The organism is Paracoccus sp. IB05 (assembly GCF_016405985.1).
In the GTDB taxonomy this organism is placed as follows: domain Bacteria; phylum Pseudomonadota; class Alphaproteobacteria; order Rhodobacterales; family Rhodobacteraceae; genus Pseudogemmobacter.
Window position 1 is genome coordinate 1 of record NZ_JAEFCF010000032.1, and the last position, 57,671, is coordinate 57,671.

47 protein-coding genes, 1 pseudogene and 1 riboswitch (1 of these 49 running past the window's edge) are annotated in these 57,671 nt (G+C 63.1%); of the genes and pseudogenes, 33 read left to right on the forward strand and 15 right to left on the reverse strand.

Going from position 1 to position 57,671, the window contains the following annotated elements:
• The 3 genes from JC607_RS18270 to JC607_RS18280 all read right to left on the reverse strand — a co-directional run.
• Positions 1–977: TonB-dependent receptor plug domain-containing protein (locus tag JC607_RS18270; protein WP_370584869.1), on the reverse strand; the 977-nt coding region annotated here is incomplete at its 3' end.
• A 99-nt stretch (positions 978–1,076) separates the two neighbouring features.
• Complete coding sequence (locus JC607_RS18275; RefSeq protein WP_233092995.1) at positions 1,077–2,078, reverse strand: AraC family transcriptional regulator; 1,002 nt, start codon at positions 2,076–2,078, stop codon at positions 1,077–1,079.
• 32 nt (positions 2,079–2,110) lie between these two features.
• A riboswitch (cobalamin riboswitch) is annotated at positions 2,111–2,339 on the reverse strand.
• A 506-nt stretch (positions 2,340–2,845) separates the two neighbouring features.
• A complete protein-coding gene (locus JC607_RS18280; RefSeq protein WP_198838331.1) occupies positions 2,846–3,640 on the reverse strand; it encodes a helix-turn-helix domain-containing protein in 795 nt (264 codons plus the stop codon).
• A gap of 139 nt (positions 3,641–3,779) precedes the next feature.
• Here JC607_RS18280 and JC607_RS18285 point away from each other — a divergent pair, with 139 nt between their 5' ends.
• Genes JC607_RS18285 through JC607_RS18315 form a run of 7 tightly spaced genes read left to right on the forward strand, consistent with a single transcriptional unit; the run spans position 3,780 to position 13,448 of the window.
• Positions 3,780–5,759 (forward strand): CocE/NonD family hydrolase, encoded by a 1,980-nt coding sequence (locus JC607_RS18285; RefSeq protein WP_233092996.1) that lies wholly within the window; start codon positions 3,780–3,782, stop codon positions 5,757–5,759.
• Positions 5,760–5,819: 60 nt separating this feature from the next.
• Positions 5,820–7,397 (forward strand): ABC transporter substrate-binding protein, encoded by a 1,578-nt coding sequence (locus JC607_RS18290; RefSeq protein ID WP_198838332.1) that lies wholly within the window; start codon positions 5,820–5,822, stop codon positions 7,395–7,397.
• A 9-nt stretch (positions 7,398–7,406) separates the two neighbouring features.
• Positions 7,407–8,351 (forward strand): ABC transporter permease, encoded by a 945-nt coding sequence (locus tag JC607_RS18295; RefSeq protein WP_092904200.1) that lies wholly within the window; start codon positions 7,407–7,409, stop codon positions 8,349–8,351.
• The gene (locus tag JC607_RS18300) at positions 8,335–9,219 is read left to right on the forward strand and encodes an ABC transporter permease (RefSeq protein WP_233092997.1); all 885 of its coding nucleotides are present in this window, start codon (positions 8,335–8,337) and stop codon (positions 9,217–9,219) included. Before JC607_RS18295 ends, JC607_RS18300 begins: the two co-directional genes overlap by 17 nt.
• Positions 9,220–9,221: 2 nt before the next feature.
• Entirely contained in the window at positions 9,222–10,223 is a 1,002-nt protein-coding gene (locus JC607_RS18305; RefSeq protein ID WP_198838333.1) for an ABC transporter ATP-binding protein, read from the forward strand.
• Complete coding sequence (locus JC607_RS18310; RefSeq protein WP_198838334.1) at positions 10,220–11,182, forward strand: ABC transporter ATP-binding protein; 963 nt, start codon at positions 10,220–10,222, stop codon at positions 11,180–11,182. The genes JC607_RS18305 and JC607_RS18310 overlap by 4 nt, the downstream gene beginning before the upstream one ends.
• Positions 11,175–13,448, forward strand: a complete 2,274-nt coding sequence (locus JC607_RS18315; RefSeq protein WP_198838335.1) for a DPP IV N-terminal domain-containing protein — start codon at positions 11,175–11,177, stop codon at positions 13,446–13,448. Before JC607_RS18310 ends, JC607_RS18315 begins: the two co-directional genes overlap by 8 nt.
• Before the next feature lie 168 nt (positions 13,449–13,616).
• Here JC607_RS18315 and JC607_RS18320 read toward each other — a convergent pair whose 3' ends face one another.
• The gene (locus tag JC607_RS18320; protein WP_198838336.1) at positions 13,617–16,601 is read right to left on the reverse strand and encodes a CapA family protein; all 2,985 of its coding nucleotides are present in this window, start codon (positions 16,599–16,601) and stop codon (positions 13,617–13,619) included.
• A gap of 195 nt (positions 16,602–16,796) precedes the next feature.
• Between JC607_RS18320 and JC607_RS25480 the strand changes: the two are divergent.
• A pseudogene (locus JC607_RS25480) lies at positions 16,797–17,088 on the forward strand (IS5/IS1182 family transposase); the annotation flags it as partial.
• A 912-nt stretch (positions 17,089–18,000) separates the two neighbouring features.
• The gene (catB, locus tag JC607_RS18330) at positions 18,001–18,627 is read left to right on the forward strand and encodes a type B chloramphenicol O-acetyltransferase (protein ID WP_198838338.1); all 627 of its coding nucleotides are present in this window, start codon (positions 18,001–18,003) and stop codon (positions 18,625–18,627) included.
• 71 nt (positions 18,628–18,698) lie between these two features.
• Here catB and JC607_RS18335 read toward each other — a convergent pair whose 3' ends face one another.
• Positions 18,699–19,625: a LysR substrate-binding domain-containing protein gene (locus tag JC607_RS18335; RefSeq protein WP_233092998.1), complete on the reverse strand. Its 927-nt coding sequence runs from the start codon at positions 19,623–19,625 to the stop codon at positions 18,699–18,701.
• Positions 19,626–19,703: 78 nt separating this feature from the next.
• On the opposite strand from JC607_RS18335, the gene JC607_RS18340 reads away from it, so the two are divergent.
• The 5 genes from JC607_RS18340 (at position 19,704) to JC607_RS18360 (ending at position 24,537) form a co-directional block, all read left to right on the forward strand.
• Complete coding sequence (locus JC607_RS18340) at positions 19,704–20,174, forward strand: DMT family transporter (protein ID WP_092903270.1); 471 nt, start codon at positions 19,704–19,706, stop codon at positions 20,172–20,174.
• 329 nt (positions 20,175–20,503) lie between these two features.
• Positions 20,504–21,136 carry a DsbA family protein gene (locus tag JC607_RS18345; RefSeq protein WP_233092999.1) on the forward strand — a complete coding sequence of 211 codons (633 nt, stop codon included), beginning with the start codon at positions 20,504–20,506 and terminating at the stop codon, positions 21,134–21,136.
• Between the two features lie 76 nt (positions 21,137–21,212).
• Positions 21,213–23,036, forward strand: coding sequence for a protein-disulfide reductase DsbD (gene dsbD, locus JC607_RS18350; protein WP_233093000.1), 1,824 nt, complete (start codon positions 21,213–21,215; stop codon positions 23,034–23,036).
• Positions 23,036–23,839: a TlpA disulfide reductase family protein gene (locus JC607_RS18355; protein WP_198838340.1), complete on the forward strand. Its 804-nt coding sequence runs from the start codon at positions 23,036–23,038 to the stop codon at positions 23,837–23,839. The genes dsbD and JC607_RS18355 overlap by 1 nt, the downstream gene beginning before the upstream one ends.
• Positions 23,839–24,537 (forward strand): L,D-transpeptidase, encoded by a 699-nt coding sequence (locus JC607_RS18360; protein ID WP_092903266.1) that lies wholly within the window; start codon positions 23,839–23,841, stop codon positions 24,535–24,537. The genes JC607_RS18355 and JC607_RS18360 overlap by 1 nt, the downstream gene beginning before the upstream one ends.
• Before the next feature lie 268 nt (positions 24,538–24,805).
• On the opposite strand, the gene JC607_RS18365 is transcribed toward JC607_RS18360, so the two are convergent.
• On the reverse strand, positions 24,806–25,195 hold the full coding sequence (locus JC607_RS18365; protein WP_198838341.1) for a hypothetical protein: 390 nt from the start codon (positions 25,193–25,195) through the stop codon (positions 24,806–24,808).
• A gap of 66 nt (positions 25,196–25,261) precedes the next feature.
• On the opposite strand from JC607_RS18365, the gene JC607_RS18370 reads away from it, so the two are divergent.
• The 6 genes from JC607_RS18370 (at position 25,262) to JC607_RS18395 (ending at position 31,094) form a co-directional block, all read left to right on the forward strand.
• Positions 25,262–26,350 (forward strand): helix-turn-helix transcriptional regulator, encoded by a 1,089-nt coding sequence (locus JC607_RS18370; protein ID WP_198838342.1) that lies wholly within the window; start codon positions 25,262–25,264, stop codon positions 26,348–26,350.
• Between the two features lie 249 nt (positions 26,351–26,599).
• Positions 26,600–26,947: a hypothetical protein gene (locus tag JC607_RS18375; protein ID WP_198838343.1), complete on the forward strand. Its 348-nt coding sequence runs from the start codon at positions 26,600–26,602 to the stop codon at positions 26,945–26,947.
• Positions 26,948–26,958: 11 nt separating this feature from the next.
• Positions 26,959–27,990, forward strand: coding sequence for a hypothetical protein (locus JC607_RS18380; RefSeq protein ID WP_198838344.1), 1,032 nt, complete (start codon positions 26,959–26,961; stop codon positions 27,988–27,990).
• On the forward strand, positions 27,987–29,252 hold the full coding sequence (locus JC607_RS18385; RefSeq protein ID WP_198838345.1) for a hypothetical protein: 1,266 nt from the start codon (positions 27,987–27,989) through the stop codon (positions 29,250–29,252). The genes JC607_RS18380 and JC607_RS18385 overlap by 4 nt, the downstream gene beginning before the upstream one ends.
• Positions 29,245–29,931 (forward strand): ABC transporter ATP-binding protein, encoded by a 687-nt coding sequence (locus JC607_RS18390; RefSeq protein WP_198838346.1) that lies wholly within the window; start codon positions 29,245–29,247, stop codon positions 29,929–29,931. Before JC607_RS18385 ends, JC607_RS18390 begins: the two co-directional genes overlap by 8 nt.
• Positions 29,931–31,094 (forward strand): ABC transporter permease, encoded by a 1,164-nt coding sequence (locus tag JC607_RS18395; protein ID WP_198838347.1) that lies wholly within the window; start codon positions 29,931–29,933, stop codon positions 31,092–31,094. The genes JC607_RS18390 and JC607_RS18395 overlap by 1 nt, the downstream gene beginning before the upstream one ends.
• A gap of 1,125 nt (positions 31,095–32,219) precedes the next feature.
• On the opposite strand, the gene JC607_RS18400 is transcribed toward JC607_RS18395, so the two are convergent.
• From JC607_RS18400 to JC607_RS18410, 3 genes are read right to left on the reverse strand one after another with little or no spacing between them, the layout of a single operon-like run.
• Entirely contained in the window at positions 32,220–32,942 is a 723-nt protein-coding gene (locus JC607_RS18400; protein WP_198838348.1) for an amino acid ABC transporter ATP-binding protein, read from the reverse strand.
• Positions 32,939–33,592 (reverse strand): amino acid ABC transporter permease, encoded by a 654-nt coding sequence (locus JC607_RS18405; RefSeq protein WP_198838349.1) that lies wholly within the window; start codon positions 33,590–33,592, stop codon positions 32,939–32,941. The genes JC607_RS18400 and JC607_RS18405 overlap by 4 nt, the downstream gene beginning before the upstream one ends.
• A gap of 10 nt (positions 33,593–33,602) precedes the next feature.
• The gene (locus JC607_RS18410) at positions 33,603–34,361 is read right to left on the reverse strand and encodes an ABC transporter substrate-binding protein (protein ID WP_198838350.1); all 759 of its coding nucleotides are present in this window, start codon (positions 34,359–34,361) and stop codon (positions 33,603–33,605) included.
• A 470-nt stretch (positions 34,362–34,831) separates the two neighbouring features.
• On the opposite strand from JC607_RS18410, the gene JC607_RS18415 reads away from it, so the two are divergent.
• The 4 genes from JC607_RS18415 (at position 34,832) to argH (ending at position 40,716) form a co-directional block, all read left to right on the forward strand.
• Positions 34,832–35,899: an AbrB family transcriptional regulator gene (locus JC607_RS18415; RefSeq protein ID WP_198838351.1), complete on the forward strand. Its 1,068-nt coding sequence runs from the start codon at positions 34,832–34,834 to the stop codon at positions 35,897–35,899.
• 116 nt (positions 35,900–36,015) lie between these two features.
• Positions 36,016–38,064 (forward strand): FAD-dependent oxidoreductase, encoded by a 2,049-nt coding sequence (locus JC607_RS18420; protein ID WP_370584870.1) that lies wholly within the window; start codon positions 36,016–36,018, stop codon positions 38,062–38,064.
• Between the two features lie 125 nt (positions 38,065–38,189).
• Positions 38,190–39,056, forward strand: a complete 867-nt coding sequence (locus JC607_RS18425; protein ID WP_198838352.1) for an N-acetyltransferase — start codon at positions 38,190–38,192, stop codon at positions 39,054–39,056.
• Positions 39,057–39,201: 145 nt separating this feature from the next.
• A complete protein-coding gene (gene argH / locus JC607_RS18430; protein ID WP_198838353.1) occupies positions 39,202–40,716 on the forward strand; it encodes an argininosuccinate lyase in 1,515 nt (504 codons plus the stop codon).
• 31 nt (positions 40,717–40,747) lie between these two features.
• Here argH and JC607_RS18435 read toward each other — a convergent pair whose 3' ends face one another.
• Complete coding sequence (locus JC607_RS18435) at positions 40,748–41,224, reverse strand: Lrp/AsnC family transcriptional regulator (RefSeq protein ID WP_198838354.1); 477 nt, start codon at positions 41,222–41,224, stop codon at positions 40,748–40,750.
• 183 nt (positions 41,225–41,407) lie between these two features.
• On the reverse strand, positions 41,408–42,574 hold the full coding sequence (gene argE, locus JC607_RS18440) for an acetylornithine deacetylase (RefSeq protein ID WP_198838355.1): 1,167 nt from the start codon (positions 42,572–42,574) through the stop codon (positions 41,408–41,410).
• Positions 42,575–42,822: 248 nt separating this feature from the next.
• Between argE and JC607_RS18445 the strand changes: the two genes are divergently transcribed.
• The 9 genes from JC607_RS18445 (at position 42,823) to JC607_RS18485 (ending at position 52,681) form a co-directional block, all read left to right on the forward strand.
• Positions 42,823–44,286, forward strand: coding sequence for an aldehyde dehydrogenase (locus tag JC607_RS18445; protein WP_198838356.1), 1,464 nt, complete (start codon positions 42,823–42,825; stop codon positions 44,284–44,286).
• Positions 44,287–44,297: 11 nt separating this feature from the next.
• Positions 44,298–45,338: a tartrate dehydrogenase gene (locus JC607_RS18450; RefSeq protein ID WP_198838357.1), complete on the forward strand. Its 1,041-nt coding sequence runs from the start codon at positions 44,298–44,300 to the stop codon at positions 45,336–45,338.
• Complete coding sequence (locus JC607_RS18455; RefSeq protein WP_198838358.1) at positions 45,339–46,790, forward strand: NAD-dependent succinate-semialdehyde dehydrogenase; 1,452 nt, start codon at positions 45,339–45,341, stop codon at positions 46,788–46,790. It begins immediately after the preceding gene.
• Between the two features lie 266 nt (positions 46,791–47,056).
• Entirely contained in the window at positions 47,057–47,725 is a 669-nt protein-coding gene (locus JC607_RS18460) for a haloacid dehalogenase type II (RefSeq protein ID WP_198838359.1), read from the forward strand.
• A gap of 16 nt (positions 47,726–47,741) precedes the next feature.
• Positions 47,742–49,019, forward strand: a complete 1,278-nt coding sequence (locus tag JC607_RS18465; RefSeq protein ID WP_198838360.1) for an FAD-binding oxidoreductase — start codon at positions 47,742–47,744, stop codon at positions 49,017–49,019.
• 28 nt (positions 49,020–49,047) lie between these two features.
• Complete coding sequence (locus JC607_RS18470; RefSeq protein ID WP_198838361.1) at positions 49,048–49,413, forward strand: cupin domain-containing protein; 366 nt, start codon at positions 49,048–49,050, stop codon at positions 49,411–49,413.
• A gap of 77 nt (positions 49,414–49,490) precedes the next feature.
• Positions 49,491–50,372 carry a GNAT family N-acetyltransferase gene (locus tag JC607_RS18475; RefSeq protein WP_198838362.1) on the forward strand — a complete coding sequence of 294 codons (882 nt, stop codon included), beginning with the start codon at positions 49,491–49,493 and terminating at the stop codon, positions 50,370–50,372.
• Between the two features lie 18 nt (positions 50,373–50,390).
• Positions 50,391–51,767, forward strand: coding sequence for an aspartate aminotransferase family protein (locus JC607_RS18480; RefSeq protein WP_198838363.1), 1,377 nt, complete (start codon positions 50,391–50,393; stop codon positions 51,765–51,767).
• On the forward strand, positions 51,767–52,681 hold the full coding sequence (locus JC607_RS18485) for a glyoxylate/hydroxypyruvate reductase A (RefSeq protein ID WP_198838364.1): 915 nt from the start codon (positions 51,767–51,769) through the stop codon (positions 52,679–52,681). Before JC607_RS18480 ends, JC607_RS18485 begins: the two co-directional genes overlap by 1 nt.
• Positions 52,682–52,710: 29 nt before the next feature.
• Here JC607_RS18485 and JC607_RS18490 read toward each other — a convergent pair whose 3' ends face one another.
• The 4 genes from JC607_RS18490 to JC607_RS18505 form a co-directional block, all read right to left on the reverse strand.
• The gene (locus tag JC607_RS18490) at positions 52,711–54,390 is read right to left on the reverse strand and encodes an ABC transporter ATP-binding protein (RefSeq protein WP_233093001.1); all 1,680 of its coding nucleotides are present in this window, start codon (positions 54,388–54,390) and stop codon (positions 52,711–52,713) included.
• Positions 54,390–55,226 (reverse strand): ABC transporter permease, encoded by an 837-nt coding sequence (locus tag JC607_RS18495; RefSeq protein ID WP_233093002.1) that lies wholly within the window; start codon positions 55,224–55,226, stop codon positions 54,390–54,392. The genes JC607_RS18490 and JC607_RS18495 overlap by 1 nt, the downstream gene beginning before the upstream one ends.
• Positions 55,227–55,231: 5 nt before the next feature.
• Positions 55,232–56,185: an ABC transporter permease gene (locus JC607_RS18500; protein WP_198838367.1), complete on the reverse strand. Its 954-nt coding sequence runs from the start codon at positions 56,183–56,185 to the stop codon at positions 55,232–55,234.
• Positions 56,186–56,253: 68 nt separating this feature from the next.
• On the reverse strand, positions 56,254–57,671 hold the 3' portion of the coding sequence (locus tag JC607_RS18505; RefSeq protein WP_198838368.1) for an ABC transporter substrate-binding protein. Its footprint extends 193 nt past the window's final position; only the last 1,418 of its 1,611 coding nucleotides appear in the window; the start codon falls outside the window, past its right edge; the stop codon is at positions 56,254–56,256.

Here is a 57,671-nt window from a genome sequence, read left to right on the forward strand (position 1 = left end):
ACCCGCTGTCTCACAAACGTGAATCCATGAGCGAGCCGGATAGTGCAACAAAGCCGCTCAAAGCCGTCAAAGCTCTGGCCATATTCCAGCGAGGTGATGGTGGAGCGGCGGGTCTCCCAGGACGGATCGCTGTATCGGCTCTCATAGCGGCCGGTGGCCTGCAGGCCATCAATACAGCGAAACTGCTCTTTACCCATATCCTGGTCTTCGCCAATGAAACTCAGCCGCAGCGTGGCACCGTTATCGAGGTTCCAGGCGGCGCTCGCTGTCAGGCTGGTGCGGCGGTCCCGACCGCCTTTGTCGCCGCCCCCCACGCGCGGATCGGACATCACGCCATCGGTGCGGGCCTGTTCAAAGCCGAGAAGCAACGCCGGCCCGCCCTCAACCTCACCGCCCCAGAGGAGAGACGCACTATAGCCCAGCGGCTTCGCCCCCCGGTCCGAGCCGCTGACCCCAAGCCCCAGCTTCCAGCCGATGAAATCCCCGGCCCGCAGCGTGTCATAGATTACCAGCCCGGCCTCGGTATTGCGGCCAAAGGCGGTGCCTTGCGGGCCTTTCAGCAGCACGACCTGATCCGTAGCAAAGAAATGCGGCAGCTGCATGGTTCCCAGCGGCAGCGAGACGCCATTGACCAGATAGCCGACCGGATCGCTCAGCGCATTGTCGAAGGCGGAAATGCCGCGCACCACCAGCCGCTCGCCGGAATTGGCGCGCTGGAACATCACGTTGCCCGCGCGCGCTGCAAGGAGATCGAGATCGGGCGCCTGCGGTTGATCAAGATCCGCGCCAAAGATCACCGTCGCGTCCGTTGCAGATTGCAGCGCTGTCTCGCTCCAGTGGCTGGGCGAGATCACGATGGTGCCGAGATGGACCGGCTCTTCGGCAATGGCGGCGGTGGGCAGCATCAGCGCTGCCACCGACAGGAGAAGTCGGCGCCGGGCGGTTGTCCTGGTTTTGGGCGGGAAGACAGATGTCATGATGCGGTCCTCGGAGCAGATCGGTTCTCTGAGCGACTGACACGGATGTGCAGGCCGGACTTCCATCAGGGCAAATAATTCTTCCATTCCGCGAAAGCGTCAGTTCGGGATCGGGCCACGCTGACGCCAGCTGCGGGCAGTCATCCCGAAGCGCTTGCGAAAGGCTGTGCTGAGATGGCCCGGGCTCGAGAAACCACACTCATAGGCGATTTCAGTCAGCGAGCGGCGCTCACGCCGGATCAGGTCCGAGGCATGTTCCAGCCTGATATCGCGCAGCCGCTCGAACACCGTCATGCCGGTCTCGCGCCGAAAGGTGCGATTGAGCGTTACATGACTTACGCCCAGCGTCAGCGCCAGGTCGTCAAGCGACAGCGTCTCCGACAGGCGGTCGCGAAGCAGCGCCTCGGTGCGCTGGACCAGAATACGGGCCTCGGGAAGCGGCTCGGTCTTCCCCTGGATCTCGAGTTCCTCGAACACCTGACCGATCAGGGTCAGGCAGTCGCCCTCTTTGCGCAAGAGCGCCGCCGGGCTGGCATTCCCGTCGAAGAAACTGCCGGGCAGATGGCGGGCCAGCCGCGACAGGCGGAAAGTGCGGACCATGCCCTGTTGTGGCAATTCCCGCAGGATCAGCGCACGGAGACGGGGGCTGACCGCCTCGGACTCCATCACAACCACCAGATTGGAGCAGCTCTGGCCCGGATGCAGAATGCGCGCCAACGGGCCGGATCCGGTATGTAACACCCAGCCTTCGCCGTTGCGGATCGCATGGGCCACGCCCTCCGCATCGCGAATTGCCATGCTTCCGGCAATATTGAATGTCATCAGTAGCCGCCCCGGCGGCCAGCGCACTTGATCCTCCATACCGGAACCTGCCGCAAACCGGCTGAATGCAACCGACAGGCCTGGGCCAAGTCGCAGCAGATCAACCTGCATCGCCCCCGCGACGCCTGGCAGGGCGATCCGCGTTGTCTCCCCCTCGCCCGGCAGGAAGCGGGCAGGCTCGATGCGGCTGGGGGACGCCCTCGCGGGATCAGCAACCGGGCCAGCCCTGCCCGCAAGATCAGTAACCGCGCGGCTTTCGGCCGCCCGATGCGCGTTCATACCCATTCATCCTCCGATCCGTCACACCCGACGGCTGAGCCAGAATGCAGGGTCGGTCTCCTGACTTGCGGGTCACGGCCTCCCCGCCCTTCCCATGCCGGGTTCACCCCGGGCACAGTGGGTTTTCGGGTTGGCTCTCCGCTCACAGTCGCGGGGGCGGTCGGATTTCACGCGGCCTGATCCGCCAATTTCGGATCGGGTGGCTGTCCTGTTCCCTGCCATCACGGGTCACGCGATGGCACCATGCACAGAACCATTGCTTGCATCTAGGCTCCCCGAGGTCAAGTCACCCGGCTTACGAGGGGGCTGCGCTGACGGTTAGGCGTTATATTGATGACTGGATCGTTGGGCATTTCCTGCCCGAGGGAAAAATTGAAAAGGCTACACGCGAGTTCGAAAATCGCGTCAGGAAGCGGCAAGTTAAGCGGGCCGAAGGCGGCGGCAAAAAGCCTGTTTCTGTTACCGAAAGAGCAAGGAGACACAAACGATGGTGAGCCGGTATTGATCCGTAAAACGGTGGCGGTGGCGAGATAGCCCGCCTTCAGTGCGGCGAAATGACGTGACGTTGTGCTGAGCAGACCGAAACCTGCGGAACAGTGCCCCCGGAGTGGAATTCGAGCATGATGCTCACAGAAAGGAGTCAAGGCAGGTTTGAGTTGATCCTGCTGGCGTGAGCGCGGCCGAGTTGCGCGCCCTTGGAAACGGCACCAAACGCTGTGCGATCATGGGCAGCCGCGTATCGGACGCAGCTCTAACTTCAAGAACCCTCACCCCGTCAGGAACATATCCTCGTCGGTAGTGAAAAAGTTCCGGACAATCGGGTCGAGATTGCTGCCATCGACCCGAAAAAGTCCGCATTGCGCCAGGGCCTCGCGCAGCGAGAGCGTCATCCGCAATCGACGGATGATCAGCCGCGATGCAAAGGGCCCGCGATGGGGATGCCAGCCGATCCCGGACGCCATGCCTGTCAGGTAATTGGCCTGATGGCGATGCGCGGCATAGAGAATTGTCTGGCCAAACCCATCCACCGGGCCGCGCGCATGTTCCAGAATGAAGATCCGGTCGCCGCGCAGCACAGCATGGCCGTCAAAACGCGACCGGGTGATCCTGCCATAATCAGGATTCTCGACGCGCCCGACATAGCGGGTCAGTACCCGATGATCGCGCTCGTAAAGCTGCAAAAGGCCGCATTGCACCTGACCTGGCCATGACGGGGTCAGGAAATAATAATGATAGAAGCCCAGATAGTGCCGCAGCGATGCCAGTTCGCCCGGCTCGGGGCGCAGGGCGGCGGCAAAAGAGGATTGCGCATCGAGGCCAGGCCCGTTGCGCGAATCCTCAAGGCGGGGCGAGAGGAGTTCCTTTTCGCTCAGCGCGAAATAGGCCGCGATACGGCGCAGGTTATGCGCCGAGGGCATGGCGGAGCCGGTAAGATAGCGGTCAAATTGCTGCCGGTTGATGCCGATTTCGCGGCAGATCAGCGAGACTGACACCTTGGTTGCACAAAGATTTCGCAAATTGCGGGAAAAATTTTCGCCGATGCGCGCTGACAGCACGGACATTTTACGCCCCTTTTCATCTATTCGCGTAAATCAGCACAAATTGATATAAATCCGCGCAATTGGCAAGCAGTCCTCAACCCTCATTCTGCGCGGCAGTGCTTCGCTGCGAGGCCGGAACAACCAGGGAAGAGTGCCGGGCATGACCGTGATCCATGAAACCGTCGATATGGCGATCAATCTCCCCGATGGCACCAGGCTCTCGGCGCGCAGCTGGATCCCGGAGGATGCCATGGCGCAGCCGGTTCCGGCGATCCTCGAATTTCTGCCCTATCGCAAACGCGATGGCACCGCAGAGCGCGACCAGATCACTCATCCCTGGTTTGCCGCTCGGGGCTACGCCTGCCTGCGCGTCGATATGCGCGGCTGTGGCGAATCCGAGGGTCTCTTTGACGACGAATACTCGCCCCAGGAGATGCAGGACGCACTGGATGTGATCGACTGGATCTCGCGCCAGGACTGGTGCTCGGGCAATGTCGGCATGATGGGGATTTCCTGGGGCGGCTTCAATTCGCTGCAGGCTGCGGCCAATCGCGCGCCCGCGCTGAAGGCGATCATCACGCTTTGCTCGACCACCGACCGCTTTGCCGATGACATCCATTTCAAGGGCGGCTGCCTTCTGGGCGAGAATATCGGCTGGGCAGCGACGGCGGTTTCCTGGTTCTCGCCACCGCCGGACCCGGCGCTGGCGGGCGAGGCCTGGCGCGATATCTGGCTGAACCGGCTGGAGAAAATGCCCTTCGTTGCGCAGACTTGGCACGAACATCAGAACCGCGATGCCTATTGGAAACATGGCTCGGTCTGCGAGAATTATGATGCGATCACGGCGGCAGTCTTTGCCATTGGCGGCTGGCATGACGGCTATCGCAACACCCCCGCCCATCTCGCGGCCAATCTGACCGCACCAGTCCGCGCGCTGATGGGCCCCTGGAACCACAAATATCCGCATATGGCGGTGCCCGGACCCCGGATCGGCTTTTTGCAGGAGGCGCTGGCCTGGTGGGATCACTGGCTGAAAGGCATCGGGAACGGCGCCGACAGGGCCCCGGCCTATACCGCCTGGCTGATGGACAGCGTAAAACCCGCAACCTCTTTCGGGCATCGTCCCGGGCGCTGGATTACCGAGGCCGAATGGCCCTCGCCCCGGATCACGCCACGCATCTTCCACCTTGGCGAGGCCCGGCTGGGCGACACCCCTGCCCCCGCTTTCACGCAGCAGGCGCGCCCCTCAACGGCGATCGGGATGGCGACGGGGGAGTATTTCCCCTTTGGCTTCGGCCCGGGTGAATTGCCCGATGACCAGCAGGGTGATGACGCGCTTTCGGCCTGCTTTGACTCGGACATGCTGAGTGACACCTGCGACATTGTCGGTGCACCGCGTGTCAACCTGACGCTCAGCGCCGATCAGCATCGCGGACAAATCGCCGTGCGGCTTTGCGATCTGCGTCCCGATGGCAGTTCGGCCCTGATCACGATGGGCGTCCTGAACCTGCGCCACCGTGAAGGCTTCGAGGCGATGAAGGATCTCGTCCCGGGCCAGCCCACAGAGGTCGCGCTGGATCTGGACCAGATCGCCTACCGCCTGCCCGAAGGCCACCGGCTGCGGCTTGCTGTTTCGACCAGCTACTGGCCCTTCATCTGGCCCGAACCCGAGCCTCTGACGGTGACGATCTCGGGGGGCAGCCTCTCGCTGCCGCTGCGACCGCTGGCGACAGGTGACGAGATCAGCTTCCCTGAACCGACCGGTGCCCCGCCTCTGGCGCTGAAATACCATTCGGAAACACTCGAATCGAAACATGTCGAGACCGACCCGGGGACCGGCGAAACCCGGATCATCATCTCCGGCACCACACCGCTGACCGAAGATCAGACCCACGGCCTGACCACCGGATCGAAAATCGAGGAAATCTGGTCGATCCGGGACGGCGAGCCCGCCAGCGCGAGGGTCGATATCACCTGGGATCGCAGCCTTGGCCGGGGGGACTGGCAGACCCGCAGTCGCGTTCTGACCAGTCTCTGGGGCGATGCGGAAGATTTCCACATCGTTCAGCGCATCCAGGCCTGGGAGGGCGAGAGGCTGGTCTTTGACCGCCATCACCAGGATTCCGTGCGCAGGCTTTAAGCTGCGGACAATTCGATAAAAAGGCATCCTCAGGATGCGGGACAGGAAGGGACCGGAACAATGACTGTGAAAGAGATGACCGGCGTATCGCGCCGTGGTTTCATTGCCTCATCACTTGCGCTCGGGGCAGCGGGGCTTGCGCTGCGCGGCCATCCGGCTTTGGCCCAGGTCAGCACGGAAGGCGGTCGTCTTCGCGCAAGGCTTTATGCGGATATCTCGAATCTCGATCCGGCCTTCTGGACTTCGGGCTCGGATGCGCTGGTGATGGAATGCATCTTCGCTTTCGCAATGCAGTTCGAAACCGGCACAAGTGAGTTCAACGCTCTGCCACTGGCGCTGAAAGCGCTGAATGTGATCGATGACACCCATATCGGCTTTGAGCTGAATGAGGGCATCCTCTATTCCGGCGAATATGGCGAAATGACCGCCGAGGATGCCAAATTCTCCTGGGAACGCATCGCGGATCCGGCAGTGCAATCGCCCTATGCGGCGGATTGGGCGCAGCTGGATCATGTCGAAGTGACCGGTCGCTATAGCGGCACCATCGTGCTGAAATCGCCCTTCGCCCCCTTGTTCACCACCACCCTGCCCGCAACCAGCGGCATCATCCTGCCCAAAGCCGCGATTGAGGCGGCGGGTGGTCAGTTCTCGACCGAGCCGCCGGTGACCTCTGGCCCCTACCGCATCCGCGAATGGCAGCCGCGCACCCGGGTGGTTCTGGAAAAGAACCCCGATTTCAAACTGTTCGATGTCGTATTCGATGAGCTGGTCCTGATCCCGATTGAAGACCCCAAGACCGCCGAGCTGGGCTTTGAAGCGGGCGATCTGGATCATGCGCAGACCTCGATCTCGTCGATCCCGCGCTTTGCCGCTGCCGCACCGAATGGCGGGCGCTTTGATGAGTTTACGGCGCTGAACTATTACTGGCTTGGCATGAATGAGGCCAATGCCGACCTGACAGATCAGAAAGTGCGCCGCGCCATCCAGCACGGGATCGCCCGCGATGCGGTGGTCGAGGCCGCCTATCTGGGGGCCGCCTCGCCCGCCGCCGGAATCATCGCGCCGGGCCTTGCGGGGCACCGCGCGGAAAACACCTATAATTACGACCCCGATCTTGCCCGCAGCCTGCTGGCCGAGGCCGGTGTACCGGACCTCAATGTCACGCTTTCAATCCAGCAAACCGCCGAAGATCTGGCCGCAGCCCAGATTATCCAGGCACTGCTCGCCGATATCGGCGTCACCGTGCAGATTGACCAGTATGAAAGCGGCAGCTTCTGGAGCCTCGGTATCGAGGCCGATGGCGATCAGTGGAAGAGCCTGCAGCTCTTCCTCTTCAGCTTCACCATGCAGCCCGATCCCAGCTGGGCCACCGCCTGGTTCACATCGGAGCAGGTTGGCGTCTGGAACTGGCAGCGGTTCAGCAATGAGGAATTCGACCGCCTGAACCAGGAGGCCTCGACCGAGCTGGACACGGAAAAGCGGGGCGCGATGTATATCCGCATGCAGGAGCTGATGGAAGAATCGGGCGATTTCGTCTTCCTGACCTTCGAGCCAATCGGCACCCTGACCGCCGCAGGCGTCATGCCCGCGATGCGGCCCGATGGCTGGCCGATCCTGTCGCGTTTCACAAAGGCCTGATTTCCCGCGATGCTCAGCTATCTTGCCAGGCGCATCCTTCTGTCGGTCGCGGTGGTCCTCACCGTGATCGCAGCCCTGTTTGCGATGATGCATGCCATTCCCGGTGACGCGGTCAGAACCGCGCTTGGCCCGCGCGCAAGCGAGGCCATGGTCGAGGCTTATCGCGTGAAAATGGGGCTGGATCAGCCGGTTCTGGTGCAGATCTGGCGGTTTTTCAGCACCATTTTGCAGGGGGATCTGGGCAGTGACGCCATATCAGGTGTGCCGGTTGCGCGGATCATCCTCGCGCAGCTTCCCGATACGCTTTACCTCGTCGCCGGTGCGATGGTGGTCGCAGTGGTGCCCGGCATCTGGCTGGGCGTGATGTCCGCCACGCATCGCGGCAGCCTTTTTGACCGGGTGACCTCGGTCCTGTCGGTCTCGGTCATGGCGGTGCCTTCTTTCGTGATCGCGATCTATCTCCTGCTGATCTTTGCCATCCACCTGTCCTGGTTCCCCGCCATCGGCGCGGGCGAGGGCTTTGCCGACCGGCTGCACCGGCTGGTGCTGCCCTCGGTCGCGCTCGGGCTGGCCTGGATCGGCTATATCGCACGGATCCTGCGCGCCTCGATGCTGGAGGTGATGGGCGAAAACCATATCCGCACCGCCCGCGCCTTTGGTCTGTCGGAACGGCGGATCATGTTCGACTACGTGCTGCGCATCGCGCTTTTGCCGACAATCACCGTCCTTGGCATGGGGATCGGCCAGATGCTGTCCGGCGCGGTCTTTGCCGAAATCGTCTTTGGCCGCCCCGGCATCGGCAAGCTGGTCTACGATTCCATCGCAGCGCGGAATTACCCCATCGTGGTCGGCACTCTGCTGGTGACCACCGGCTTCTTCGTCCTTGTTAACCTGATTGCCGATCTGCTGATCGCCTTCCTTGACCCGAGGGTGCGCAATGTCGTCAGCCGTTGATCCCGCCACCGCAGCTGTGGTGAAAAAGCCGCGCAAGGCCAGAGGCGCCATGCGTCGCCTTGTCAGTGACCCTCTGGGGGCGCTTGGGCTCGGGCTGATCGTGGTGACGGTGCTCGCCGCCCTTGCGGCGGGGCTTTTGCCGCATGACCCGGTCAAGCTGAACCCGATGGTGCGTTTCGCCGCGCCCGGGGCCGAACACTGGCTGGGCACGGACAATCTGGGCCGCGATCTCTTTACCCGCATGCTGTATGGTGCGCGGATTGCGCTGGTGATTTCCATCGGGGCGACAGTGGCGTCACTGCTGGTCGGGCTGCTCTTCGGCGTATTGGCGGGGTTCGGACCGCGCTGGCTGGACAGTATCCTGCTTTTGCTGATGGATGCGATGAAAAGCGTGCCCACCGTCATGCTGGCACTGGTCCTGATCACATGGACGGGGCCAAGCCTCTGGGCAGTGGTGCTGGTCGTGGTGCTGGTCAATGGCCCCACCTATGCGCGGATCGTGCGCACCCAGGTCCTCGCGCTGAGGAATGCCGAATTTATCGAGGCAGAACGCGCTCTTGGTGCCGGTTTCCTGCGCGTCGCAAGCCTGCATGTTGTGCCGAATATCATCGGCCCGCTGCTGATCCTTGCGGCGATGGATATCCCGATCGTGGTCGGGATCGAGGCCGGGCTCAGCTTCCTGGGCCTTGGGGTCCGCCCGCCGACGCCGTCCTGGGGCACAATCCTGTTCGACGGGTTCTCCTATATCCGCGACAGCATCTGGATGGTTGTGGCCGGTGGTCTGCCCATCGTCATCACCGCGCTTGGCTTCACCTTCCTTGGCGAGGCGCTGCGCGACACGTTTGATCCGAAACTGGCAAAGAGGTGATCATGTCCCTGGATGCCAGCGATCCGGTCCTAACGGTCAGCGGTCTGACCCTTTCCTACGACATCCCCGCAGGCGAGCTGAAGGCGCTGCGCGATGTGAACCTGTCCATCGGCAAAGGCGAGATCGTCGGGCTGGTGGGCGAAAGCGGTTCGGGAAAATCGACACTGATGCAGGCCATTCTGGGCCTCTTGCCGGGGGCTGCGCAGATCAGGTCAGGTTCAATCCGGTTCGAGGGACAGGATCTGACCGGCCTTTCCGCCAGACAGATGCGGGGGCTTTTGGGCGACCGGATTTCCGTCGTCTTCCAGGACCCGATGACCGCACTGAACCCGGTTCTGACCATCGGGCGGCAGATGATCGACATCCAGCACCGCAGCAAACTCAGCCGCCGCGAAAAACGCGCCCGCGCCATCGAGATGCTGGCCCGCGTGCGTATCCCGGACCCCGAAAGCCGGATCGACCGCTATCCGCATGAGTTTTCGGGCGGAATGCGTCAGCGTGTGGCGATTGCCATGGCGCTGATGGCAAAGCCTGCGCTTCTGGTCGCGGATGAGCCGACCACGGCGCTGGACGCCACGCTGGAAATCGCCACGATTGACCTCTTGCGCGAGCTGCAGTCTGAAATCGGCTGCGCGGTGCTTTTCATTACCCACCATCTGGGGGTGGTGGCCGAACTCTGTGATCGTATCGACATCATGTATGCGGGCGAGATTGTCGAAAGCGGTGCGACCGGGGCCGTCTTCCAGGACCCGCGCCATCCCTATACGCAGCTGCTCTTTGGCTGCGACCCGGCGCAGATCGCCGAGCCGATGCGGCATCTGCCCTCTATCGGCGGCAATCTGCCGGATCTGACCGCGCCGCTGCCGGGCTGCATCTTTGCCTCGCGCTGCCCGCGCGCGGATGAGACCTGCACGACCGGCCATCCCGCCGATCATAAGGCCGGCCAGTCCGATCTGGTACGCTGCCATTACCCGCTGGCCCCAAGGCTGGAGATTTCCGCATGACCCCGCTTCTTTCCGTGCGCAATCTCGATGTTTCTTACCCGGTCGGCGGGCTGATGGCCAAATTGCGCGGCGCAGACCAGTTGCAGATCGTCGCCGGGGTCAGCTTTGACCTCGCCCGGGGCGAAACCATGGCGCTTGTCGGCGAAAGCGGTTCGGGCAAGACTACACTGGCCCGCGCGATTGCCGGGCTGGGCGGCCTCGTCTCGGGCGAAATCCGTTTTGACGGCGCGCCCCTCAACACCTCCGGGCGGCAGATCCGCCGCGATATCGCTTTCATCTTTCAGGACGCGGTCAGCTCGCTCAGCCCGCGCCTGACGGTGCGGGCGCTGTTGCGCGAACCCTTTGCCATCCATGGAATCCAATACCCCGAAGGTGAGGTGGAGCGGCTTTTGCGTCTTGTCGGCCTGCCAGCCACCATCGCCGAACGCCGCCCGCATGAGCTTTCCGGCGGCCAGGCGCGGCGCGTTGGGGTGGCACGTGCCCTGGCCCTTAAACCGCGCCTTGTGATCGCGGATGAGCCCACCGCAGGCCTTGACGTCTCGGTGCAAAGCGAAGTGCTGAATCTGCTGAATGATCTGCGCACAAGGCTGGGGCTCTCTTTGCTGATCATCACCCATAACCTCAACATCGTGCGCCATATCGCCGACCGGATGGCGATCATGTATCTCGGCCGCTTTGTCGAAACCGGGGACACCGCGCCGGTTTTCGCGCATCCGCACCACCCCTATACGGCGGCGCTGCTTTCGGCCAATCCGATCATCGACCCCGAGGCCCGCAAGACGCGGCTTTACCTGAAGGGCGAAGTGCCCGGCCTTGTGCGGCGCCCGAAGGGTTGCGAATTCCACAGCCGTTGCCCCTTTGTGCAGGACCTGTGCCGCAGCACACCGCCGTCGCTGCGCGAGGATGGTCCTGTCAGCTATACCTGCCATTTCCCGATGGAAGCCTCCGTAAATGCCTGAATCTGCTGATCTGCGTCTGCCCCCCGAGGCCGAATCCCGCCTGCCCGCCGCCTTTCGCGCCGCCTGCCGCAACCTGACAGTGGCACCTTACTGGCTGGACGCGGGTCGCTTCTGGTATCGGCGTGAGACGACGGGGCTGCCGGAATATGTCCTGGTGACAGTTACCGGCGCGCGCACGCCCGCATTCGACCATGCAGCTTTGCGCGCTGCATTGCAGGATGACGCCGCTTTCGCTGCGCTGATGATCCTTGAGGTCGCGGATGGTGCGGTCACCCTCGCCTCGGGACGGGATCGCTGGCGTTTCGTACAAGGTCAGCTGACCCCGCTCGCGCCCCGCCCCAATGCCGATGACGAAAGCCTGTCCCCGGATGGCCAATGGGTGCTTTACCGCGAGGCGGGCGATCTCTGGCTGCGCCCCGCAGCGGGTGGCCCGTCACGGCGGCTGACCGATACCGCAGCGCCGCATTTCGAATGGGCAAAATCGCCGGATCAGAGCCTTGAGACCGTACATCTGCAGCGCAGGGGGATCCGACTGCCGCCCGTCGCGCTCTGGTCGCCGGATTCGCGCAGGATTTTTACCTATCAGCTGGATGAGCGTGCTGTACGCCGGATCGCTCTGGTGCAGAACGTCAGCGAAGATGGTGGCCCGGGTCCGATCCTGCATGAATTGCGCAATGCTTTTGCAGGTGATGAAGCCCTGCCCATCGGGCATCAGGCGGTGATTGAGGTCGACAGCGGGCGCATTGTCCCATGCGGCCCGGCAGATGTGACCGAGACCTCCGGCCTTGAGAAACGCGAAGCCTGGTGGAGCCGCGACTGCACCCGCATCTTCTGGCTGGAGCATGACCGCCATGAGTGCGAGATCACCCTGATCGAAACCGACGCAGAAACCGGTGCCGCCCGCCGGGTGATCTCAGAGACATCCGCGCGGTTTGTCGACATCCATATGGCCTATGGCGGCATGCCGAATATCCGCCTGTTGGACGCCACGGATGAACTGATCTGGTTCTCGCAACGCGACGGATATGCGCATCTCTACCTCTGCCGCCTCAGCACCGGGGCGGTGATCCGGCAGATCACGGCAGGTGACTGGCCGGTGGTCGAGATCCTCGCAGTGAACCCGGACAGCCGCGAGGTGATTTTCCTCGCCAGCAGCGGTGAGAACAGCCGTGATCCCTATGCGCGGCGTATCTGTATCTCAGGCTTCGATCATGACACGATGCGGGTGCTGACGCCGGAAGCGGCAGACCATGCGCCCTTCCTGCGCGAGCTGGGCTGGGCCGAGCTGATCGAGGCAGGTGCGGGACCTGTTCCCCGCCCCATCTCACCCGATCTGGCGCATATCGTCGTGACCAGCGCGGCCGCCGGCGATCTGGGCGAGACCCGGCTTTTGCACATCGCGGACCACGCGGTTGTGACGGTCCTGGAAAGCGGCAGTTCCGATCTTGATCTGGTCACACCGGAACGGGTCGAATTGCTGGCCGCCGATGGCGAGACGCGGCTGTTCGGGATGCTCTGGCGCCCGGTGAACATGGCAGCAGATCAACGCTGTCCGCTGCTCGATATGGTCTATCCCGGCCCGCAATGCATTCAGACCCCGCGCTCGGCGCTGCCGCATGACGAGGTCGCAAAGCTCGCAATGGTTCATGCCGCCACTGCGCTCGGTATCGCAGTTCTGATGATGGACGGGCGCGGCACGCCGTGGCGATCAAAGGCGTTTCACGATCTCTGCCATGGCAATCTGAGTGATCCGGGGTTCCTCTCGGACCACGTCGCCGCCTATCCGCAGCTGGCCAGAAACCGCCCCTGGCTGGACCTGACCCGCATCGGGATCATTGGTCATTCCGCCGGTGGCCATGCTGCAGCGCGTGCCATCCTCGCCCATCCCGGCACCTACCGCGCGGCCGTTTCCACCGCAGGCAGCCATGATCTGACCGGCTATAACCGCTGCTGGCCAGAAAAATGGCAGGGCCCGCTGGTCCGCAACCCCGATGGCAGCACAAGCTATGACAGCGCCTGCAATGCCCGTCTGGCCCATGCGTTGGAAGGAAAGCTGCTGATCGGACTTGGCGATATGGATGAAAACGTGCTGCCCGCGCTCAGCCTGCAACTTGCAGCAGCACTGACCAAAGCGGGTAAGTGCTATGACATGCTGATTGCGCCAAACGACGATCACGCCACGTTCAAAAGCAACCCCTGGGTCCAGCGCCGCCTGTTGGACTGGATCGCGTGCGCGCTGTCAGCCACTTCGGTGGACTGCAACTGACCTGATTACCGGGCCCCGGAGTGTCTGATCCCTGGGTCTGATGGCGCGCTCCTTTCTTTGGAATGAAAGGATGCGCCATGCGCACGCAAGCTGTCCTGGCAGACTGCCTGTCCGCATCCATGATCTCATCGTCGTTGGAGACCAGCAAACCTCAGATCACAGCTCTCGTCACTGTCCGCTAACCGCGGAAGAACGCATATCCTCGCCCGCTTTGGTCAGGTGATCCACGAGTTTCCACAAACCGACACCGTTTGATGCCTTGATCAGAAGTGCGCCCTGATGGGAGATGTACCCTGGCAAACGATCAAAGACGGCACTGACATCTGCGGCGGTTTCGGCTGCTATCCCGGCATTATGCAGGGCCGGGCCGAGGGCGGTCATATATCCGCCGACCAGCATGACCCGTCGCGGTTTCAGCGACAGGATATCCGACAGAAGTTCTGCGTGAAGCCTGGCGCTTTGTTCGCCGAGTTCAAGCATATCGCCGAGAATAAGCATTTTGTCAGCGGATGCATGAGCGGCGGCAAAGCTCTGGAGGGCGGCACGCATGGACAGGGGATTGGCGTTATAGGCCTCATCCTGCAGCTGGAATCTGATCGCACCGATCGAAAGGCTGTGGGTCTCACCACGCCCCGCGAGCGGGCGGAATGTTTCAAACCCTTCGGCCACTTTCACGAGATCAAGCGACATCTCTGCCGCCACTGCCAGGGAGGCAAGGCTGTTGAGCGCCATATGAACGCCGCTGGCACCGATCCGGTAAGTCAGTTGGCCATGTGGGGTCTGAGCCTCGACCAGCCGCCGTGCAGGATCGTAAGACAGGAGCCGGAAATCCGAGCCATCCGCTGCGCCAAAAGTGACCAGTTTCAGCGCGGCCTCTCTGGCGCGTTCGGCCATCTCATCGAAATGGTCGCTGCCGCTCCAGATCACTGCACTCTTTCCAGGCTGCATCCCCAGAAAAATATTCGATTTCTTGCGAGCGATATCGCCGGTGGTCTCTCCCTCGCGCAGATGGGCGGTGGTGATGTTGGTAATCACGGCAATATCGGGCGCGACACGGCGGATATGGGCCTGACCCGTGGAATTGATCGCGCTGAGAGCCGTTTCCAGGATCACCGCATCCGTTTCAGGCTGGACCGAGGCGAGATTGACCAGAATGCCGACTCTAGTGTTGTAATTGTCATATGTTGCGCGGCAGTTGATCAGAGGAGAGAGCGCGGCTTGCAGCATCGAAACCGTGGTGGTTTTGCCCGAACTGCCGGTGACGCAAACGACCTTGCCGCGCATCCGGTCACGGGCTGCGGCACCGATCTGCATCAGCGCCGCCAGTGGATCCTCCACCTGCAAAAGCGGAAATTCCGGCCGCAGCCCCGGCGGCCGTTCCCGTACCAGCGCGCCGGCCAGGCGATCCTGCAATCTGTGCAGAGAGGCGTGGCTGTCCCAGCTGTCTTTCGACACTGCGGTCATGCTTTCATGACGGTTGCGGTCCTGACGGCTGTGGGCGGCAAAAAGCACAGGCTCGGGCACAAGCGCCAGATGGGTCCGGCCTGCGACGGCTGAACGGCAGAACCAGCCCGGCGGCGGCGGGGTGATCCAGGTGCCACCGGTCAGCCCGGCGAGTTCTTCGGCACTCCATCCGGGAAGGTCTGCGGGCCTGGCGCTGCCCGGGGTCCTGGCCATCTTGCCCGAGAAGGATAGTGTGGTCGTAAGACCGGTGCGCAGCCGCCCCAGCCTTTTGAGACGGTCGAACACCGATATTTCCAGGTCGAGGACACCGTCTTCCAGCCGGGATCCCGGCGGCGGGCGCAGGCCGAAGCGCTCGTGATAGATTTCTCCCGGCTGCCAGTGCGGCGTCGGCAATCGCCAGTCGCCCGGCTCATGCGCCATGCCGCGCCCCCATACCGGCATATTACCCTTTTCGCGGGGAACAGCATGCAAAGCGATGGTCAGGCGGCGGCTGACCGGCTCTTCGGCACTCCACCAGGTTTCTACCCAGAGCATGTTGCGACTTGTAAGCCTTTCAGGACCGAGGCTGACGCCGTGAAGGGTCAAAGGTCCGATGGCGACCGGCGCGATCCTTGCGCTTTCCGGAACGGGCGGCGCTGCCAGGCGGGACCGCAGCGCAGTCTGGCGGTAATCCTGCGGCATGCGCCCGGGCGGAGAAAGCGGGATCTGAAGCCGTCCGTCCGAACCCGGAATGGTGACGGTCCCAAAGGCCGCGCATTTTTCGGCGAAATCTGCGGCGATCGAGATGGCCGCGTCTCCCTCGGCCTCTGAGGCCCGCCCAGGGGAGACGGTCACCGGTATCACTTCAATGCCGGTCACGCCTGACGGTCCAAGCTCCAGCCGGAAGACCGCGCTGTCACCTTTCCCTTCGGAAAAATCACACAGGAGATTGCCGGCATCATGCAAAATCGGCCGGCCTTCAAAAATCTCGATACCCTGCAACATATGCGCCGAGGCACCAAGAACGGCGTCGGCTCCGGCGCGGATCAGCGCATGGCCGGCGGCTATCTCGCCAGGGCCGGGAACCGGTTTCAGGTTCAGACCCCAATGCACCGCAACGATCACCACATCCGCATGGCGCCGCGCGGCCTGAATGCGCGGCTGCATTTCCCTTTGCCAGAGCGCAGGGTCCGAGAGCGGCAGAAACGCGTGCCCCGGCCGGTTGCCGGTCGCGGCGAATTCCGCCTGGGTGGCATCAAGTGAGAACACCGCGACGGCAAGGCCATTGCGGCGGAAAAAGCGCGGCGCAAACGCGGCCTCGCGATCCCGTCCCGAACCTGCATGGGCTATATTTGCCAGTTCAAGCCAACAGGCCTGATCAAGCAATGCCTCGGGTCCGTAATCACCGGAATGATTATTCGCAGTGGCAACCAGATCGACCCCTAACCTTTGAAGGACGCGGGTCATCTCAGGACGCGCGCGAAAGTAATAGGGTCCGGATTCGTTCTTATCTGCGCCCTGTTCTCCAAGATCGGAGACCACGCATTCGAGATTGACCATCCTGAGATCTGCACCGCTGAATGACGGCAGATGGACAGCCGTTTCCCCCTCTTCCGTGTCACTCGCGAATGCGGACAGCAACAGATGTTGCCTGCGGGCGAGGCTGACATCACCACCCCAGGCAACAGTCATCCTCAGCTGATCCGGCATGGCCTGCTCCTGTGTTCTGTCTGCACGTGCGGGTGTAATATCTGTATCGAGGTTATACCTCTTCACGCCTGGTTTGAAAGTAAGCGCAGGGATCACCCGCGCGCTTGAAATCCGAGATTGCCTCAGGCCGGTCAATGGCAAGTGAAATCTGTCGCGCATAAGAAGCCAAACACAGCAGCCAATCATCAGGCCACCACGACCGAGCCCGATCCGATGCCCCGCACCAAACCCACTCCTCACAATGCCGAAGTGGACTTCAGAGGCGAGAAGCCTTCGAATGCGACCCACGCCTCGACAACGGATCCGGATGCGCGGTTTTACAAGAAAGCACCCTGCACCGGCACTGCTCTGTGTTTCATCGGTCATGGGCTTATGGAGAACCGCAGCGGGCTGATCGTCGACGCCGATCTCACCCGCGCTACGGCGCGCCGAGCGGCAGGCCGCAATCGACTTGATCCACCGCCATTCGCCGGGTTCGACACGGCGGCAACCCGCCAGCCAACCCAGATGAGAAAGCCTACCCCCAGAAAGAGCAAGGAATAAATCTCTCAGTGCCAGACTAAATCAGAACCCTACTCTCACGATCGCATTCAGCCCCTTATTCAAGGCCATTTAATCCAGCGCTGCCGGGTGCTTTTGGGTGTGGAGGTGCAGGGCAGGAGGCGGAACTGAGACAACGGTTGAGCAAGCTTTCATGCGCGGGTTGGTCTTCGCGGCGTTGATCTTACGGGCCGAGCTGGCCAGCAGACCGTAGTGCCGGATGCGGTGGAAGCCATCCCTGCTGATGACAGTTTCTTTACATCTGGCTTTTGATCAGCCGGTCATTCGGATCAACCCGTGCGGCAAAGCACATGGGGGCGATGATCGCGGTGCAGCGGATCAGATGTCGCATTGTTTCGCCGCGCGATCAGGAAGGCCGGTCCGCCCGATCTGATCATCGGCCATATCGCAATGAACAGGCCGGGGGTTGGAAAGGGCACTGTTTCAGGTCGAACGAGGCCGCTTGCCAGCCCATTCGCGGAAGGCTCTGGCAGATTGCAACGCCAATCAGGCCGCCGCCGGTTTGAATTGCGTGAGTCATGGAGGTCAGCATGGGCCGGCGCCTGCATTAGAACACCCGGTTATGTAAGGCTGCGCATCTCTCCGCGCATATGCGCCAGCCCGATTTCATGACGGGTGAAGTTGAAAGATCCGCGCCGGTTGCGATGAGGCGCCGGAATATGCGAAGATCGACGGCGTATAGGAGAGGTTCTGCCACCCCATGAAAGCCGCTCGACGAACGATCTGACACCGCCTCTGCTTTTGCGGAGGCCCGCTTCGCACGCCGCTGACCGGCAGTGCGCGGTAACCGCTTGCCCTCAGGGCAAGCGATCAGATCGATCTTCAAGTGAGACCCAATATGCAGAACGCATTCGAAAGCCCGTTCAAGGGCGTGACGCTGGACAAGCAGGTCACAAATCCGAACATCCTCGTCGGGCGCTACAGCTATTACTCCGGCTATTATCATGGTCACCCCTTTGACGATTGCGCGTGCTACCTTTTGCCGGACCAGGGCGCGGACCGGCTGATCATCGGGAGTTTCTGTTCGATCGGCTCCGGCGCGGCCTTCATCATGGCCGGAAACCAGGGCCACCGCGCCGACTGGATCAGCACCTTTCCGTTTTACTGGATGCCGGAAGTGCCCGCCTTCGCGGGTGCCGGGAATGGTTTCCTGCCGGCCGGCGATACGGTGATTGGCAACGATGTCTGGATCGGCTCCGAGGCGATCATCATGCCGGGGGTCCGGATCGGCGATGGCGCCGTGATCGGTACCAGGACGCTGATCACCAAAGACGTCGAGCCATATGCCATCATGGGTGGAAATCCGGCCAGACTGATCCGGAAGCGGTTCGAAGACCACCTGATCGGAATGCTGCTGGAGATGCGCTGGTGGGACTGGCCGGAGGACCAGCTCAGGGCGGCGATGCCCCTTTTGACGAGCGGTGACGTCGCGGAGCTTCACCGCCGTTGGGCGCTTCAGTCCTAATGTGACAGGCGGGCCACGTCAGCCCTTCAGGGGCGGGCGTGGCTTTGGCACGCAATCGGACGCGCGGCCAGTCAGGGCGGAACCTGCAGCGCCGCCGGTTCAACCACATCGTGGATGCGGGCCAGCAGCCAGCGCAGCGCGGGATCCGCGCGGCGCCGTCTGGCATAGAGCGCGCTGAACGGGATCAGGGGCAGGGGAAATGGCGGTTCCAGAACCGTCAGCGGATGAACTTTGAGCGGCAGGCTGCGCCGGGCCACGGTCAGGATCAGATCGGTGCCGGGGATGACCTGAGGCGCGATGCCCCAATGCGGCAGGACAAGCGCCACGTGCCGGGGCCCATCCTGTGCATCAAGGGCCAGATCGAGCTCGGTGGCGAATTCGCCCTGCACCGCAACATGCGCGTGAGCTGCCGCCCGGAATGCTTCGCGTGTCATCCCGTCAGGCAGGGACGGTTGATGGGCGGGATCGACCACACAGACATAGCGATCTTCCAACAGAAGCTCCTGCGCCAACGGGGCGGGCACTGCAGGGAAGACGCCAAGCGCGAGGTCCAGCGTGCCATCTGCCACGCCCGCGATCATGGCTTCGCGGCTATGCTGGGTAATGATCAGCTCTATGCTAGCTGCTTCACTGCGCAGGCGTTGCATCAGCCCGGGCAGAAGAAGGCCCGCCCCGTAATCCGACATGGCTAGGCGAAACACATGCTCTGTGGCCGGATCAAAGCCCTCCGGCCCCAGCACGCTGCGGATCTGCGCCATGGCTTCGGTCAATGGCCCGGCAAGTGCGAGGGCGCGAAGTGTCGGCAGCATCTGCCCGCCCCCACGCCGGAACAGCGGATCCCCGAGGAGAAGCCGCAACCGGCCGAGGGCATGGCTCATGGCGGGCTGGCTCATATTCAGCCGGGCCGCCGCACGGGACAAGTGCTGTTCGGCCAGTAGGGCATCCAGCACAACGAGCAGATTCAGGTCAATGGAACGAAGATTATTCATATCAGACATAGTATGGGCAGATTATCGAATTTCCCATATACATTGAGAATGACGTATTCCGGGACCAACCAATCAATGGAGTCCGGAATGCCAGCCCTTGTCCTTTTTCTTATTGCCCTGATTGCCGGCGCGCTGGTGCCATTTCAGGGCGGAGCCAATGCCGCGCTTGGCCGGGCACTTGGTCATCCGCTCTGGGCCGCAATTGCCTCACTGATCGTCAGCCTGATCTGCATTCTGCCGGCGCTGATCGCATTGCGGGTGCCGATGCCGGATCCGGGCGCGGCCCTCGCACAGCCGAAATGGATATGGATCGGTGGGTTGGTGGGGATCATCTATGTCTCTGCGGCGATCTTTCTTATGCCGATGATGGGCGCGGCGGGTTTCATGATCGCCGTGATCGCGGGCCAGCTTATCGGATCTCTCATCATCGACCGGTTCGGGCTGATGGGGCTGGTGCCCAAACCCTTTGACCTCTGGCGGGTCCTGGGCGCAGGACTGGTTCTGGGTGGCGCGCTTTTGTTTCAATGGCCTGGTCTGTCCAGAATGGCCGGGGGTTGATGTGAAGACAGATGTCTGCCCGGGCGAAAGGCTCCAGCCCAAACCTGGTCTGTCTCTCGCACCAGGCGCCCGACATTTTAGTGGCCTTGCCTACTTGCGCGGCGGCTCGAATTTCGGGTCGCCGTCAGGCCGTCACGCAGCTTGTCATCATCTTCGATGATCAGAACCCGCATAAATCGCCTTTTACGTTATCATTTTCTGCCAGTTGCATGGTCGGTTTAAGCCCGGCTTAAGTCCGGGCTGATTGCAGGCATCCTGCGGCAGCGATGTGCTGGTCTTGCCCCGGCGGACCGGGCCGCACCAGTCATAACCGGGTGAAGGAGCGAAACATGAAGCTGATGGACAGGCGCGGAGCGCTCAGACTGGGTCTGGCAAGCTTTGGTGCGCTCTCACTTGGAGCCCGGGCCGGTTTCGGTCATGACAACCCGATGCCGCCCGAACTGCGCGACGAGATCGAACGCCAGCCCTTTGCGCCGGTACTGGGCAATCCGGCGGGCGATATCACCCTCACCGAATTCTTCGACTACAATTGCCCGCATTGCCGGACTGCGGTTCCCGTGATGAAACGCCTGATTGCCGCCGATCCGAAGCTGCGGGTCGTGTTCCGCGAATGGCCGATCTTCGGCGAGGGCTCGTATTTCGCGACCCAGGCCTCGCTGGCCACGCTGAAGCAGGGCAGGTATTGGGAATTTCACGAGGCGCTGATGCAGATCAGGGGCAAGGCCGAGGAGACCTCGGTCATGGCGGTCGTCCGCAAGACCGGGCTCGACGAAGCGCGGCTGAAGCGCGACATGGAGAGTGCGGAAGTGCTGGGCCATTTCGATCACTCGATGCAACTTGGCGATCACCTGGGCCTTGCCGGCACGCCGACCTTCATCGCGGGGCATGACGGGCTGTTTGGCGGGCAGGATCTGGCCTCATTGACCGCCCTTGTTGCACAGGCACGGCGCGACCTGCTGTAAGCCAATCGCGATTTCGTGTTTTCGACCCGGGGCAGGCTTAAGTTTTGGTTAAGCCCGCCCCGGGAACTGGGGCCTCATGATGCAAAGCCTCAACTCCTCCCCCCGTATAATCCGCCTTCTGGTCCTGATCCCCCTGCTTTGGCTGTTTGTGGCCGGATCGGTCCTCGCGCAACAATTCAGCTTTCCCACCCGCAGCACCCAGCCGCTGGACCCGGAAATCGCCTTCCGGATCGAGCTTCTGGACAGCGCGGAGGGCCGGAGCGAGATCGGCTGGCAGATCGAAGAGGGATATTACCTCTATCGTGAGCACATTAAGGCGGAAACGGTGGATGGCACGGCGCTTGATATCGAAACCCATGCCGGCAAGCTGAAGGAAGATCCGAATTTCGGCGCGGTGGAGGTCTATTACAACGCCGCCACGGCGGTTCTGTCGCAAGCGGGGGGCGAGGTGCGTATCACCTGGCAGGGCTGTCAGGAAGACGGGATCTGCTATGCGCCTGTGACCAGCACGCTGATGCTGGCCGACTGGTCGGGCGCGGCCCCGCCGGCTGAAAGCGCCGTGGCTGCCACACCCGCCGGCGGCAGCGGTCTGCATCTGGCCGAAGATAAAGGTCTTCTGGCCAGCCTGGCCGGACAAGGCGGCGCCGCGCTGGTGCTGCTGGCATTCTTCGGCTTTGGCCTGATGCTGGCGCTGACACCCTGCGTCTTTCCCATGGTGCCGATCCTTGCGGGCATGCTGGCGCGACAGGGCGAGACCCTGACACCCGCGCGCGGCGCGGCTTTATCCGGGGCCTATGTTCTGGCAATGGCCACCGCCTTCGCGCTTTTGGGTGCGGTGGCCGGCTGGTCCGGCCAGAATTTGCAGATCCTGCTGCAATCGCCCTGGGCGATCGGCGCGGTGGTGGCGCTGTTTCTGGCGCTGGCCCTGTCGAGCTTTGGCCTGTTCGACCTCCGGCTTCCGGCGGGGCTGACGGCCCGGCTTTCGGGCGGAGCAGGGCGGCGCGGCTCGCTTGGCGGCGCGGCGGCGCTTGGTTTCACATCGGCGCTGATCGTCGGGCCCTGTGTCACGGCGCCGCTGGCCGGTGCCTTCATCTATATCGCCCAGACCGGCGATGTGACCCTGGGCGCGGCAGCGCTGTTCATGCTGGGCCTCGGCCAGGGCGTGCCTTTGTTCCTTGCAGGCACGTTCGGCGCGAAGATCCTGCCGAAAGCCGGCGTTTGGATGGAGGCGATGCGGCGCATTTTCGGGGTGGTCTTCCTTGGCATGGCGATCTGGCTGCTGGAACGGCTGATGCCTGGCCCGGCGATCCTTCTGCTCTGGGCCGTGCTGCTGGCCGGGGTCGCGGTATTTCTGGGCGTGCTCGACCGGCCAGAATCCGGGGCAGTACCTGCGAACCGTCTGCTGCGCACCGGCGGCGTTGTCACCCTGTTTGCCGCGGCAGTTCTGGGCCTCGGCGCGGCGCTCGGTGGCACGGACCCGCTGCGCCCGCTGGCCCCGCTCTCGGTCGCGACCGGGTCTGCCCGGGCTGCGGGTCCGGATATGACATTTGCCGAGGTCACAACCACAGTCGGGCTGAGCCACGCGCTGGCCGCTGCGGATCGCCCGGCAATGGTCTATCTGACCGCTGACTGGTGCGTGACCTGCAAGAGGATCGAGCGCAACGTCATGCCCGATCCGGGCGTCACCACCGCGCTTGGCGATTTTCTTCTCGTCAAGGCGGATGTCAGCGAGACCGGTGCCGATGCGCGGGAGCTGACGCAGATGATCGGGGCCGCCGGGCCGCCCACCATGATCTTCCTCGACCGCCATAGCCGCGAAGCCGCAGACAGCCGCCTGATCGGCACCATCGGGGCCGAAGACATCCGGGCCTCGGCAGCTCTGGTCCAGGCTGCGGACTGATGGGCGGGATTTCATTCGGGCCGCTCGCCCTTTCGGCCGAGCGCGCGCCGGTCATTGCCGGAGTGCTGGTTCTTTTGCTGGTGACAGGCCTGATCGCCCGCAAGACCGGGCCCGCCATCAGCCTTTGGGCCAGCGCGGCCAGCATCGGCGCGGCGCTCACCGCAAGGCTGGGTTTTGTTGCGCAACATGCCTCTGTCTATCTGGCCGAGCCGCTGAGCATCTTTGCCTTCTGGCAGGGCGGCTTCAGCCCGCTATGGGGGATTGCGGGCTTTGCCATGGTGACGGTCTGGTATCTCCGGCGGCAGGCTAATCTTGTCTTGCCGGTTGCGGGCAGCGTGGTCATCGCATTTGCGGCCTTGAATGTCGTGCATCAGCTGGCGCGCGGGCCGGATGTGGCCTTGCCGAAAGACGTCCTGCTGTCCGCACTGTCGGGTGATCCGATCCTGCCTGCAAGCTGGCAGGGGCGGCCGATGGTCATCAATCTCTGGGCCACCTGGTGCCCGCCCTGCCGGCGTGAAATGCCGATGATGGCAGAGATTGCGGCGCAGGAAACGGGGGTCGACCTGCATTTCATCAACCAGGGCGAAGGCGCCGAAACTGTCCGCACCTATCTGGCGCAGTCGGGCATTGTCATCGCGCCGGTAATGGATCCCGGCTCGCAGATGATGCGGCATTTCGGCTCCATGGGGTTGCCCGCCACCTTGTTCATTGATGTCGATGGTCGGCTGCAAGCCGCGCATTTGGGGGAAATCTCTCGCGCGCAATTGCTGGCCGGTATCGCCTTTCTCAGGGATACGAACTGATGCTGAACCGATTTTGTCGAATGCTGATGGCGGCGGGCGCATTGGGCCTGCTTGCGGCCTGTGCCACTGCACCAGAGCCGGTTGCGCCGCCGCAACCCGAACTGCCCCCGGAGGTTGCCGCCCATTATGCCGGTCTGCAGGATGGCGGGTTCGAAGTGCCCGCCGTTCCCTCCCGATATCTGAGCGACCGCAATATCCGGCGCGAAGTGGATTACTGGACGGATGAAAAGCCAGGCACCATCATTGTCGATCCCTGGCAGCGGTTTCTCTATTATGTCCAGCCGGGAAACCGGGCGATCCGCTATGCTGTTGCAGTCGGGGATCAGGGACGTGCATTTTCCGGAACCGCCCATATTCCCTATTCGCGGGACTGGCCCAGCTGGATCCCCACGCAGAACATGATCCGCGAGTTCCCCGAACAATATGCCCATCTGAGTGGCGGCATGGAGGGCGGCCTGATGAATCCTCTGGGGGCGAGAGCGCTATATCTGCACAAGGGCAATCGCGATACCTATTACCGGATCCATGGCACGACCGACATGGGGTCAATCGGAAATGCGACCTCGGCCGGTTGTATCCGCATGTTCCATCAGGATGTGATCGAACTGGAAACGCTCGTCCGGTCCGGCGCGCGCGTTGTCGTCCTGACCGAGGAGGAAAGCGGCAAAGGCACGACTTCTCCCGCGCAGGGAGTGTAAGAAATGCGACTTGGGAAGACCTGAATCGAAGATGGCGAAGGATCGTTCGGATATATCTGCCCGAGCGATCTCGCGTGTCTGATCCCAGGATTTGAGGGTGCGATTGAACGCACTGGGCCTGCTTCGGTCTGAACATCGTTTTTAAACACAAGGAAGCAGGCAACAGAGCTCTTATGCTCATGCCATATTGCCCGAAACATTGCCCCGATGTCTGACACGTTCAGACATCGGTTTCTGCGGTTATCTGTGAGGCATTTGCACGATCGGCTCAGATCGCGATGTGATGGGCGTTGCAAAAGGCGCGGACCGACGCGATCCGTGCCGGATCCTGCCCTTTGCCCGGTATATTATGAAGCACGAAAGCCCCTCCCTGACCGGCTCCCAGCACGCCGCCAAAGAGAGCCGGCGGAGCCCGGCCATCCGTGACATAGCCACAGACCGGTACCACGCCATCGCTCATTCGATAGGTCGCCTGCAGGCCGGACAGATGGACGGGTTGCTTCAGATAGCTGTTCATCCGAGACTGGACCTGCGCCGTCTCAGCCCGGCTCAGCCGGTGGTCTGAATGGGTAAGATAGCCGCCATTCTCGTCAAAACCATCGACACAGCCCGCCAGCGCGGTCAGTATTAAGGCAGCAAGTACAGTCTGAAGTTTCATCTTTCTTCCTTTAAGTGTGATTTTCATTTCAACCAGAGCCAGTCAAAGAAGGGATTGTCGCCGCCCATGGATGCTGCCGACAAGCTTGTTCCCCTGATCTATGCCTCTCTGTTGCAAGAGACCCGTTGGGAGGAGTTCATCGGTTGTCTTGCGGTACTGGCGGATGTGGAATGCGCCACGCTTTTCTTTCATGACAGCCAGAGCGGCAGAGGCGCCGTCACCCTTCAGTCGGGCATCCCGGATGTCGCGCAACGCGATTATCTCAGCCATTACGGGGCCTTGAACCCCTGGATGTGGCAGGTCGGGCGCACCCCTGTCGGCACAGCAATCGTTGGCGAGCAACTGGTCGCACGCGACAGATTCCACCGTACCGAATATTACAACGACTTCCTGCGCCGCTTTGACCAGGAGACCGGTGTCGGCGTGACCATCGAGCGCACAGAGAGCCGTTTCCTGCTGCTTTCCACCCTCAGCGGAGACGTGGATGAGGAACGCAATGCCGCGCGTGCCGGGCTTCTGAGCCGCCTTGCCCCGCATCTGCGTCGCGCTTCGGAGTTTTACCGGCGCAACCATTATTCCGGCATCGGCGCTGAGCTCACCGGCTGGCTGAGCGAAGCGGGCGGGGTCGGTTTTGTGCTGGTCGATCCGGTGGGACGGGCAAGCCATGTCAGCCCCGCCGCCGAACAATACATGGCAGATGGCCGCGCAGCGAGCCTTGGGCCAAATGCGACGCTGCGGTTCCGCAATCCCGATATCCAGAGCGCGCTGCAACAAATGCTGCGTGGCCCGCGGGCCGTGCTGCCTGTCACTCTGCAGGATGGCGGTTTGGGGATCACCCTGATGCCAGTTGGCCAGAACGAGGGGGGCATTGCCTTCAGCGGCCAGACAGTGGCTGCTGTATTCACCCCGGTTCTGGCGCGGACCGCGGCACCGGCGCTTGAATTTGCCCGGCGCTATGGCCTGACCCCTGCCGAGACAAGGGTTCTCACCGCCATCCTTGACGGGCAGCGGCCGGCTGAAATCGCAACCGCAGCCTCGCTTTCGGTCGAGACGGTGCGCAGCCAGCTGAAATCTGTCTTCTCGAAGACCGGCGCGAATGGCCAGCCCCAGCTTATCCGTATGGCCATCGGTCTTACGGGCCCCGATCCGGACTGACATCACGCAAATTCCCCCATCAAATCTCTAGAAAGCCTTGCCCTATGCAGCCCGGCATCGCCTCACCCGTATGGGGGAGCGATCCCTGCGCCATGCGAGCTTTCTCTGCTGTCGGGCGGGGTCTTCACCCATATGGGTGCAGCCCGCCTCTGCCGCCCGGTGCTACGCCTCCCCTGATCACATGGTTCAGGATGGGCAGATCAGGTACGCAATCTTCCTGCCCGGCCTGATAAAAACGGGAGTAATACCTTGAAAATTCTGAAGCTCAGCCTGACCCTCGCCGCAGTTCTTGTGCTTGCGGGTTGCTATGACAGCGGCAGCTCTGACAGCAGCAACGGCGGCACTGGCGGCACTGGCGGCACCGGCACGGGCAGCGGCAGTGCTACGGTTCGGCCGCGCGCCTATACCTGCCCATCGAATTGCCAGAATGTGCAGACCCGCACCAGCTGCCAGGCCGCAGAATCCTATTACCAGGTCTATGTCGAAAACGCGCGGGCCGGCACTGCAGCATCGACACTGGAACAGCTTTACGACAACCACGCACGGTCGGCGGGGCTGGCACGCAGCATGGTGCAGCAGATCGGCTGTGCACCCTGACGCAACCTGACGTGCTGCGTTTCTACATACCCGCAGGTATTGCTGCGATGGCGCTGACCGGTGCCGTCGCAGCAGGACTTGGTAATGGCCCCGCCAGTGTCGCACCGGAGGTCCGGGCTGCTGTGTCTTTGACGCCCGCGCCCCCATCGGGGGCTGCGGTTGAACCTGCTACATTCAGGACCTGCTTTCTGGACTGGGCCGAAGAGACACCGCTGATTGCCCTGCGCGATGGATTTGCTTCGACCGGGCTTTCGGTTTCAGACCGGGTCCTGCCGGAGGCCGTTCTTCTGACCTTCCGCGCTGAAAATGAACGCACGCAGCTGGAAATGCTGGATCTGCGCGCTCTTGGTCTTGCGGACCGACAGCGCCTTGCAACGGCCGCCCATGCCGCTGCCCTGGCCCGTCACGCGACCGAGGCCCGCGCCGTTGCGCGCAAACTCGCCCGCGCGCGCGAGGCGGCGGCGCTTGCCGCGACCCGCCATCGCGAAGGCAGGCTCGACCGCCTCTCGCTGGAGCTTGCCGAAGATCAGCTTGCAGAAGTTGACGATCTTGCCGCGCAGACCGCCCCTGCGCTTGCCCTGCTGGAGGCAGAACATGCCCTCAGACTGACCGAATTGCAGCAGGAAAGGGCGGCCCTCGCCAGTGAAAGAAAGGTGCTTCAGGACCATATTGGGACACTTTCGCTGCGCAGCGAAGCCGCTGGTGCGGTCAGCTTTGTGGCACCCGCGCTGACCACTGGTGCCCTTGTCGCGGTGCGGCGCGGCGAACATGTGATCAGCCTTGCCCGTCCCGGCATGTTCCGCGCGAAAGTTCCGGTGCATCTGCGCGATCTGTCGCTTTTCACCGATCGCCGCGTCACCGCCCGCCTCGCGCTGGAGGCTGGTGTCCTGACGGGGCAGGTCACGCACATATCGGCCCTTCGCAGCCCTCTGCCCGATGGCAGCACGCATGAGGTTGAGATTCGCTTCGATCCGACAGCTCTCGCGAGCGAACCGCAATCGGCAAGCTGCCTGTTCGAAATCGGCACAGAGGCCGCACCATGACTCTGCGTTCCCGCCTTCTCTGGCTTGCAGTGGCATTTGGCGCAGGATGTGCTGCACCCGATTACGACCGGGCGGAAGCACTGATCGACCAGGTCAGCCTGGATCTTGCGCAGGATGCGCCTGCCGAAGGCCTGGCCTTTGGCGATCACGCCCGCCGTTACGGTCCGGCCTTTCACGAAGCCCGACTGCGCGAGGCAGAGCTTTTGCTGGATCTGGATCAACTGCGCCGGGGCGCATTGCCGCGCCTCAGCGTCATGGTTCAGGGCAGGGCCCAATGGGATGAAAGCGGCGGTTTCTCGGTCAGAGGGCGCAATCATGCCTTTGTTATCGAATGGGATTTCATCCGGGCGATTTATGTCCTGTTCCGGAATACGCCCGAAATATTCGCCATTCTGGTTGCACAGGAAAGCGCGCTTGCCCGGCAAAGCGCCGAAAAGCAGCTGCTTGACCAGCTGGCAGATACTCTTGACACCGGGCTGGCGCTTGAAGAGGCGGGCCTGACCCTTGATGCCGAGAGCTGTCGCATAAAGGACATGCGGGGTGAGCTGGCGCTTGGCACCCTGCCGCGCGACGAGGTTGCGGCTGGGGAGACCGCGCTGCAACGCCGCAAATCCGCCCATGCCGCGCGCCGGACCATGTATGAGGCCAGCCGCGCCAATCTTGCCCATGGCACAGGCGGCGCGCCCTTTCGTCCGGATCTGCGGATCGCGACTTTACACCCGGAGCCCTCGCGCGCCCGGACGGCAGAGCAATGCTATGCAGGTTCGGCGCTGGAGGCACGCAATGCGGTTTTGCACCGGATTGCCAAAGACGGGCTGGACGCCGCCCGCATTGATCGCTGGATCGCGCTTTCCGGCATCGTGCCCAATCAGCTTGGGCCGGACAGCCCGGCCCAGCTGGAACTTTTGCTCAATCTGATGGTGCCGCTGATTGATCAGGGCAAGGGTGACCGTCAGGTGCAGCGGGCACGGATCGCAGTCGCCAATGCGCTGATCGCGGCCCGTGAAAGCAGAGCGGTCTTTATGCTGGCCCATGCCGAGCTGACCCTGGCCCTGGCCGAGGCCCATGTGGTGCAGGCCGGGTTGACGCCTTCGGCCAGGGCAGAGACCGGATGCGCCGCCGATCTTTCCGCCAGGCTTTACGATTTGGAAAAGCGTCGCGCCAGGCTGACGCAGGAGCATCTGGAAGTCGGGCTTGCCCTTTTGTGTATGCCTGCCGAGCGGCAGCCAGGCGGGCCTGGCGGAGCGGCGGCCAATGAGTGAGGTCCCGCTGCCCCTGCATCTTGAGCGGGTTGTGGTGCATCATGGCGGCCAGGACCGCCGGATGGTGCTGGACCATGCCGATCTGACGGTCGCGTCCGCCGAACGGCTTTGCATCCTTGGGGAAAGCGGTTCGGGAAAGACCACGCTTCTGGAGGTGATCAGCGGTTTCCGGCGCCCGGATGCCGGGCGGGTGCGCCTTTTCGGCATTGATCCGGCGGGGGCAGCAGACCGGGTTCGTGCCAGGCTGCGCCGTCAGCAGCTGGGGTTTATCTTCCAGGATTATGCTCTGATCGAAGGGCTGACAGCTCTTGCCAATATCGCCATGCCTCTGCGGCTTGACGGCATCCGGGCTGAGGCCGCTCATCAGCGTGCGGCGGAACGGCTGGCAGCCGTTGGCCTCACCCATCTTGCTGCGGTGCCCGCCAGCGCGCTTTCGGGGGGCGAAAAGCAACGCGTGGCCTTTGCGCGCGCCACAATCCATGCGCCCCGCCTAATCCTGGCGGATGAGCCGACCGGCAGCCTCGACCCCCAGACAGGCCACGAAATACTGCAGATGATCCTTGGGCGAGGGCAGGACAGCCCGCGCAGCCTCGTGATGGTGACACATAACCACGAGTACAGCCGCCATTTCGACCGCGTTCTCGTGCTGCGGGACGGTCGGCTGCATGAGGTCGCCTGATGAAGGTCCGACGCCCCTTTCGCCGCGTGATCCTGCGCAGGCTGCTGATCTATTGCCTCGTCTCGGCCTGTTTCGCGGTCATTCTTGCCAATCGCATCATCACATCTGCCGCGACCGAAGGCTTCGAGGCCCGCATTCGCGCCAGCCTCTATCATGAGGCGGTGCTGACTTTTCCGATGCTCTCGGCACAGAAGGTCAGCCGGGGCCACACGGACGCGGACCATCTCGCCCCTTGGACGGAGGACGCGCTGAAGGCCGCCTTTGCCGGGGCCGGGATCTCGGTCTCGCCCTATTCGCGGCAATTTGCCCCGATTGCCGAACTGCCCGCTGCCGGCATGGTGGAAATCCTGACAAGCGATCTGCATTTCCCTTTGGCCTACAGGCTGAGCCTCAGCCCCGATCGCACGCCAGAGCCGGGAAGCTGCCTGATTGGCCGCCGCCTTGCTGATCAGCTAATGGGGCCGCTGCCCGAATGGCTGCATTTTGGCACCATGCGGTGCAGGCTTGCCGGAGTCTTTGACGGTGAGATCCGCCCGCCTTTCTGGACGCTCGACCGGGCCGTTCTGCGGCTGGCGGCGCGTGACCGGGTCATGGCGGAGGAGACCATTCTCTGGAGCAGCTATCTGCAGGCGGATACGGCCGTTTTGAACGAGGCGGATCTGCGCGCGGGCCTGGCCCCCTGGCTGGAGGCCGAGGCGGTGGAAATCTGGTCCAGCCAGCATCACGCCGAACGCGCGGCGGGTATTCTGGCAATCTACAATTTCGTAGCAGCAGCAATCGGCGGCATCGCATTGGGCCTTTGTGCTTTCGCCATTGCCACAACCTTCATGTTCTCGGTCTCGGAGCAACGTAGGGAAATCGCCATTCGCCGCGCGATAGGGGCGACGCAATGGCAGATCATCGGCCATGTTCAGATCGAGATCGCAGCCCTGGTTCTTGGTGGTCTGCTGACAGGTATGATCGGCGGCAAATATCTCGGCCTTTATCTTCTGGCGCAGATGCAGGGGGCCGGATTGCTGGACCCTGCGGCACAGGCGGTTCTGTCTCCTGTCGGCCTTATCCAGCTTGCAGCCATGTTTCTGGCGGCAGGCGTCACGGCGGGTCTGATCCCCGCCATTGTCGCCGCCCGAATTGACCCTGCCATCGTGCTGCGCGGCGGCTGACTGACGCTGCTTTGGCGTCCTGCGATGAGAACGGCCATGCGCAGTTCGTACACGAAGCGACAGCAGGCAGCCTGTGCGGGCGACGTGAAGTCCCCACGCCATCGGAGAGGATTTCGAGGTAAGCTGGGCAGCAATACTGCATCTGCAGAGGACCACTCGAAGGTCCCAAGCCGAGACATATAGGGCATCCGCTCGCCGCACCCCATGTGTTTGATCCCATGGTTTGCTGGCGCGATCCTTTCTTTGGAATGGAAGGATGCCCTATGGGACAAGTTCGTCACGGCAGCGCCACGACCACGCACGCTTTCCGAGCAGCAACACGAGCCGAATGGAAGCTTTGACTGCGGCACTGAGCCGCGAAGCGGGTATTAAACCTAGGACTGTGGCGACGTGACGAAAACCTCAGACGGTCGAAGACATGAAGGCGGGGCCGAAATTGCCTCGTTCTATGGTGCTAAGCCGGGAGGAGTAAGACCGGGTGACGTCAGCCCTTCGAACAGTCGCCGCGCCGCGCCGTCACTGACCTCAGGCCCTGCCTGCGCCGCCAGTTCGTCCTCTGTCGTCAGTGCATCTGCGCGGCGGGCCGGATCGACACGAAGATCAATGACCACAACCGCCCCCCTGCCCCAGGCAGACGCACAGGCCACAATCCATGCCGCGCCCCCCAGCCGAAAAGTCGCCCGAGCCATAAGCGGATCCGCCAGCCAAAGCGCCACGGGATGCATCCGGTTCCTCACAGCGCGCGCTCGGATCCAGCGCGGCTAAGGCCGGAAGACCTGGCGCGAGCTGAGAAGATCTCCGGGCACGGGCCATGTCGGAGCACTTCCAAAATCGGCGCTTTACTCTATACATGAGCAAAATATCCGCCGCGCCCGTCACATCTATATTATATCCAATAATGTTGCACACTTGGACCGAGATAATAAATCTCTGAGCAGGTCGAATATCTTTCAGTAGCTTCTGCTGGACGGAGGCCAAGACGGAACATTATCTACGTTACTGATTCAGGCGCAAGCGCTAGCAGAGAGAGTAGACGCTGTGCAATTGGGCCTTATCGCACCCCTGTGGCTCAGTTATCCTAAAGTCCGTAAAGGTGCCACTGCGCCTTCTAGCAGGCGCAGCGGTTCACAGAATCCGGCTGAGGAAATCGCGGGTGCGGCTTTCGCGTGGATTGCCGAGAACCGCTTCGGGCGTGCCTTCTTCCAGAATGCGGCCGTCATGCATGAACAGAACCCGGTCCGCGACCTCGCGGGCAAAGCCCATTTCATGGGTCACGACCAGCATCGTCATCCCGTCATCCGCCAGCGAACGCATGGCACCCAGCACCTCGCCCACCAGTTCGGGATCCAGCGCCGAGGTCGGCTCGTCGAAGAGGATCGCCTCGGGCCGCATCGCCAGCGCCCGGGCAATCGCCACGCGCTGTTGCTGGCCCCCGGACAACTGGTCCGGATAGGCTCCGGCCTTGGCGGCCAGCCCCATCCGCTCCAGCAGCGCCATGCCATGGTCACGGGCCGCAGCCACCGGCTCGCGCTTCACATGGATCGGTCCTTCGGTGACATTCTCCAGCGCGGTGCGGTGCGGGAAAAGGTTGAACCGCTGGAACACCATGGTGACACGCGTGCGCAGCGCCCGGATCGCCGGGCTGCGGGCATCGACCTTTTCACCGGCAAAGGTGATCTCGCCGCCCTCATAGGTTTCCAGCCCGTTCACGCAGCGCAAAAGCGTCGACTTCCCCGAACCAGAGGCGCCGATCAGGCAGACCACCTCTCCTTTGCCGACTGTGGTGTCGATGCCTTTCAGCACTTCCAGATCGCCAAAGCGCTTATGCAGATCGCGGATCGTGATCATTTCTTGCCGAACCTTTTTTCAAGCCACCAGGCCAGCAGCAAAAGCGGCACGCTGAGGCAGAGATAGAGACCGGCCACCAGCGTGTAGACCGTCATGTTCTGGAAGGTGGACGCCGCGAGGATCTTGCCCTGGAACGTCATCTCGGCCACCGTGATCACCGAGGCCTGGGATGTGTCTTTCAACAGCATGATCATCGTATTGCCATAGGGCGGCAACACGGTGCGCACCGCCTGGGGCAGGATCACCCGGCGCATCATCTGGCCCCAGCCCATGCCAATCGACTGCGCGGCCTCGAGCTGACCCTTGTCGACCGCCTCAAGCCCGGCGCGGAAGTTTTCCGCCATATAGCAGGAATAGGCGATGCCAAGGCCAATCGCGCCCGCCTGGAAGGCGGTCAGATCGATGCCGAATTCCGGCAGCACGAAATAGATATAGAACAGCTGCACCAGAACCGGGATGCCGCGCACGATATTGATAAAGCTGCGCGACAGGAACGAGAGGATCGGATTGCCGGAATAGCGCATCAGCGCCAGCACGAGGCCGAAGAGGGTGGCGATCACCAGTGCCGCCACCGCAAGGCCGACCGTGGTCAGCGCGCCCTGAAGAAGGATGGGCAGGTAAACCTGCGCATCCGTAAAGAATTTTTCCATCGGGCCGGGCTCAGTTCAGGTTCCATTTGATGGCAAGCGCATCCAGCTCACCATTTTCGCGGATGGTGGCGAGACCCTTGTTCACCCGCTCCAGCAGCTCGGGATTGTCTTTCGAGATGGCCAGCCCAAGCGGCAGCGAGATCTGCGGCTCGTAGCCCTCGGCCATTTTCAGATCGGGGAATTTGCCCTGGCCGATCTGATAGGCCATGATCGGCTGGTCTGCGACACCGGCCACGATCCGGCCCAGTTCCACATCGCGCATGATATCGGCGATGTTTTCATAGACCTTGATCTCGCCGATGCCTTCCATCGCCTCCAGTGCCTTGTGGAAGCTGGTGCCCTGCTGCACGCCGATCACCTTGCCGGCGGTCTCGGTCAGCGACTGGCTGTAGACGGTGGCGTCATCGGCGCGCACCACAAGACCCTCGGCATAGGGGAAGACCGGGTCCGAGAAATTGACGACTTCCTTACGCTCATCGGTGATCGACATCGCGGCGGCGATCATGTCGATACGGCCCGAATTCAGTGCCGGGATCAGCGAGGCCCAGTCGGTCGACTGCACGTCAGCCTCGAAACCCGCATGTTTGCCGATGGCATCGACCACATCGACCATCATGCCGGTAATCTCGTTCTTTTCGACATCAAGGAAGGTGAAGGGCACGCCGGTCGGCGTCGAGCCGACTTTGATCGTCTCGGCTGCAACAAATGCGGGGGCGAGGCCCGCGGTCAGGCTCAGCGCGGCGACGGTCAGGAAATGTCTGATTTTCATGGTCTGTCCTTATCGTTGTTTATCGGGCCTCTGGCCCCCCTGTCGTGCTGGCGCATCCCGGCGCCGCATCACCGCGCTCGCAAAATCTTGTGTCACGAGCTGCAATCACCGCCTCCGGCAGACCGGAGAGCAGGCATAATCGCGTTACGGCTTTGCCAGGGCTAAAGCAGATCGGAATGCCCGGGCGCTGACGTGCCGTAACGATGCGGTTCTCTGGCATTTTCTGCTGAGATCACCTGAGTTGCGGCGATTTCTTCTGTTCCTGCACCCGCAGCCCGAACCGGATCGCCCCCGCATCACAGCCAGCCAGTTGCGAATCCGTGCGAAATCCATCTGCGATGCCAGCTTTGAGCAGATTATGCCGTGACATCTTTCGCATCGGCATCACCTGTGTTCCAAAAGGGCGCAGCCTGACGCCATGAACCGCCCGGGCTGTCATGTCCCCGGCCACACCAGGATCAGCCCCCGTCATGCCGCTTTCCCGAACCGGACCGCGCCGGATCCTTGACTGGATTCTGCTTTGCACGCTTGGCCTTTCGCTGGCGAAACTGCTTGCGCTGCCGGGGATGCCGGCGGCGGCGATGCTGGGGCCGCTGATCATTGCGGCGATCCTTGCGCTCAGGGGCAGCGATATCCGCCTGCCACAGCTGGCCGTCACCATGGCCCATGCGATGGTAGGCTGTCTGATCGCGGCCGCGATGGATCCGGGGATGCTGGCACAGGCGGTCAGCCTCTGGCCCCTGATCCTGGTCTTCGTGACCCTGACCTTTGCCGCCGCCGCTCTGACCGGGCTTTTCGCCGCAAAGCGCACCGGAATTGCGCGCGACCTGACGATCTGGGGCTTTCTGCCCGGCCTGCTGGGCGCGGTGATCGAAGCCGCCGAAACCCGGGGCATCGACAGCCGGATGATCGCCCTGATCCAGATCCTTCGGCTTGTGAATGTCATTCTGGCGATGGTGGTGCTGACGGCGCTGCTGTCAGGCCCGGCCATCGCGCCCACCCCCTGGACCAAAGGCGGCGGCGCGGATTTCCACGATCAGGCGCGAGACCTGCTGCTGATCGCGGCGCTTGTGGCAAGTGGCGTGGCGGCGGCCCGCTGGCTGCGGTTTTTGCCTGCGGCGGCAACGCTGGTCCCGCTGGTGCTGACCTCGGTGCTGGCTGTCAGCGGGGTCCGGATCGCGGCTCCGGGCTGGATGGTCGCGCTGGCTTTTCTCGGGATCGGGGCGGGCGTCGGGCTGCGGTTCACCCCGGCTTTGCTGCGGATGGCGTTGCGCGCGCTGCCGGGGCTGACGCTGGCCAGCGGGCTTTTGATCCTGCTTTGCGCGGCATCCGGTCTGCTGCTGGCCTGGGTCGCGAATGTCAGCCCGCTGACAGGCATTCTTGCCACTGTGCCGGGCAGCATCGATTCCCTTGCGCTGCTGGCGATCGGCGCGGGGGCGGATGTGTCTTTCATCATGACCTTCCAGACCGTGCGGCTGTTCGCGGTGGCCCTGTTCGGCCCTGCCCTTGCCAGCTTTCTCAGCCGCAAGACCCGCTGAACGCCGCAGCAGCAAATTCTGTGAGAGACCCGGGCTTCGGCGACAAATTTCCTGAAAGCGGTGTGCAGTCTGGTCGGGTCACGCCCCTGCCAGCCACAGCATCAAGGACCAGCCCCGTGCCGCCAGGCCTTTCCGCCCCCAAGCTTTCCGCCACCTCAGACCCTTTGCTGCAACCCTTCCGCCTGAAGGGGCTGGAGCTGAAGAACCGGATCATATCGACCAGCCATGCCTCGATGCTCGATGATGGCGGCCTGCCGCTGGAACGCTATCAGGCCTATCATGAGCGCAAGGCGCGCGGCGGTCTGGCGATGACGATGATCGGCGGCTCGGCGATGACCTCGCCGGATAGTAGCTGGGGCGGCGGCCAGGTCGATCTGTCGGATGACCGGGTGATCCCGCATCTGGCGGCGCTGGCTGGCCGGGTCCAGGCGCATGGCGCAAAGATCATGGCCCAGGTCTCGCATCTGGGGCGGCGGGCGACGGCGCTTGGGGCGAACTGGCTGCCCGCGATTGCGCCCTCCAGGATGCGCGAGGTCAGAACCCGCAGCTTCCCAAAGGAAATGGACCGCGCCGATATCGACCGGGTGATCGGGGAATATGCCGCCTCGGCCCGGCGCTGTCTCGATGCGGGCTTTGACGGGATCGAGACGCTTTCGGGCGCGCATCTGATCGGGCAGTTCATGTCGCCACGGGTGAACCGGCGCACGGATGAATTTGGCGGGTCGACCGCCAATCGCGCCCGCTTTGGCCTGATGGTGCATGAAGCGATCCGCAAGGCGGTCGGTGACGCCATGCCCATCGGCTTGCGCTTCGTGATCGACGAGGGGTGTGAAGATGGCCTCTACCCCGAGGAATGCGCTGAAATCGCGCGGCTTTTCGAGGCTGAGGGCCATATCGATTTCTTCAACTGCATCTATGGTCTGATGGACAGCGACCTTTTGCTGGCCGAGACCAATATGCCCGGTCTTTACCAGAAAGACGCCCCCTTCCTCGACAATGTCGCGGCCTTCAGGCGCGAGGTGACGCTGCCGCTGATCCATGCCGCCGCGATCCGCGATGTGGCCACGGCGCGGCATGTGATCGGCTCTGGCATCGTTGATCTCGTGGGCATGACCCGCGCCCATATCGCCGACCCGGATCTGGTGCAAAAGCTGATCAGGGGCGAGGAAGACCATATCCGCCCCTGTATAGGTGCCGCCTATTGCCTCTATAAAAAGGTGAATTGCATCCATAACCCCTCGTCCGGGCGCGAAGGTAGCCTGCCGCATGATCTGACCCGGGCAGTGCAGCCGCACCGCGCGGTGGTGATCGGGGCTGGCCCGGCGGGGCTTGAGGCCGCGCGCGTCCTGGCCGAGCGTGGCCATAGCGTGACCCTGCTCGAGGCCGCAGGCGAGGCCGGCGGCCAGGTGCTGCTGGCGGCGGCCGCACCGCAGCGCGGTAATCTGATCGGGCTGATCGACTGGCGGCTGGCGGAACTGGCGCGGCTTGGCGTCGATATCCGCTACAACTGCTTTGCCGAAGGCGCAGAGGTGATGGAGCTGGCGCCGGAAATTGTCATTATAGCGACCGGAGGCCTGCCGGATCTCGACTGGCTCGACGGCGGCGATCTGTGTCAGAGCAGCTGGGACATTCTGGGCCATATGGTGCCGGGGCGTGGCGAGGTTCTGGTCTATGACGGCACCGGGCGCCAGGCGGCGCCGACAACCGCGCTGAAGCTTGCCGAAGCCGGGCATCGCCTTTCGCTGGTCACCCCCGATGACGCGCTGGCGATCGAGATGAGCTACACGGATCGCAGCGGCATCCGCAAACGCTTTCACCAGGAGGAAATCCCGGTCCTGACCGACCACCGCCTGATCCGTGTTGAGCGCGCGAGCGGGCGGCTGGTCGCGACCTTCCGAAACGAGATGACCGGCAGGGAAACCACCCGCGAGGCCGATCAGGTGATCGTCGAACATGGCAGCCTGCCGATGGACATGCTGTATCACGAATTGCGCGCGGCATCGGGCAATGATGGCGTGACCGATCAGGCCTTTGTGCTGGGCCGCAGCCCGGCCCCTGCACCGCTGCGCGAGGGGTTCGAGTTGCACCGGATCGGCGATGCCGTGGCCAGCCGCGACATTTATGCGACGATCCTCGAGAGTTTCCGGCTTTGCCGTCTCTTGTGATCAAAACCCCTGTCACGGGACAGGACGGACGCGCATCATGCTGAAACAGAAGTGCGATGAGACAGAAAAATCCGTATGTCCCGGTATATGCTGGCTTTGCAATTTTACAGGAATCCGTTGAATCCATGACGGTCAAGAGCCAGAAAAAGATCGAGTCCTTTTCCCTCAGCATCCTGCCGATGACTGTGGCGGATATTCCAAGGCTGCATCAGCTCTCGGTCGGCGCGGGCTGGATGCACCGGCCCGAGGACTGGGCTTTTGCGCTGCAGCTCGGCGATGGCGTCTTTGCCGCAGACGAGATCGGGCGGGTGGCGGGCTCGGCCATGCTTTACCCGATCACCGATGATTTCGCGGCCCTTGGCATGGTGATCATCGCGCCGCGGCTGATCGAACATGGCACCGATCACTGGCTGGTCGAACAGATGCTCGACCGCTCGGGCGGGCGCGATCTGGTGGTCAGCGCCACGCCCGAGGCCTATCCGGTCTATATCTCGCATGGCTTCCGCGCCGGGCGCACCGTGTTCCAGTTCCAGGCCGTGGTTCCGGAAACCGTAGCCCGGGTCCCCGGCGCGCGCGCGATGCGCGCCGGGGACCTGCCGCGCCTGCGCGCGATCGACGCCGCCGCCTATCCGGTCTCGCGCGACCAGGTGCTGGATCTGTTGTTCCCGATCTCGACCGGCACCGTGATCGAACGGGATGGCGAGATCACCGGCTATGCGCTGAGCCGCCAGTTCGGGCGCGGCCAGATCATCGGCCCGATTGTCGCGCTGAACGAAGAGGACGCGATTGCGCTGACCGCGCCGCATATCCTGGCCAATGCGGGCGGTTTCGTGCGGGTTGATACCCGGCAATCCGAAGGCCCGTTCCGCGATTACCTGCAAGCGAGCGGGTTGAAACTGGTCGATACCGTCATTTCGATGGCGCGCGGCGAAGACCGGCGCGGCACGGGGCCGCAACGGATTTTCGGCCTGATCAACCAGGGCATCGGCTGAGACCAGGCCCCACGGCAGAAATGCCTCAAGGCGGGCGTGCTGCTGGCACAGGATGCTTTCTGCCCCCGGTATTCAGAGGGTTTTGCCGGGCCGCCCTGACTATCCTTGGCCTCAAAGCACCCGTCCAAGGCAAAGGAAGCCCGTCATGTCGGTCTATCGCGCAGGTAAAATCCGCCTTTCCGAAGATGTCCGCCCCGAGCTGGCCGATGTCTGCCTGCCCGGGCCGGATGAGAGTGTGCTGGGACAATATGCCAGGATGCGCCCGCAGCTGGCGGCATTTCATGCTTTCGACAAGGCGCATATCCTGATGCTGGCCGAGGAAGGCCTGATCCCCCGCGGCGATGCGGCTTTGATGCTGGCGGAACTGCGCCGCGTTGAAGAGGGCGATGAGATCGAGACCCGCGCCGCCACCGCTGAACATATGCATTCGGGCGAGGCGATCCTGACCGCGCGGCTTGGCCGCGAGGTGGCGGGCAAAATGCATCTGGGGCGCAGCTCAGGCGATTTGCTGACGGTCTCGTTTCGCTTCGCGTTGCGCGAGAAACTCTTGCGGGTCACTGCACATCTGAACGCGTTGCGCCGCGCGGTGCTGGATCTGGCGGCGGCCCATATCGACACGGTGATGCCGGGCTGCACCCATCTGCAACACGCGCAGCCCGAGAGTTTCGCGCATTACCTCCTGTCCTGGGCCAGCGCCTTTGACCGCGATGCCGAGCGGATTGCGCAATTCTACCGCCGCCTGAACCTCAGCCCGGCAGGCGCCGCGATCCTGAACGGATCGGAATTCGCGCTGAACCGCGAAAGGGTCGGCAATCTTCTCGGCTTTGACGGCCTGGCGCTCAACACCCGTGATGCTGTCTGGGGCCGCGATATCGAGATCGAGGCGCAATCGGTGATGGTCATCCTTGCGGGCAATTTCAACCGCTTTGCCGAGGATCTGATGCTCTGGTCGGCGCCGGAATTCGGCTGGGTGGAAACGGCGGACGGCTTCTGTGGCACCAGTTCGATCATGCCGCAAAAGAAGAACCCCAATGCGCTGGAATGCCTGAAAGGCGTGGTGGCGACCGCGACTGGCTTCCTGATGGGCACGCTGATGGTGCATAAGAACCCCTCGAATGTGCCGGTCTTTGACTGGGTGCGCACCATGTCGGACGCCTGGCGCAATTATGACGAGATGAACGGCGCATTGCGGCTGATGACGGCAGTCGTGCGCGACCTGACCGTCCATAGCGACCGGATGGCGGCGGCCTCGACCCGGCATTGGGCAACGGCGACCGACCTCGCCTCGGCGCTGGTGCGCGAGGCGGGCATCCCCTGGCGCGCGGCGCATCAGATCACCGGCATCACCGTGCGCCTTGCGATTGACGAAGGTGTCGCCCCCGAGGCGCTGACCACGGCGCTGGTTGACCGCGCGGCGGTGGAACATCAGGGCAAGGGGCTTGGCCTCTCGCAGGCGGTGATCTCGGATGCGATGGACCCGCTGCGCTCGATCTCGCGCCAGCTGCTGCCCGGTGGCCCGGCCAGGCCCCGTGTCGAGGAAGCCCTGGTCGCGCATGAGGATCAGCTGGTTCAGGATGCGGGCTGGCTGGCCGAGGCCGAAGGCCGGGTCAAAGCATCAGAGGTCCGGCTGGAGGCTGCGATCGACGCGCTGCTGGCCTGACCACGGATTGGTGGGGGGTAACCCCCACCGATCAGAAATCGAACAGCGTTTTCAGCGGCAGATGCGATTTCGCAAAGGGCGTCTTGATCACGACAAAGCTGAAATATTTGTCGATGCCGACATCGCTGTCGATCAGCTTCTCCATGATCTCCTGGTAATCCGAGATCCCGGCAGTGACGAATTTGATCAGGTAGTCATAGCCGCCCGAAACCAGATGGCATTCGACCACCTCCTCGATCTTTTCCAGCGCCTGCTGAAAGCGGGCAAAGTCGATCTGGCGGTGGTTTTTCAGTGTCACCTCGGTGAAAACCGTCAGGGTCGGCCCCAGTTTCGCGATATTGATCTGTGCCGCATAGCCGGTGATATAGCCCGCCTGTTGCAGCTTTTTCACCCGCATCAGACAGGGGCTGGGCGAAAGATGCACCATCTCGGCCAGCTCGACATTGCTGATGCGGCCGTTCTTTTGCAGCTCGTGCAGAATACGAATGTCGATACGGTCCAGTTTCACCGGCACACCTTAGATTGTCATATGGGTTACCGCAGCAGGCTGCCCTTCCTTAGCATATCATGCCGCCATGACAATATGACACCTGTGCGACACGCGGAAAATACATCCCGTTTCGCAGAATATTCAGAGGTTTTTCTGCCCTGGCGTCGTCATTTCATACGGCAGAAAATGCCGGTTCTGGCGTCAGCCGCAGCAAAGCTCTGAAACCGTGCGGCGCAACAGGCTGAGGCAATCACCCAGTTCGCTCTTTGTGATGAATTCATCTGCCCGATGCGCCCGGGTGATCGAGCCGGGGCCGCAAATCACCGAAGGAACCCCCGCCGCATGGAAAAGCCCCGCCTCGGTGCCGTAGCTGACCGATTGCTGCACCGCCCGCCCGGAAAGGCGTGACAGCAGGCTGGCAAGGCCCGGATCTTCGGGCGGCGGCAAGGCGGGATATGAGGACAGCTCCTCCCAGGCCAGGCCGAGACGCTGATCCGCAGCGATGCGTTCCGCTGCGGCGCGGACAAGCGCGGCGATATCAACCGGGCTGACACCTGGAATGGTGCGGACCTCAAACTCCAGCCGGGCAAGTGCGGGGATGATATTGACCGCCTGCCCACCCTGGATCACCCCGGCCTGGAGCGTTGACCAGGCGGGCGAGAATTGTGGATCGAACGGCCCCTCGACCTCCAGCTGCGCGGCGAGGTCGCGCAGGACCAAAGTCAGTTCTGCCGCCGGATAAATCGCGTTCAGCCCGAGGCGCGGGTCGGAGGAATGGCCGGGCCTTCCCGTGAATTGCACCGCTGCGGCCAGTTTCCCCTTATGCGACAGCACCGGATGCAGGTCGCTCGGCTCGCCCACGATACAGCCCATGGGCGGGCCGCAAAGACCCGGCAGTGCCGCAATCATATGGCCCACGCCGCGACAGCCGATCTCTTCATCATAAGACACCGCGATATGCACCGGGCGGGCCAGATCCATCGCGAGGAATTCCGGCACCAGCGCCAGCATACAGGCGACAAAGCCCTTCATGTCGGTGGTGCCGCGCCCGTAAAGCCGGTCGCCCTGCGCGGTCAGCCGAAAGGGGTCGGTCGCCCAGTCCTGGCCCGCCACCGGCACCACATCCGAATGACCCGAAAGGATATAGCCGGGCCGGTCAGCGGGGCCGATGCTGGCGAAAACATTGGTGCGATCCCCCTCTGGACCCTTGATGGTGGTGAAGCGGACCCCCGGTCGCGCCAGCTCTGAGGCGAGGCAATCCGTCACCTCCGCATTCGGTGTGCCCGGAAGCGAGGCGATCCCCACAAGATCCGCGAGGATCCGCGTGGCTGCGGCCCCGACAGTCGTCTCTTGCGAAATCGCGTCCATCTTCGTCCTCCATCACTGCGCCCCTTGTCGCACCGCGCCCGGCGCACATGTTGCCGAAGAGCGCCCCACCGGCATCATTCTGTGCTTTCCCCCCGCCAGCGCCCGCGATCCGCCACACAGAATTCCGTCACCGGCAGGCGAAACGGGACAATCCACTCTGCCTCCCCCCGCGCCAGGCGCAATTCTGCGGCCCGGGCTCTGCTAGGCTGCGCACGGAACCTCAGGCCCGGATTTACGAAAGGCATCCCATGACCCTCTCTTTTGACCCCGGCAGTCTTGCGCTCCCCGTTGGCCATTTCATCGGCGGCAGGCTGATCCCGGCGGAAGGGGTGATCCCGATGCAGCGCCCGTCCGATGGGGAAAGCGCCGGGTTTTGCCCGCTGGCCGATGCGGGCATCGTGGATCAGGCCGTGGAAAATGCCCGTGCGGCGCTGAAATCCTCGGGCTGGGGCGCGGTCGCCCCGCGGGATCGCACCCGCGCCATGCAGGCCTGGGCCGATCTGATCGAGGCCGATGTTGCCGTGCTTGGCCGTCTTGAGGCGGTATCGTCCACCCGCCTGATTTCCCAGGTGCCGCCCTTTGACATTGGCGTCACCGCCGAACAGATCCGCTTTTTCGCCGAACTGGCCGATAAGGAATGCGGCGCGCTGGTGCCGACGCGGGACGCGTCCCTTGGCATGATCATGGATGAGCCGATCGGGGTGATCGGTGCGATCACGCCGTGGAATTTCCCGATCACCATGGCGGGGTGGAAACTGGGCCCCGCGCTCGCGGCAGGAAATGCTGTGGTGCTGAAACCGTCCGAACTGACGCCCTGGTCGGCGATCCGGCTCGCGGAACTGGCGGTGAAGGCAGGCATTCCGGCGGGGATTATCAATATCGTGCTGGGGGATGGGCCGGTCACCGGCAATGCGCTGACCGGGCATCCAGGCGTCGGCAAAGTCAGTTTCACCGGATCGACCGGGGCGGGCCAGGCGATCATGGGCAATGTCGCGCGCACCGGCATCAAGCCCGTGACGCTGGAGCTGGGCGGTAAGTCGCCGCAGGTGGTTTTCGCCGATGCCGACATCGCCTTGGCCGCGCGCTGCATCGCGGGCAGCATCCTCTTCAACGCGGGCCAGGCCTGTGTGGCGGGCAGCCGCGTGCTCGTCGAGGAATCGGTCGCCCCTGCCCTCGCCGATGCGCTGATCGCGCATTTCACCGCAGTGAAGCCCGGCAAGACCTGGGAAGAGGGTGGGGATTTCTCGCCCGTGATCTCGTCGCGCCAGATTGCGCGGATGGATGGCATCATCGGTGCCGCCAGAGACCAGGGCGCCGAGGTGCTGACCGGCGGCGCGCAGATGGATCGCCCGGGCTATTATTACCAGCCGACGATACTGGCCGGGGTCACGCAAAACTCGCCCGCCGTCACCGAGGAGATCTTCGGCCCGGTCCTAACCTTCCAGACCTTCGCCTCGGACGATCAGGCGCTGCAGATGGCCGATCACCCGACCTATGGGCTTTGTTCGGGGGTCTATACGAAAGACCTGTCGCGCGCGGTCCGCATGACCCGTGGCATCGAGGCCGGCACGATCTGGGTCAACCGCTACGGCCGCTCGCGCGACCATGTGCTGCCGACGGGGGGCTACAAATCCTCCGGCATCGGCAAGGATCTGGGCCGCGAGGCCTATCACGCCAACCGCCGCTCAAAAAGCGTGCTGATCGACCTTTGATGGAGACGGACATGACCACCTATCGTATCGCGCTGATCCCCGGTGACGGCATTGGCACCGCTGTGACCGAAGCCGCATTTGCCGTGGCGCAAAAGGCCGCGCGCGGCGTAACGCTGGAAGGGGTGACCTTCCCCTGGTCCTGCGAATATTACGTTGAGCATGGCCGGATGATGCCCGAAGACGGGATCGAGACCCTGCGCGGGTTTGATGCCATTTACCTTGGTGCGGTCGGCTGGCCCGCGAAAGTGCCGGATTCCGTCTCGCTGCACGGGCTTTTGCTGCCGATCCGCAAGGCTTTCGTGCAATACGCGAATATCCGCCCGCACCGCCTGCTGCCGGGCGTCGAAGGTCCGCTGAAGACCCGCGATTTCGACATTCTCTGCATCCGCGAGAATACCGAGGGTGAATATTCCGGCGCTGGCGGCCGGGTCCATGTCGGGACACCTGATGAGGTGGCGGTCGAGACCTCGGTCTTCACCCGCGCCGGTGTCGAGCGGATCATCCGCTTCGGCTTTGACCATGCGATGAAGCGGCGGAAAAAGCTGGCCTCTGTCACCAAATCGAATGCGCAGAAATATTCGATGGTCTTCTGGGATGAGATCACTGACCTCGTGGCAAAGGAATACCCCGAGGTCGAGGTCGCCCATTACCATATCGACGCCATGTGCGCGCGGATGGTGATGGCGCCGGAAAGCCTCGACGTGGTGGTTGCCTCGAACCTTTTCGGCGACATCCTGACCGATCTTGGCGCGGCGATCCAGGGCGGTCTCGGTTTCGCGGCCTCGGCCAATATCAACCCCGACCGCTCGGCGCCTTCGATGTTCGAGCCCGTGCATGGCTCCGCGCCTGACATCGCGCATCTCGGTATCGCCAATCCGATGGCGGCGATCTGGTCAGCAGCGCAGATGCTGGATCATCTGGGCGAGACTGAAGCCTCCACCCGCATCCTGACCGCGATGGAAGCGGTGACCGCGCAAGGCATCGGCACCAAACCGGGCCAGGATAAGACCGAGGTGATCACGAATGCGGTTCTCGCCGCGCTGGAGGCGTAAATGACCCTCGGATTGAAAGATGCAGGACTCTTCCGCCAGCAGGCCCTGATCGGCGGCGACTGGATCGATGCCGCTTCTGGCAAGACCGTCGAGGTGACGAACCCGGCAACCGGCTCGGTGATGGGCAGGATCCCTGACCTCTCGGCAGATGAGACCGCCCGGGCGGTGGATGAGGCGAACACCGCTTTTGCGGCCTGGAAACGCACGACGCATGGCCATCGCGCGACGGTTCTGGAACGCTGGTTCGCGCTGATGGAGGAACATGCCGACGACCTCGCGCGCCTTCTGACGCTGGAACAGGGCAAACCGCTGGCCGAGGCCAAAGGCGAGATCGCCTATGGGGCGTCCTTTGTGAAATGGTTCGCCGAAGAGGCGCGGCGGATCGACGGCACCGTGATCCCCGCGCCCAACGGCGACCGCCGCATCCTGACACTAAAAGAACCGGTCGGCGTCTCGGGTATCATCACGCCCTGGAATTTCCCCAATGCGATGATCACCCGCAAGGTTGGCCCGGCGCTGGCGGCGGGCTGCACGGTTGTGATCAAACCCTCTGAATTCACGCCCTATTCCGCGCTGGCGCTTGGCGTTCTGGCGAAACGGGCGGGTATTCCTGCGGGGGTGATCAATATCGTCACCGGTATGCCTGCGGAAATCGGCGCAGAGCTGACCTCTAACCCGGTGGTGCGGAAAATCTCCTTCACCGGATCGACCCGGATTGGCTCGCTTCTGATGGCGCAATCGGCGCCGACGGTGAAGCGGCTCTCGCTGGAGCTCGGCGGCAATGCGCCCTTCATCGTCTTTGATGATGCCGATATCGATTCGGCGGTCGAAGGCGCAATCGTCTCGAAATTCCGCAATGGCGGCCAGACCTGCGTCTGTTCGAACCGCATCCTCGTGCAGGCGGGGGTCTATGACGCTTTCGCCGCAAAGCTCGGGGCAAGAGTCCAGGCGATGAAGGTCGGCACCGGCTTTGACGAAGGCGTCGAGATCGGCCCGATGATCAACCGCGCCGCCATCGACAAGATCGACCGCCATGTCGCGGATGCCCTGGCGAAAGGCGCGAAAATCGCCGCGAAGGCTGATGTGCCAGAGGGTCAGTATGCCGCGCCCGTGGTGCTGACCGGCGCCACCACCGAGATGGATCTGGCATCGGAAGAGACCTTCGGCCCGGTCGCGCCGCTGTTCCGGTTCGAGACGGAAGACGAAGCGATTGCCCTGGCGAACGCCACCCCCTTCGGCCTTGCCGCCTATTTCTACACCGAGAACATCCGCCGCGCCTGGCGGGTGGGCGAGGCGCTGGAATTCGGCATGGTCGGGCTGAACACCGGCGCGGTTTCCACCACTGTCTCGCCCTTTGGCGGCGTCAAACAGTCTGGCCTTGGCCGTGAAGGTGCGCGCGCGGGGATCGACGAATATCTGGAAATCAAAGCTTTCCATATGGGCGGGCTCTGAAGCGGCAGAAAATGCCGCCATTGGCCCGATCATGGCCTCGCGCGCAGAAACATCCCGGGGGGCAGGTGCAGACCTGCCCCTTATTCATTGGTGAAAAGGAAAATTTTCCCGGTTTCGGCCCCGCAACATGCTGCCGTCCCCCCCGCGCAATACAGAGTTTTCTGCTATGCGTGGCGCACAAACGGGCAAGGCGCGCTGCATCTCCGCCGTAGGATCGCATCAGAACACACTGGCACCAGCCGCTTCTCCAGACAGGGAAAAGACCGATGACCACCCGCCCCAAATTCGTCACCTTCGACTGCCACGGCACCTTGATCAATTTCGACATGGCCGGTGCTGCCCGCCGCCTTTACGGGGACCACCTTTCCGAAGAGGCAATGGTGAAATTCATCCGCGACTTCTCGCGCTACCGCCTTGATGAGGTGCTGGGCGCCTGGAAGCCCTATTACGACGTCGTCCATGCCTCGCTGGAGCGCACCTGCAAACTGAATGGCATCGCCTTTACCGAGGCCGCAGCGCAGCAGGTCTATGCCGAAGTCCCGACCTGGGGCCCGCATGCCGATGTGCCGGCTGGTCTTGCCAAACTCGCGAAAGAAATCCCGCTGGTGATCCTGTCGAATGCGATGAACGACCAGATCATGTCGAATGTCGAAAAGCTGGGCGCGCCCTTCCATATGGTCATCACCGCCGAGGAAACCGGCGCCTATAAGCCGCAGATGAAGGGCTTTGAGGTGATGTTCGACAAGCTCGGCTGCGGGCCGGAAGATGTGACCCATGTCTCGGCCTCGTTCCGCTATGACCTGCAGACCGCGCATGACCTGAACATCCCGAACAAGGTCTTCGTCAATCGCGGCTATGAGCCGGTGAACCCCTTCTACACCCAGCATGTCATCGATGATATCGGCGGCCTGCCGGGCGTTTTCGGCATCAACTGAGATATAGGCCACCCCGATGCAATTCCTTTCCTACTGGCATGAAACGGCCCCTGCTTTCGCCTCGGGCGCGCAGGGCCCGGTACAGGGACATTACGATGTCGCGATTGTCGGGGCGGGTTTCACCGGCCTTGGCGCCGCGCGAAAGCTGGCGATGGAAGGGCGCTCGGTGGTGGTGCTCGAGGCACGCTCGGTCGGCTTCGGCGCCTCGGGCCGCAATGGCGGCCATCTGAACAACGGCGTCTCGCACAGCTATCTGGGCGTGCGGGACCGCTTTGGCCGCGAAAAGGCGAAATCCATCTATCGCGCTTACGACCAGGCGATCGAGACCGTCGAACGCGTCATTGCCGATGAGGGCATCTCCTGCGACTTCCGCCGCTCGGGCAAGCTGAAGCTGGCCTCGAAACCGGCGCATTACGACAATCTCGCCCGGATCGGCGCGGCGTTGCGCGAAGACGTCGACCAGGATGTCGAGATGCTGAGCAAAGCCGATCTGGCGCGCGAAGTGGTCTCGGAGGCTTATCACGGCGGGCTTTTGCAGAAAAAAAGCGCCATGATGCATATGGGGCGCTATGTAACAGGCCTTGGCGAAGCCGCCGCGCGCCGGGGCGCGGTGGTGTTTGAAAACACCGCCGTCACCTCGCGCGAGGCGCATGGCAAGGGCTGGAAGCTGAACACCGCCCGGGGTCATGTGACCGCCGACAAGGTACTGCTTGCGACCGGCGCCTATACCGATGGCGCTTTCCCCTGGTTCCGCCGCCGCATCGTGCCGGTCGGCAGCTTCATCATCGCGACCCGCCCACTGACCGATGCCGAGATCGCCAGCACGGTGCCGGGCAACCGCACCTATGTGAACAGCCGCAATATCGGCAACTACTACCGGCTCTCGCCCGACAACCGGCTAATCTTTGGCGGTCGCGCGCGGTTCTCGGGGCGGTCCGACCAGCAATCCGATGCCAAAAGCGGCAAGATCCTGCGGGGGGCGCTGGCCGAGGTGTTCCCGCATCTCGCCGATGTCCAGATCGATTACTGTTGGGGCGGTCTCGTCGATATGACGGCCGACCGTTACCCCCGCGCGGGCGAGGCGGACGGGCTTTACTTCTCGATGGGCTATTCCGGCCATGGCGCACAGCTGGCGACCCATATGGGCGAGATCATGGCCGATCTGATCACCGGCCGGATCAACCGCAATCCCTGGGATGGCCTGCCCTGGCAAGCGGTGCCCTTCCATACCGGAAAGCCCTGGTTCCTGCCGCTGGTGGGTCAGTATTACAAATTCCTCGACCTGATCCGCTGATTGCTCAGGCATCTGAAAAGGCAAAAGAATGTCGCTTCTCATCACCGTCAACACCCGCCCCGACACCACGCCTGTTCCTGCCAAAGCGGCAGCGGACCGGCTGATCTCGGGCGATCCTTCCTTCCTGACCTGGGCGCTCGATGCCTCGCGCGAGGAGGCCACCGAAGGCAAGGTCCGCACCGGCATCTGGGAGGCGACCCCGGGCGAGACCATCTCCATCAAAGGCACCACTTTCGAATTCTGCCATATCCTTGAAGGCCATATCGAGATCGAGGAAGACGGTCATGCGCCGGTCACCTATCGCGGCGGCGACAGCTTTATCATGAAGCCCGGCTTCAAGGGGATCTGGCGCACCATCGAGACCGTCCGCAAGATCTATGTGATCGTCGGCTGAAGCCGCGCCACGCATAACCCGGGAAGGGCCGGTTTCACATCTGCCCTCCCCCCTGTTTCACACCTGCGGATACGCGCATGACTGGCGGCATCATGGATCCGATACTGCGCCCGTTGACCCGGGACCATCTTGCCGGGGCGCTTTTGCTCTCGCGCCAGGCGGGATGGCCGCATCGGGCCGGGGACTGGAGCCTTTTGCATCAGATCAGCCAGGGCTTTGTCGTGACCGGCGCGGGCGGAGAGGTGCTGGGCACCGCGATGCGCACCCCGTTCGGCCCGGTCTCGATGGCGAATATGATCATCGTCGATCAGGCATTGCGTGGGCGGGGCATGGGGCGGCGGCTGTTGCAGGCGCTGCTTGACCTTGCGCCGAAAGATGAATGGCGCCTGATCGCCACACCCGAAGGTTTCCCGCTTTATCAAAGCCTTGGCTTTACCGAGACCGGCACCATCCGCCAGTATCAGGGCACTCTTACAACCACAGACACCTTTCCGGATGTGCCGGGGGCACCCGCTGCCCGATGGAGTGATGCCCCTGATCTCGCGCAGCTTGCCCGGCTTGACCAGCTGGCCCAGGGCGCAGATCGTCACATCTTTTTCCAGGCTATCCCCGACAAAGCGCGGGTTGCGATTGTCGAAGATGCAGGCGGCCTTGCCGCCTTCGGCATCCTGCGACCCTTTGGCCGGGGATGGGCGCTTGCGCCGCTGATCGCGCGTGACAGCGCGGCCGCCACGGCCATCCTCGCCCTCGCCGCCTTTGAGAGCACGGGGCGGTTCCTGCGCATCGATACCATTTCTGCCCCCGGCGTGGATTGTCCGCTGGCTGGCCCCCTCGCCCGGATTGGCCTGCCCGAGGTCGGTCGCGGCACCGCGATGACCCGCCCTGGCCCTGGTAAGACACCCATCACCCCTATCGGAACCTACCAACGTTTCGCCCTCGCCGCCCAGGCGCTTGGCTGACCTCTCAGGAGACAAGACATGCTCGCAAACAACCTGGTCGAACTCGACCGCGCCCACCTGATCCACCCCGTTGCCAGCTGGCGCGGCCATGAGGCGGCGGGCGCGCGCATTCTGACCTCGGGCAAGGGCGCCTGGCTGAAGGATGCCGAAGGGCGCGATCTGCTGGATGGGTTCGCGGGGCTGTGGTGCGTGAATGCAGGCTATGGCCAGCAAAGCATCGTTGACGCGGCCACCAAACAACTGACCGAATTGCCCTATGCCACCGGCTATTTCGGCATCAGTTCCGAAGCGCCGGTCCGGCTGGCCTCGCGCCTCGCCCAGGCCGCTCCCGGCGATCTCGATCATGTCTTCTTCACGCTGGGCGGATCGGATGCGGTCGACAGCACGGTCCGGTTTACCCGTTATTACTGGCACGCGCGCGGCAAGACCACGAAAGAGCATTTCATCTCGCTGGACCAGGGCTATCACGGCGCCTCGACCGTGGGCGCGGGTCTGACCGCGCTGCCGGTGTTCCATGCCGGATTTGGTGTGCCGTTCTCCTGGCAGCACAAGATCGGCTCTTACGACACCTATCGCAACCCCGCCGGCAGCGACCCCGAGGCGATCATCGCCGCGTCAAAGGCGCAGCTCATGGCCAAGGTCGAAGAACTCGGCGGGCCAGAGCATGTCGCGGCGTTTTACTGCGAGCCGATCCAGGGCTCGGGCGGTGTGCTGGTGCCGCCGCCAGGCTGGCTGAAGGCGATCCGGGCGCTCTGCCGCGAACTGGACATCCTCTTCATCCTTGACGAGGTCATCACCGGCTTTGGCCGCACCGGCCCGATGCTGCTTTGCGCCGAGGAAGATGTCGTTCCGGATATGGTGACGACTGCCAAGGGCCTGACCTCCGGCTATGTGCCGATGGGGGCGGTCTTCATGTCGGACCGGATCTATCAGACCATCGCGGATGGCGCAGGCATGGGCACGGTCGGCCACGGGCTGACCTATTCGGCGCATCCGGTTTCGGCGGCGGTCGGGCTGGCGGCGCTTGATCTTTACGAAGGCGGGCTGTTCGAGAATGGCCGCAAGATGGGTGCGCGGCTGCAGGCAGGTCTGCGCGGCCTGTCGGATCACCCGCTGGTTGGCGATGTGCGCGGGCGTGGCATGCTGGCGGCCGTTGAGCTGGTCACCGACAAAGAGAAAAAGACGCCGCTGCCCGCCAGCGCGAAACCGGCGGTTCGGGTGTTTGACCGCGCCTGGAATGAGGGTCTGATCCTGCGCGCCTTCGCCTGGGGTGTGCTGGGTTATGCCCCGCCTTTGTGCTGCACCGAAGACGAGATCGACCTGATCGTCGAGCGCACCCGCAAAGTGCTGGACCTGACGCTGGAAGACCCGGATGTCCGGGCTGCTCTGCGCTGATGGCGATCCTTTCGCTTTCAGATCCCGCCCGCAGCGAGGTCTTTCGCAAGGCCTTTGCCGAGGCACTGCCCGATATGCCCTTTCATATCGGCACCGCACCTGGCCCGGCTGCGGTGCAATGGCTGATCACCTGGCAGGCGCCTGTGCGCCTGGCAGAAACCTATCCCAATCTGCGGCTGATCTTTTCCACCGGCGCCGGGGTCGATCAGTTCGACCTCGGCACCCTGCCCGAGGGGGTCGGCGTGGTCAGGATGCTGGCAGGCGGAATTGCCGAACAGATGCAGGAATTCGCCACCATGGCGGTGCTGGCACTGCACCGGGATCTGCCCGCCTATCTCGCCCAGGCGCGGGAGGGCAAATGGATCGAGGGGCAGAATGTTGCCCCCCAGGACCGGCGCATCGGGGTGCTGGGGCTGGGCAATCTGGGCCAGGCAGTGCTGGAAAGCCTGAAGCCCTTTGGCTTTCCGCTCTCGGGCTGGGCGCGTAGCCCGCGCGAGATCGCGGGGGTGCAGTGTTTCACTGACCTCTCTGCATTTCTGGCGCAAACCGACATCCTGATCTGCCTCTTGCCGCTGACGCCCGAGACCACGGGCTTTCTGGATGACGCTCTTTTCGCGCTGCTGCCGATGGGGGCAAAGCTGGTCCAGCTCGGGCGCGGGCGGCAGCTGGATGAGGCGGCCCTGCGCCGTGCGCTTGACAGCGGGCAGCTCTCGGCGGCCTTCCTTGACGTGACCGACCCCGAGCCGTTGCCCGCAGATCACTGGCTCTGGCGTGATCCGCGCGTCATGGTGACGCCGCATATCGCCTGCCAGACCCGCGCCCGCGATGCCGCCGCGCATCTGGTCGCCGGGGTGCTGGCCGATCTGCGGGGCGATCCGCCGCCTGGCCTTGTCGACCGCAGTCGCGGTTACTAAAGCAAAAGCCCCGCCGCTGCGGGGCTTTTTCACACCTGAGACAAAAGCGAGCTGCGCCCTGCCCGCTCGAATGCCGGATCATCGGCGAGGCTGTCGAGCCAGCCCGGATCAAGCTTCGGCACCGAAGCCAGCAAGAGGCGCGTATAGGGATGCTGCGCGCTTTCCATGATCTGCGCCGCCGGCAGGGTTTCGACATTCACCCCGCCATTCATCACGATCACATCGTCACAGATCGCCTGCACGGTCGCCAGATCATGGCTGATGAAGACATAAGACAGCTGCAATTCGCGCTGCAATTCCTTCAGGAGTTCAATCACCGCCGCCGCGACCACCGTATCCAGCGCCGAGGTGATCTCATCGCAGAGGATCACCTCGGGGTTGGCGGCGAGGCCCCGCGCCAGGTTGATCCGTTGCTTTTGCCCGCCCGAGAGTTCCGAGGGCAGCCGGTGGCGCATGTTCTTCGGCAGATGCACCATGTCGAGAAGTTCCGCGACGCGCGCATCGCGCGCGGCCCCCTTCATCCCGTGATAGAAGGTCAGCGGGCGGCCGAGGATGTCGCCAATCGGCGTCGAAGGGTTCAGCGCGGTATCGGCAAGCTGGAAGACGATCTGCAAGCGCCGCAGCTCTTCCTTGCTGCGCTTTTTCAGATCGCCCGCCATCTCTTTGCCATCCAGCAGGATCTGGCCTTTGGCGGGCGCCACGAGCCCGGCAATCACCCGCGCCAGCGTCGATTTCCCGCAACCTGATTCGCCGATAACGCCCAGGTTGCGGCCCTTTTCCAGCTTGCAGCTGACATCTTTCAGCACCTGCTTTGCAGGCAGTCCTTCGGCAGTCAAAGGCCCGTAACCCGCGAAAATCCCCCGTACTTCCAGCGCGGGCGGGCGCGGCGTGGCGCTTTCCGGAAGCGCCACCGCCGCATGGGTGACGGGGTGAAACGCCGCCAGCAGATCGCGGGTATAGGGATGCTGCGCATTGTCGAGGATCGCGGCAGTCGTGCCCTCTTCCTGGACCTCGCCACCGCGCAGCACCACGATGCGGTCGGCGATCTGCGCCACCACGGCGAGGTCATGCGAGACATAGACCCCGCCCATGCCGCCCGCCTTCATCACCGATTTGAACGCGCGCAACACCTCAATCTGGGTAGTGACATCCAGCGCGGTCGTGGGTTCGTCAAAGATCACCAGCTTCGGCCCGCCGATCAGCGCCATCGCTGCGGCAAGCCGTTGCAGCTGGCCGCCGGAGACCTGATGCGGATAACGCTCGCCAATCGTATCGGGGTCAGGAAGCGCCAGTGCGCGGAACAGCTCCACCGCCTTTGCCCGCGCCTCGGCCATCGGCATCAGATTGTGGATCTTTGCCACCTCGACCACCTGGTCGATCAGTTTGATCGCCGGGTTGAAGGCCGCCGCCGCACTTTGCGGCACATAGGCGACATCGGTTCCGCGCAGCTTTGCCCGCTCGCTTTCACGCAAAGCCGCCATATCGCGGCCCGCGACCGTCACCGAGCCGCCCTGGAAATAGCACCCGGGCCGCACATGCCCCATAAGCGACAGCGCAATCGTCGTCTTGCCCGAACCAGATTCCCCGATCAGCGCCACGATCTCACCGGCGGCGACGTCGATGCTGACGCCCTTGATGATCTGCACCTCACGCCCGGAATCGGTGCGCGCACCAATCTTCAGATCCCTGATTTCAACGAGGTTCGGCATCATTCGCTCCTGTCGCGGATCTTGACGGGCAGGTTGTCGATCAGGAGGTTCACACTGATCGTCAGGGTGGCAATGGCGATCGAGGGCATGATCACCGCAGGCGCCCCAAAAGACAGCGCCCCGATATTCTCGCGCACAAGCGAGCCCCAGTCGGAATTCGGCGGCTGCACGCCGAGGCCCAGGAAAGACAAGCCCGACAGCAAAAGCACGATGAACACGAACCGCAGCCCCATATCGGCCAAAACCGGGCCGGTGATGTTGGGCAGGATCTCATGGCGGATCAGGTAGAGCGTGCGCTCGCCCCTGGCGCGGGCCGCCGTGACATATTCCATCGTGTTGATATTGACCGATAAGGCGCGGGCGAAACGGTAAGCGCCGGGCGTATAGATCACCGCCAGCACCCCTATCAGCACCGGGATAGACGAGCCGATCCCCGCCACCACCACCAGCCCGAAGAGCTTCGACGGGATCGAGGTCAGCGCATCGAGAAAGCGGCTCAGGATCGTGTCATACCAGCCGCCGATCACCGCCGCCGTCATCCCCAGCACAACGCCGGTGAAGCAGGCGATCAGCACCGCCGCCAGTGATATGCCGACGGTGTAGCGGGTGCCGACCAGGATACGCGACAGCATATCGCGGCCCAGATAATCGCTGCCCAGCCAGAACTGTTCCGAGATCGGGCCGAAATAGTCGAAATCGACCACTTCGCCGGGGCCGTAGGGCGTCAGCCAGGGGGCGATCACCGCGATCACCGCCCAGGTCAGGGCGACGGCAGCCGAGATCATGCCCACGAGGTTGAGCCGATAACCGAGACGGCGCGGGGTGGGGAAGGACATGGCCATTACTTGCGCAACCTCGGATTGGACAGGATGGCGATTACATCGGCCAGGGTGATCAGGATCAGATAGCCCAGGCAGAAGATCATCGCGCAGGTCTGGATCAGCGGCAGGTCACGGGTCGCCACCGCATCCACCATAAGCTTCGCGACACCGGGATAGTTGAAGATCGTCTCGACGATGATCACACCGCCCAGCAGGTAGGAAAGCGACAGCGCGACCGCATTCACAATCGGGCCAATCGCATTCGGCAGCGCATGGCGCAGCACCATCCGGGGGCGTGACGCGCCTTTCAGGAGCGCCATCTCGACATAGGGCGCGCTGAGCGTGCTGATCACGGCGGCCCGCGTCATGCGGATCATCTGCGCCGAGATCACGAAGCTCAGCGTGATCACCGGCATGGCATAGGCACGGAGCAGTTCCCAAAAACTCTGGACATCATTGGCGAAGGACAAAGCGGGCAGCCATTGCAGCCAGACCGCAAAGACCAGCACCGCCAGCGTCGCGACCAGGAATTCCGGCACCGAGATCACCCCGATCACCAGGAAGTTCACTGCCCGGTCATAGACCGACCCCTGATACATCGCGGTCGTGATGCCCAGAAACAGCGCCACCGGCACCGAGAAGATCGCTGTCACCGCCGCCAGTTGCAACGTGTTCATCAGCCGCCCGCCGATCAGATCGGCCACGGGCATGTTATTGGCGTAGGATTTGCCCAGATCGCCCTGCAACAGCCCGCCCATCCAGCGCAGGAACCGCAGGAAGGCGGGATCGTTCAGACCCATCGCCTCGCGCAGGCCCGCCACCGCTTCGGGCGTTGCCGCTTGGCCCAGCAGGATCTGCGCGATGTCGCCGGGCAGCATCTCGGTCGCGGCAAAGACGATGAAGCTGACGATGATCAGCGTGATTAAGGCGATCCCGAGACGCGCAAGGATCAGTGACCGGATCTGGGTGTTCATGACTGGCCTTTCGCGACGGGAAAACGCCTCCCGGGGCGTGGCCGCCGGGAGACGCGGGTTACAGGCGATCAGTCTGCCAGCCAGACATATTCCGCCATGGCAAAGCCCATCTGATTGCCCAGCGGGTTCGGACGCAGGCCTTTGACGCGCGGCGAGACGCCGTCGATGATCGACATCCAGAGCGGGATCGCGGTGCCGGCCTCGTTCGAGACCATCACCTGCATTTCGTCATAGATCTCTTTGCGGCGGGCAAAGTCCAGCTCGCCCCTCGCCTCAACCAGCATCGAGTCGAATTTCTCGTTGCGGAAGCCGGATTCGTTCCAGGGCGCATCCGAGGCGTAGAGCAGCGAGAAGAGCGTGTCCGGCGTCGGGCGCGGGTTGATATGGCCGACATGGAACGGGGCTTTCAGCCAGTAATTCGACCAGTAGCCATCGGCAGGCACGCGCTGCAATTCGAAATTCATCCCGATCTCGACCCCGGCCTGCTGCAAGAGCATCGACAGCTCGATGGCCGAAGGCGCGGCCTCGGTGGTGACCAGCGGCACGGTCTTGCCCAGAAGGCCCGATTTTTCGAACAGCGATTTCGCGCGCTCGGGATCGAATTCCCGCGGCTTCAGATCGGCATTGTGGAAGGGGCTCGCGGGCGAGACCGGCTGGTCATTGGCTATGGTCGCCATGCCGCGCAGCGCCGATTTCGCCATAAGATCGCGGTTCATCAGATATTTGACGCCCTCGATGAAACCGGCCTTGTCGCCCGGATCCATGTCGAGGCGGATGTTGAGGTCGGTGTAGTTGCCCGCATCGTTGCGCTGCGCGACGAAACCGGGCTGGCTTTCGATCAGCCGCACCGATTGCGGTTTGACCGCGCCCGCCAGCTGCACATCACCCGACAAAAGCGCATTCACCCGCGCCGTCTCATCCGCGATGCCGAAATATTCAAAGCTGTCGAGATGGGCCTTTTGGGCTTTGAAGTAATTGTCGTTGCGCTTGCCGATCGAGCGCACGCCCGGCTCGAAGACTTCCGACACGAAAGCGCCGGTGCCGTTTGCGGTGGTGAAATCTTTGGTCCCGTTTGCGACCATCATGAAATGGTGCATCGACAAAAGGATCGGCAGGTCGGCATTCGCCGCAGCAAGGGTGATCTCGACCGTGGTGGGATCAACGGCCTTCACTTCGGCGATCTGGCCCGCCATCGCGGCGGCTTTCGACCCGACTTCGGGATCCTTGTGGCGGTTCAGCGAATAGACCACATCCTCGGCATCAAAGGTCTTGCCATTGTGGAAGGTGACGCCGGATTTCAGTTTGACCGTCCAGACCTTCGCATCTTTGGTCTCGATGCTTTCGGCCAGTTCCATCTCGACAGAGCCATCCTCGACCATGAAGGTCAGGCGGTTGTAATAGGCGCAGCAACGCGTGTAATCGGTCGAGAGCGAGGCTTTCGCCGGGTCAAGCGTATCGGCGGTCGAAGCCGACCAGCCCGCCGCCT

Excerpts from the sequence above, each read along its gene's own strand:
- JC607_RS18410 (WP_198838350.1), bottom strand. The coding sequence starts at position 34,361 with ATGAAAATCAGACATTTCCTGACCGTCGCCGCGCTGAGCCTGACCGCG.
- JC607_RS18290 (WP_198838332.1), top strand. The coding sequence starts at position 5,820 with ATGACTGTGAAAGAGATGACCGGCGTATCGCGCCGTGGTTTCATTGCC.
- JC607_RS18425 (WP_198838352.1), top strand. The coding sequence starts at position 38,190 with ATGACGGTCAAGAGCCAGAAAAAGATCGAGTCCTTTTCCCTCAGCATC.
- JC607_RS18370 (WP_198838342.1), top strand. The coding sequence starts at position 25,262 with ATGGATGCTGCCGACAAGCTTGTTCCCCTGATCTATGCCTCTCTGTTG.
- JC607_RS18275 (WP_233092995.1), bottom strand. The coding sequence starts at position 2,078 with ATGAACGCGCATCGGGCGGCCGAAAGCCGCGCGGTTACTGATCTTGCG.
- argE (WP_198838355.1), bottom strand. The coding sequence starts at position 42,574 with ATGGACGCGATTTCGCAAGAGACGACTGTCGGGGCCGCAGCCACGCGG.
- JC607_RS18500 (WP_198838367.1), bottom strand. The coding sequence starts at position 56,185 with ATGAACACCCAGATCCGGTCACTGATCCTTGCGCGTCTCGGGATCGCC.
- dsbD (WP_233093000.1), top strand. The coding sequence starts at position 21,213 with ATGATGCAAAGCCTCAACTCCTCCCCCCGTATAATCCGCCTTCTGGTC.
- JC607_RS18415 (WP_198838351.1), top strand. The coding sequence starts at position 34,832 with ATGCCGCTTTCCCGAACCGGACCGCGCCGGATCCTTGACTGGATTCTG.
- JC607_RS18445 (WP_198838356.1), top strand. The coding sequence starts at position 42,823 with ATGACCCTCTCTTTTGACCCCGGCAGTCTTGCGCTCCCCGTTGGCCAT.
- JC607_RS18390 (WP_198838346.1), top strand. The coding sequence starts at position 29,245 with ATGAGTGAGGTCCCGCTGCCCCTGCATCTTGAGCGGGTTGTGGTGCAT.
- JC607_RS18405 (WP_198838349.1), bottom strand. The coding sequence starts at position 33,592 with ATGGAAAAATTCTTTACGGATGCGCAGGTTTACCTGCCCATCCTTCTT.
- JC607_RS18355 (WP_198838340.1), top strand. The coding sequence starts at position 23,036 with ATGGGCGGGATTTCATTCGGGCCGCTCGCCCTTTCGGCCGAGCGCGCG.
- JC607_RS18385 (WP_198838345.1), top strand. The coding sequence starts at position 27,987 with ATGACTCTGCGTTCCCGCCTTCTCTGGCTTGCAGTGGCATTTGGCGCA.
- JC607_RS18345 (WP_233092999.1), top strand. The coding sequence starts at position 20,504 with ATGAAGCTGATGGACAGGCGCGGAGCGCTCAGACTGGGTCTGGCAAGC.
- JC607_RS18450 (WP_198838357.1), top strand. The coding sequence starts at position 44,298 with ATGACCACCTATCGTATCGCGCTGATCCCCGGTGACGGCATTGGCACC.
- JC607_RS18460 (WP_198838359.1), top strand. The coding sequence starts at position 47,057 with ATGACCACCCGCCCCAAATTCGTCACCTTCGACTGCCACGGCACCTTG.
- JC607_RS18465 (WP_198838360.1), top strand. The coding sequence starts at position 47,742 with ATGCAATTCCTTTCCTACTGGCATGAAACGGCCCCTGCTTTCGCCTCG.
- JC607_RS18315 (WP_198838335.1), top strand. The coding sequence starts at position 11,175 with ATGCCTGAATCTGCTGATCTGCGTCTGCCCCCCGAGGCCGAATCCCGC.
- JC607_RS18295 (WP_092904200.1), top strand. The coding sequence starts at position 7,407 with ATGCTCAGCTATCTTGCCAGGCGCATCCTTCTGTCGGTCGCGGTGGTC.
- JC607_RS18310 (WP_198838334.1), top strand. The coding sequence starts at position 10,220 with ATGACCCCGCTTCTTTCCGTGCGCAATCTCGATGTTTCTTACCCGGTC.
- JC607_RS18495 (WP_233093002.1), bottom strand. The coding sequence starts at position 55,226 with ATGTCCTTCCCCACCCCGCGCCGTCTCGGTTATCGGCTCAACCTCGTG.
- JC607_RS18340 (WP_092903270.1), top strand. The coding sequence starts at position 19,704 with ATGCCAGCCCTTGTCCTTTTTCTTATTGCCCTGATTGCCGGCGCGCTG.
- JC607_RS18335 (WP_233092998.1), bottom strand. The coding sequence starts at position 19,625 with ATGTCTGATATGAATAATCTTCGTTCCATTGACCTGAATCTGCTCGTT.
- catB (WP_198838338.1), top strand. The coding sequence starts at position 18,001 with ATGCAGAACGCATTCGAAAGCCCGTTCAAGGGCGTGACGCTGGACAAG.
- JC607_RS18490 (WP_233093001.1), bottom strand. The coding sequence starts at position 54,390 with ATGCCGAACCTCGTTGAAATCAGGGATCTGAAGATTGGTGCGCGCACC.
- JC607_RS18360 (WP_092903266.1), top strand. The coding sequence starts at position 23,839 with ATGCTGAACCGATTTTGTCGAATGCTGATGGCGGCGGGCGCATTGGGC.
- JC607_RS18365 (WP_198838341.1), bottom strand. The coding sequence starts at position 25,195 with ATGAAACTTCAGACTGTACTTGCTGCCTTAATACTGACCGCGCTGGCG.
- JC607_RS18395 (WP_198838347.1), top strand. The coding sequence starts at position 29,931 with ATGAAGGTCCGACGCCCCTTTCGCCGCGTGATCCTGCGCAGGCTGCTG.
- JC607_RS18305 (WP_198838333.1), top strand. The coding sequence starts at position 9,222 with ATGTCCCTGGATGCCAGCGATCCGGTCCTAACGGTCAGCGGTCTGACC.
- argH (WP_198838353.1), top strand. The coding sequence starts at position 39,202 with ATGTCGGTCTATCGCGCAGGTAAAATCCGCCTTTCCGAAGATGTCCGC.
- JC607_RS18400 (WP_198838348.1), bottom strand. The coding sequence starts at position 32,942 with ATGATCACGATCCGCGATCTGCATAAGCGCTTTGGCGATCTGGAAGTG.
- JC607_RS18480 (WP_198838363.1), top strand. The coding sequence starts at position 50,391 with ATGCTCGCAAACAACCTGGTCGAACTCGACCGCGCCCACCTGATCCAC.
- JC607_RS18300 (WP_233092997.1), top strand. The coding sequence starts at position 8,335 with ATGTCGTCAGCCGTTGATCCCGCCACCGCAGCTGTGGTGAAAAAGCCG.
- JC607_RS18285 (WP_233092996.1), top strand. The coding sequence starts at position 3,780 with ATGACCGTGATCCATGAAACCGTCGATATGGCGATCAATCTCCCCGAT.
- JC607_RS18470 (WP_198838361.1), top strand. The coding sequence starts at position 49,048 with ATGTCGCTTCTCATCACCGTCAACACCCGCCCCGACACCACGCCTGTT.
- JC607_RS18475 (WP_198838362.1), top strand. The coding sequence starts at position 49,491 with ATGACTGGCGGCATCATGGATCCGATACTGCGCCCGTTGACCCGGGAC.
- JC607_RS18485 (WP_198838364.1), top strand. The coding sequence starts at position 51,767 with ATGGCGATCCTTTCGCTTTCAGATCCCGCCCGCAGCGAGGTCTTTCGC.
- JC607_RS18455 (WP_198838358.1), top strand. The coding sequence starts at position 45,339 with ATGACCCTCGGATTGAAAGATGCAGGACTCTTCCGCCAGCAGGCCCTG.
- JC607_RS18280 (WP_198838331.1), bottom strand. The coding sequence starts at position 3,640 with ATGTCCGTGCTGTCAGCGCGCATCGGCGAAAATTTTTCCCGCAATTTG.
- JC607_RS18320 (WP_198838336.1), bottom strand. The coding sequence starts at position 16,601 with ATGCCGGATCAGCTGAGGATGACTGTTGCCTGGGGTGGTGATGTCAGC.